The 55035-nt window shown below is 68.9% G+C and carries 54 protein-coding genes (2 of these 54 cut by a window edge); 31 read left to right on the top strand and 23 right to left on the bottom strand.

Annotated elements, in window-relative coordinates; all coding sequences use genetic code 11:
• The 3 genes in view from hisH to SGCZBJ_RS24115 are tightly spaced (at most 36 nt apart) and all read right to left on the bottom strand, a layout consistent with a single transcriptional unit that may run on beyond the window.
• On the bottom strand, window positions 1–15 hold the beginning of the coding sequence (hisH, locus tag SGCZBJ_RS24125) for an imidazole glycerol phosphate synthase subunit HisH (RefSeq protein WP_101720457.1). It extends 627 nt beyond the left edge of the window; 15 of the gene's 642 nt are visible here — the first part of the coding sequence; its start codon is at window positions 13–15; its stop codon lies beyond the left edge, outside the window.
• Between the two features lie 10 nt (window positions 16–25).
• Window positions 26–616, bottom strand: coding sequence for an imidazoleglycerol-phosphate dehydratase HisB (gene hisB, locus SGCZBJ_RS24120; RefSeq protein ID WP_101713144.1), 591 nt, complete (start codon window positions 614–616; stop codon window positions 26–28).
• 36 nt (window positions 617–652) lie between these two features.
• The gene (locus SGCZBJ_RS24115; RefSeq protein ID WP_101720456.1) at window positions 653–1642 is read right to left on the bottom strand and encodes an adenosine kinase; all 990 of its coding nucleotides are present in this window, start codon (window positions 1640–1642) and stop codon (window positions 653–655) included.
• Between the two features lie 120 nt (window positions 1643–1762).
• On the opposite strand from SGCZBJ_RS24115, the gene SGCZBJ_RS24110 reads away from it, so the two are divergent.
• The 6 genes from SGCZBJ_RS24110 to SGCZBJ_RS24085 all read left to right on the top strand — a co-directional run bounded on the left by SGCZBJ_RS24110 (window position 1763) and on the right by SGCZBJ_RS24085 (window position 6132).
• The gene (locus tag SGCZBJ_RS24110; RefSeq protein WP_101720455.1) at window positions 1763–2629 is read left to right on the top strand and encodes an ATP-grasp domain-containing protein; all 867 of its coding nucleotides are present in this window, start codon (window positions 1763–1765) and stop codon (window positions 2627–2629) included.
• A 75-nt stretch (window positions 2630–2704) separates the two neighbouring features.
• Window positions 2705–3481, top strand: coding sequence for a hypothetical protein (locus tag SGCZBJ_RS24105; protein WP_133149320.1), 777 nt, complete (start codon window positions 2705–2707; stop codon window positions 3479–3481).
• Window positions 3482–3597: 116 nt separating this feature from the next.
• Window positions 3598–4494: a hydrogen peroxide-inducible genes activator gene (locus SGCZBJ_RS24100; RefSeq protein ID WP_101720453.1), complete on the top strand. Its 897-nt coding sequence runs from the start codon at window positions 3598–3600 to the stop codon at window positions 4492–4494.
• A gap of 93 nt (window positions 4495–4587) precedes the next feature.
• Window positions 4588–5088: a hypothetical protein gene (locus SGCZBJ_RS24095; RefSeq protein WP_101720452.1), complete on the top strand. Its 501-nt coding sequence runs from the start codon at window positions 4588–4590 to the stop codon at window positions 5086–5088.
• Window positions 5089–5177: 89 nt separating this feature from the next.
• Window positions 5178–5762, top strand: a complete 585-nt coding sequence (locus SGCZBJ_RS24090) for a PadR family transcriptional regulator (RefSeq protein WP_101720451.1) — start codon at window positions 5178–5180, stop codon at window positions 5760–5762.
• A gap of 28 nt (window positions 5763–5790) precedes the next feature.
• Window positions 5791–6132, top strand: coding sequence for a DUF2218 domain-containing protein (locus SGCZBJ_RS24085; protein ID WP_101720450.1), 342 nt, complete (start codon window positions 5791–5793; stop codon window positions 6130–6132).
• 127 nt (window positions 6133–6259) lie between these two features.
• Here the strand turns inward: SGCZBJ_RS24085 and SGCZBJ_RS24080 are convergent, their stop codons facing one another.
• Window positions 6260–6772, bottom strand: a complete 513-nt coding sequence (locus SGCZBJ_RS24080) for a MarR family winged helix-turn-helix transcriptional regulator (RefSeq protein ID WP_240621630.1) — start codon at window positions 6770–6772, stop codon at window positions 6260–6262.
• A 43-nt stretch (window positions 6773–6815) separates the two neighbouring features.
• On the opposite strand from SGCZBJ_RS24080, the gene SGCZBJ_RS24075 reads away from it, so the two are divergent.
• Window positions 6816–8036 carry an MFS transporter gene (locus SGCZBJ_RS24075; protein WP_240621629.1) on the top strand — a complete coding sequence of 407 codons (1221 nt, stop codon included), beginning with the start codon at window positions 6816–6818 and terminating at the stop codon, window positions 8034–8036.
• Between the two features lie 3 nt (window positions 8037–8039).
• Here the strand turns inward: SGCZBJ_RS24075 and nth are convergent, their stop codons facing one another.
• Window positions 8040–8726, bottom strand: coding sequence for an endonuclease III (gene nth, locus SGCZBJ_RS24070; protein ID WP_101720449.1), 687 nt, complete (start codon window positions 8724–8726; stop codon window positions 8040–8042).
• Window positions 8727–8791: 65 nt separating this feature from the next.
• Between nth and SGCZBJ_RS24065 the strand changes: the two genes are divergently transcribed.
• Both SGCZBJ_RS24065 and SGCZBJ_RS24060 read left to right on the top strand, forming a co-directional pair.
• A complete protein-coding gene (locus SGCZBJ_RS24065; RefSeq protein WP_101720448.1) occupies window positions 8792–9268 on the top strand; it encodes a DUF2244 domain-containing protein in 477 nt (158 codons plus the stop codon).
• A gap of 62 nt (window positions 9269–9330) precedes the next feature.
• Window positions 9331–10221: a methylated-DNA--[protein]-cysteine S-methyltransferase gene (locus SGCZBJ_RS24060; RefSeq protein WP_101720447.1), complete on the top strand. Its 891-nt coding sequence runs from the start codon at window positions 9331–9333 to the stop codon at window positions 10219–10221.
• Window positions 10222–10512: 291 nt separating this feature from the next.
• On the opposite strand, the gene SGCZBJ_RS24055 is transcribed toward SGCZBJ_RS24060, so the two are convergent.
• Window positions 10513–11019, bottom strand: a complete 507-nt coding sequence (locus tag SGCZBJ_RS24055; RefSeq protein WP_101720446.1) for a DUF1993 domain-containing protein — start codon at window positions 11017–11019, stop codon at window positions 10513–10515.
• Window positions 11020–11214: 195 nt separating this feature from the next.
• Window positions 11215–11649 (bottom strand): winged helix-turn-helix transcriptional regulator, encoded by a 435-nt coding sequence (locus SGCZBJ_RS24050; protein ID WP_240621628.1) that lies wholly within the window; start codon window positions 11647–11649, stop codon window positions 11215–11217.
• A gap of 96 nt (window positions 11650–11745) precedes the next feature.
• Between SGCZBJ_RS24050 and SGCZBJ_RS24045 the strand changes: the two genes are divergently transcribed.
• Both SGCZBJ_RS24045 and SGCZBJ_RS24040 read left to right on the top strand, forming a co-directional pair.
• Window positions 11746–12651: an NAD(P)H-binding protein gene (locus tag SGCZBJ_RS24045; RefSeq protein WP_101720445.1), complete on the top strand. Its 906-nt coding sequence runs from the start codon at window positions 11746–11748 to the stop codon at window positions 12649–12651.
• 77 nt (window positions 12652–12728) lie between these two features.
• Window positions 12729–13160 (top strand): CBS domain-containing protein, encoded by a 432-nt coding sequence (locus SGCZBJ_RS24040; protein WP_101720444.1) that lies wholly within the window; start codon window positions 12729–12731, stop codon window positions 13158–13160.
• A 101-nt stretch (window positions 13161–13261) separates the two neighbouring features.
• On the opposite strand, the gene mdh is transcribed toward SGCZBJ_RS24040, so the two are convergent.
• Window positions 13262–14224, bottom strand: coding sequence for a malate dehydrogenase (gene mdh, locus SGCZBJ_RS24035; protein WP_101720443.1), 963 nt, complete (start codon window positions 14222–14224; stop codon window positions 13262–13264).
• Window positions 14225–14356: 132 nt separating this feature from the next.
• Between mdh and SGCZBJ_RS24030 the strand changes: the two genes are divergently transcribed.
• Both SGCZBJ_RS24030 and SGCZBJ_RS24025 read left to right on the top strand, forming a co-directional pair.
• Window positions 14357–15403, top strand: coding sequence for a MaoC family dehydratase (locus SGCZBJ_RS24030; RefSeq protein ID WP_101720442.1), 1047 nt, complete (start codon window positions 14357–14359; stop codon window positions 15401–15403).
• The gene (locus SGCZBJ_RS24025) at window positions 15396–15821 is read left to right on the top strand and encodes an HIT domain-containing protein (protein WP_101720441.1); all 426 of its coding nucleotides are present in this window, start codon (window positions 15396–15398) and stop codon (window positions 15819–15821) included. The genes SGCZBJ_RS24030 and SGCZBJ_RS24025 overlap by 8 nt, the downstream gene beginning before the upstream one ends.
• On the opposite strand, the gene ubiB is transcribed toward SGCZBJ_RS24025, so the two are convergent.
• Window positions 15818–17332 carry a 2-polyprenylphenol 6-hydroxylase gene (gene ubiB, locus SGCZBJ_RS24020; RefSeq protein WP_101720440.1) on the bottom strand — a complete coding sequence of 505 codons (1515 nt, stop codon included), beginning with the start codon at window positions 17330–17332 and terminating at the stop codon, window positions 15818–15820. The two genes, SGCZBJ_RS24025 and ubiB, sit on opposite strands and share 4 nt — an antisense overlap.
• Before the next feature lie 193 nt (window positions 17333–17525).
• On the opposite strand from ubiB, the gene SGCZBJ_RS24015 reads away from it, so the two are divergent.
• On the top strand, window positions 17526–18209 hold the full coding sequence (locus SGCZBJ_RS24015; protein ID WP_101720439.1) for a sulfotransferase family 2 domain-containing protein: 684 nt from the start codon (window positions 17526–17528) through the stop codon (window positions 18207–18209).
• Between the two features lie 20 nt (window positions 18210–18229).
• On the opposite strand, the gene SGCZBJ_RS24010 is transcribed toward SGCZBJ_RS24015, so the two are convergent.
• A complete protein-coding gene (locus SGCZBJ_RS24010) occupies window positions 18230–18988 on the bottom strand; it encodes a class I SAM-dependent methyltransferase (RefSeq protein WP_101720438.1) in 759 nt (252 codons plus the stop codon).
• 83 nt (window positions 18989–19071) lie between these two features.
• On the opposite strand from SGCZBJ_RS24010, the gene mutM reads away from it, so the two are divergent.
• The 5 genes from mutM to dnaA all read left to right on the top strand — a co-directional run bounded on the left by mutM (window position 19072) and on the right by dnaA (window position 23998).
• Window positions 19072–19950 (top strand): bifunctional DNA-formamidopyrimidine glycosylase/DNA-(apurinic or apyrimidinic site) lyase, encoded by an 879-nt coding sequence (gene mutM / locus SGCZBJ_RS24005; protein WP_101720437.1) that lies wholly within the window; start codon window positions 19072–19074, stop codon window positions 19948–19950.
• A 50-nt stretch (window positions 19951–20000) separates the two neighbouring features.
• Window positions 20001–20861 (top strand): TraB/GumN family protein, encoded by an 861-nt coding sequence (locus tag SGCZBJ_RS24000; RefSeq protein ID WP_101720436.1) that lies wholly within the window; start codon window positions 20001–20003, stop codon window positions 20859–20861.
• A 32-nt stretch (window positions 20862–20893) separates the two neighbouring features.
• Window positions 20894–21679 carry an enoyl-CoA hydratase gene (locus SGCZBJ_RS23995; protein WP_101720435.1) on the top strand — a complete coding sequence of 262 codons (786 nt, stop codon included), beginning with the start codon at window positions 20894–20896 and terminating at the stop codon, window positions 21677–21679.
• Between the two features lie 129 nt (window positions 21680–21808).
• The gene (gene rpsT, locus SGCZBJ_RS23990; protein ID WP_058347097.1) at window positions 21809–22084 is read left to right on the top strand and encodes a 30S ribosomal protein S20; all 276 of its coding nucleotides are present in this window, start codon (window positions 21809–21811) and stop codon (window positions 22082–22084) included.
• 426 nt (window positions 22085–22510) lie between these two features.
• A complete protein-coding gene (dnaA, locus tag SGCZBJ_RS23985) occupies window positions 22511–23998 on the top strand; it encodes a chromosomal replication initiator protein DnaA (RefSeq protein ID WP_101720434.1) in 1488 nt (495 codons plus the stop codon).
• 230 nt (window positions 23999–24228) lie between these two features.
• Here the strand turns inward: dnaA and SGCZBJ_RS23980 are convergent, their stop codons facing one another.
• Window positions 24229–24846 (bottom strand): alpha-ketoglutarate-dependent dioxygenase AlkB, encoded by a 618-nt coding sequence (locus tag SGCZBJ_RS23980; RefSeq protein WP_101720433.1) that lies wholly within the window; start codon window positions 24844–24846, stop codon window positions 24229–24231.
• Window positions 24847–24938: 92 nt separating this feature from the next.
• Here SGCZBJ_RS23980 and SGCZBJ_RS23975 point away from each other — a divergent pair, with 92 nt between their 5' ends.
• The 3 genes from SGCZBJ_RS23975 (at window position 24939) to dnaJ (ending at window position 31113) form a co-directional block, all read left to right on the top strand.
• On the top strand, window positions 24939–27578 hold the full coding sequence (locus SGCZBJ_RS23975; protein ID WP_101720432.1) for a M1 family metallopeptidase: 2640 nt from the start codon (window positions 24939–24941) through the stop codon (window positions 27576–27578).
• A 314-nt stretch (window positions 27579–27892) separates the two neighbouring features.
• Window positions 27893–29800, top strand: coding sequence for a molecular chaperone DnaK (gene dnaK, locus SGCZBJ_RS23970; RefSeq protein ID WP_101720431.1), 1908 nt, complete (start codon window positions 27893–27895; stop codon window positions 29798–29800).
• Window positions 29801–29958: 158 nt separating this feature from the next.
• Window positions 29959–31113 (top strand): molecular chaperone DnaJ, encoded by a 1155-nt coding sequence (dnaJ, locus tag SGCZBJ_RS23965; RefSeq protein WP_101720430.1) that lies wholly within the window; start codon window positions 29959–29961, stop codon window positions 31111–31113.
• 69 nt (window positions 31114–31182) lie between these two features.
• Here dnaJ and SGCZBJ_RS23960 read toward each other — a convergent pair whose 3' ends face one another.
• Window positions 31183–31968: an energy transducer TonB family protein gene (locus SGCZBJ_RS23960; RefSeq protein WP_101720429.1), complete on the bottom strand. Its 786-nt coding sequence runs from the start codon at window positions 31966–31968 to the stop codon at window positions 31183–31185.
• A gap of 98 nt (window positions 31969–32066) precedes the next feature.
• Here SGCZBJ_RS23960 and mutS point away from each other — a divergent pair, with 98 nt between their 5' ends.
• Both mutS and SGCZBJ_RS23950 read left to right on the top strand, forming a co-directional pair.
• Window positions 32067–34769 (top strand): DNA mismatch repair protein MutS, encoded by a 2703-nt coding sequence (mutS, locus tag SGCZBJ_RS23955; RefSeq protein ID WP_101720428.1) that lies wholly within the window; start codon window positions 32067–32069, stop codon window positions 34767–34769.
• A gap of 78 nt (window positions 34770–34847) precedes the next feature.
• Entirely contained in the window at window positions 34848–37670 is a 2823-nt protein-coding gene (locus tag SGCZBJ_RS23950) for a [protein-PII] uridylyltransferase (RefSeq protein WP_101720427.1), read from the top strand.
• Between the two features lie 248 nt (window positions 37671–37918).
• On the opposite strand, the gene SGCZBJ_RS23945 is transcribed toward SGCZBJ_RS23950, so the two are convergent.
• The 6 genes from SGCZBJ_RS23945 to SGCZBJ_RS23920 form a co-directional block, all read right to left on the bottom strand.
• Window positions 37919–38821 carry a ParB/RepB/Spo0J family partition protein gene (locus SGCZBJ_RS23945; protein WP_101720426.1) on the bottom strand — a complete coding sequence of 301 codons (903 nt, stop codon included), beginning with the start codon at window positions 38819–38821 and terminating at the stop codon, window positions 37919–37921.
• Window positions 38822–38922: 101 nt separating this feature from the next.
• A complete protein-coding gene (locus tag SGCZBJ_RS23940; protein WP_101720425.1) occupies window positions 38923–39729 on the bottom strand; it encodes a ParA family protein in 807 nt (268 codons plus the stop codon).
• Window positions 39713–40372: a 16S rRNA (guanine(527)-N(7))-methyltransferase RsmG gene (gene rsmG / locus SGCZBJ_RS23935; RefSeq protein ID WP_101720424.1), complete on the bottom strand. Its 660-nt coding sequence runs from the start codon at window positions 40370–40372 to the stop codon at window positions 39713–39715. The genes SGCZBJ_RS23940 and rsmG overlap by 17 nt, the downstream gene beginning before the upstream one ends.
• Window positions 40372–42240, bottom strand: a complete 1869-nt coding sequence (gene mnmG, locus SGCZBJ_RS23930; RefSeq protein ID WP_165799426.1) for a tRNA uridine-5-carboxymethylaminomethyl(34) synthesis enzyme MnmG — start codon at window positions 42238–42240, stop codon at window positions 40372–40374. Before mnmG ends, rsmG begins: the two co-directional genes overlap by 1 nt.
• Window positions 42241–42412: 172 nt before the next feature.
• Complete coding sequence (mnmE, locus tag SGCZBJ_RS23925) at window positions 42413–43750, bottom strand: tRNA uridine-5-carboxymethylaminomethyl(34) synthesis GTPase MnmE (RefSeq protein WP_101720422.1); 1338 nt, start codon at window positions 43748–43750, stop codon at window positions 42413–42415.
• Window positions 43751–43754: 4 nt separating this feature from the next.
• A complete protein-coding gene (locus SGCZBJ_RS23920) occupies window positions 43755–44000 on the bottom strand; it encodes a DUF6489 family protein (RefSeq protein ID WP_101720421.1) in 246 nt (81 codons plus the stop codon).
• A gap of 115 nt (window positions 44001–44115) precedes the next feature.
• Between SGCZBJ_RS23920 and SGCZBJ_RS23915 the strand changes: the two genes are divergently transcribed.
• Together SGCZBJ_RS23915 and SGCZBJ_RS23910 are read left to right on the top strand one after the other, a co-directional pair.
• Window positions 44116–44808: a dienelactone hydrolase family protein gene (locus tag SGCZBJ_RS23915; RefSeq protein WP_101720420.1), complete on the top strand. Its 693-nt coding sequence runs from the start codon at window positions 44116–44118 to the stop codon at window positions 44806–44808.
• Complete coding sequence (locus SGCZBJ_RS23910; RefSeq protein WP_101720419.1) at window positions 44808–45773, top strand: quinone oxidoreductase family protein; 966 nt, start codon at window positions 44808–44810, stop codon at window positions 45771–45773. Before SGCZBJ_RS23915 ends, SGCZBJ_RS23910 begins: the two co-directional genes overlap by 1 nt.
• A gap of 261 nt (window positions 45774–46034) precedes the next feature.
• Here SGCZBJ_RS23910 and rho read toward each other — a convergent pair whose 3' ends face one another.
• The 4 genes from rho to hemE form a co-directional block, all read right to left on the bottom strand.
• Window positions 46035–47483, bottom strand: a complete 1449-nt coding sequence (gene rho, locus SGCZBJ_RS23905; protein WP_101720418.1) for a transcription termination factor Rho — start codon at window positions 47481–47483, stop codon at window positions 46035–46037.
• 308 nt (window positions 47484–47791) lie between these two features.
• Complete coding sequence (locus SGCZBJ_RS23900) at window positions 47792–48304, bottom strand: CopD family protein (protein ID WP_276308979.1); 513 nt, start codon at window positions 48302–48304, stop codon at window positions 47792–47794.
• Window positions 48253–49317 carry a ferrochelatase gene (gene hemH, locus SGCZBJ_RS23895; protein WP_420808194.1) on the bottom strand — a complete coding sequence of 355 codons (1065 nt, stop codon included), beginning with the start codon at window positions 49315–49317 and terminating at the stop codon, window positions 48253–48255. The genes SGCZBJ_RS23900 and hemH overlap by 52 nt, the downstream gene beginning before the upstream one ends.
• A complete protein-coding gene (gene hemE, locus SGCZBJ_RS23890) occupies window positions 49314–50342 on the bottom strand; it encodes a uroporphyrinogen decarboxylase (RefSeq protein ID WP_101720415.1) in 1029 nt (342 codons plus the stop codon). The genes hemH and hemE overlap by 4 nt, the downstream gene beginning before the upstream one ends.
• A gap of 446 nt (window positions 50343–50788) precedes the next feature.
• Here hemE and SGCZBJ_RS23885 point away from each other — a divergent pair, with 446 nt between their 5' ends.
• Genes SGCZBJ_RS23885 through dnaQ form a run of 5 tightly spaced genes read left to right on the top strand, consistent with a single transcriptional unit; the run spans window position 50789 to window position 54503 of the window.
• Window positions 50789–51691 (top strand): pyruvate, water dikinase regulatory protein, encoded by a 903-nt coding sequence (locus SGCZBJ_RS23885; protein WP_101720414.1) that lies wholly within the window; start codon window positions 50789–50791, stop codon window positions 51689–51691.
• Window positions 51688–52293, top strand: coding sequence for a Maf family protein (locus SGCZBJ_RS23880; protein ID WP_101720413.1), 606 nt, complete (start codon window positions 51688–51690; stop codon window positions 52291–52293). The genes SGCZBJ_RS23885 and SGCZBJ_RS23880 overlap by 4 nt, the downstream gene beginning before the upstream one ends.
• On the top strand, window positions 52290–53153 hold the full coding sequence (gene aroE / locus SGCZBJ_RS23875) for a shikimate dehydrogenase (RefSeq protein WP_101720412.1): 864 nt from the start codon (window positions 52290–52292) through the stop codon (window positions 53151–53153). The genes SGCZBJ_RS23880 and aroE overlap by 4 nt, the downstream gene beginning before the upstream one ends.
• Window positions 53150–53749 (top strand): dephospho-CoA kinase, encoded by a 600-nt coding sequence (gene coaE / locus SGCZBJ_RS23870; RefSeq protein WP_101720411.1) that lies wholly within the window; start codon window positions 53150–53152, stop codon window positions 53747–53749. Before aroE ends, coaE begins: the two co-directional genes overlap by 4 nt.
• A gap of 31 nt (window positions 53750–53780) precedes the next feature.
• Window positions 53781–54503: a DNA polymerase III subunit epsilon gene (dnaQ, locus tag SGCZBJ_RS23865; RefSeq protein ID WP_101720410.1), complete on the top strand. Its 723-nt coding sequence runs from the start codon at window positions 53781–53783 to the stop codon at window positions 54501–54503.
• A gap of 149 nt (window positions 54504–54652) precedes the next feature.
• Here the strand turns inward: dnaQ and xth are convergent, their stop codons facing one another.
• Window positions 54653–55035, bottom strand: partial view of an exodeoxyribonuclease III gene (gene xth / locus SGCZBJ_RS23860; protein ID WP_101720409.1) — the 3' portion only. The gene runs 424 nt beyond the window's last position; the window shows 383 of its 807 coding nt (coding positions 425–807); its start codon lies beyond the right edge, outside the window; its stop codon occupies window positions 54653–54655.

Raw genomic sequence — 55035 nt, 5'->3', positions numbered from 1 at the left:
GGCGAGGGTCTGCATGGTATGAGCCTTACAGCACGCCCTTGGTCGACGGCGCCTGGCCGCCGGTCTTCGGGTCGAACTCCACCGCCTGGCGCAGGGCGCGGGCCAGGGCCTTGAAGCCGCTTTCCGCCACGTGGTGGGTGTTGTCGCCGTAGAGCGTCTCGAGATGGATGCACGCGCCGCAGTTCATGGCGAAGGCGTGGTGGAACTCCTTGAAGAGCTCGGTGTCCATCTCGCCGACTTTGGGGCGTTTGAACTCGACCTTCCAGATCAGATAGGCGCGATTGGACAGGTCGATGGCGCAGCGCGTCAGGGTCTCGTCCATCGGGATGTAGGCGTGGCCGAAGCGCCGGATGCCCTTGAAGCCATCCAGCGCCTTGTTGATCGCCTGACCCAGCACGATGCCGGTGTCTTCCACCGTGTGGTGCATGTCGATGTGCAGGTCGCCCTTGGTCTCGATCTTCAGGTCGAAGCCGCCGTGGCGCGCGAAGCTCTCCAGCATATGGTCGTAGAAACCAATGCCGGTGGAGATCGTCGAGGCGCCGGTCCCGTCGAGATCGATCCAGACCCGGATCTGGGTCTCTTTCGTCTCGCGGACCACTTCAGCGGTGCGGGCCATGCTTCGTCCTTGAAGGTCCGGTCGGGACCAGAGGTGTTAGAGTCCGTTCTGGGCGGCCAGGTCGCGCAGCTTGACCTGCGGACGCGGACCGTAGTGGGCGATGACCTCGGCGGCGGCCAGCGAGCCCAGCTTGCCGCAGTCGGCCAGCGAGCGCCCCTGGGAGAGGCCGTAGAGGAAACCTGCGGCGTATTGGTCGCCCGCGCCCGTCGTGTCCACGACTTTTTCCACGGGGAAGGCCGAGATTTCGTGGAAGTGCTCGCCGGAGGCGACCACCGAACCCTTTTCGCTTCGCGTGACGGCGGCGATCTCGACGCGCTTGGCCAGTTCCTTCACGGCCGCGTCGAAGTCGTCGGTCTGGAACAGGGCGCAGATTTCCGAAGCGTTGGCGAAGACGACGTCGCACTGGGTCTCGACGAAGCCCAGCAGCGCCTCGCGGTGGCGATCGACGACGAAGCTGTCCGACAGGGTGATGGCGATCTTGCGCCCGGCGCCGTGCGACAGGGCGGCGGCCTTGGCGAAGGCGCGGCGGGCTTCCAGCGGGTCGAACAGGTAGCCCTCGAGATAGGCGTACTGGGCGCCCTCGATGATGGCCTGGTCGACGTCGGCGGCGGTCAGCTCGACGCAGGCGCCCAGATAGGTCGACATCGTGCGCTGGGCGTCCGGCGTCACGTTGATCAGGCACTGGGCCGTGGCCGGGCCCTCGGCCAGCGGCGGGGTGGTGAAGACGCCGCCGATGGCGCGCATGTCGTGGGTGAACACCCGGCCCAGCTGGTCGTCGGCGACCTTGCCGATGAAGGCGGCCTTGCCGCCGAAGCTGGCCACGCCCGCCAGGGTGTTGGCCGCGCTGCCGCCCGAGGCTTCGATGCCGGCGGCCATGGCGTCGTAGAGGCTGGCGGCGCGCGTCGTGTCGATCAGCGCCATCGAGCCCTTCACCAGCCCTTGGGCGTCCAGGAAGGCGTCGTCGCACTGGGCGATCACGTCGACGATGGCGTTACCGATGGCGGCGACGTCGTAGAGGGCGGTCATGTCTGCTCTGTTCCGGGAAGATTGACCGACCGCAAGTAAAGGAAGGGGAGGGCCCTGGCAACGTAGGCTTGGGCAACGCAGGCCTTGCCCCGCGCCCTGCGGCTTTCTAACCCTTGGCGCATGAGCATCACGCAGCCCGACGTCCTGATCCTGGTTCCCGCCGCCGACGAGCCACGCTTCGCCCAGAGCTGGCCGCCGCTGTTCGAACGCCTGGCGACGCCGCTGCGGGCCCTGGGCCTGACCGTGGCCTCCCGTCCGTGGACCGACCCGGTCGAGGCCGGCGGGCAGGGGATCGTCCTGCCGCTGCTGTCGTGGGGCTATCACCACCGCGAGCCCGAATGGTACGCGCGGCTCGACGCCCTGGAGGCGGCCGGCGTGCGCACCGCCAACCCGCCGGGCCTGCTGCGCTGGAACACCGCCAAGACCTATCTGTCCGAACTGGCCGCCAAGGGCGCGCCCGTGGTGCCGACCATCACGCTCGACGAGGTGACCCTGGAAGCGGTCGCCGAGGCGCGCGACCGCTTCCAGGTCGACCTGGTGGTGGCCAAGCCCCAGGTCTCGGGCGGCTCGCATCGTACGGTGAAGCTGGGTCGCGACCCCGACCTGACCGACGCGCCCACGGGCCCGGCCCTGATCCAGCCGTTTCTGCCGGCGGTGGGCGAGGAGGGCGAGCTGTCGCTGTTCTTCTTCGACGGCGCCTTCAGCCACGCGGTGACCAAGGTGGCCGTGCCCGGCGACTTCCGGGTGCAGCCGCAGTTCGGCGGCAAGGTCAGCGAGATCGCGCCCGAGCCCGAGGCGCTGCACGCCGCCCACATGGTGCTCGACGCTCTGGGCCAGCCGCTGACCTACGCCCGCATCGACCTGATCCGGGGCCTGGACCACACCCCGCAGCTGATGGAGCTGGAGATCATCGAGCCCGATCTCTTCCTACAGCACGCCCACGACCACGGCGCGGCGTTCGCGGCGGCGGTGAAGGCGGCGCTTTAGGCCGGAGCCAGGCGAAGAGATGAGGGGGCGATAACGATGGCGTGGCTGGGAATCTGGCTTTCGGGCTCTGTTCTGATGGCCGCCAACGCGGCGCCGGCCAATGAGCCGACCTTGTCGGCGGCGCAGGCTCGCGAGCTCTCCCAGCCAGCGCTGGCCGACGCCGCCCTGGCCCTTCTGCGAGAGCGGATCGTCGAGGTGGACGGCGTGCCGCCCAAAGGCCTGCCGCCCAAGTACAGCCAGACCATGGGCGGACTGAACCTGGCCTTGAAACCCGTGCCGGGCGAACCGGGACTTTGCGTCTCGACCGCCCTCCATGTCGGCCTCGAACAGGTCGATCCCGAAGACGAGACCCCCGCCGCGCGCGAGCGCTTCGCCGACGTGAGAGTCCGCGCCCGCTACAAGGTGGTCGGACCGACGGACCGCAACACCGATAGTCCGACGCCGCAAACCTGCGCGGCGCAGGGCCAGATCGCGGCCAACTTCTTCATGGCCGACGACGACGTCGATGTTTCTGCCTCGGTCGGCGCCATGCAGGGCCTGGCGTCAGCGCCCCGAGGCCGGATCTCGTGCGAGACGCGCGCCGACTGCCGCGACCTGCCGGCGCTGATCGCCACCCTGACCGTCGGTGATATCGTCTTCATCGAGAACGACACGCCCTGCCCGCAAGATCGAAGCTGTTCCACCATCCTGCTTTCGGGGGCGGAAGGGCGGCGGATCTGGCATCGGGCGCTGAAACTCCGCACCGTCTATCGCGGGGTCGGCCCACGGGGGCGGGGGATCGTCCGCGTGGATCGACTGGTGATAGGGGCGCGGCAAGAGCAGGAAGCCATACCGATCGCGCTCGACCCCTGAGCGGTTCACGTCTCTTCGCCCCCTTCCGGGGAGATGCGCAGGGGAGCATGCACGCCAGCCCTGAGACCGTCTCGATTGCTTTTGGATTTTCGATAGAGGCGGCCTATATCGGATCCATGCTCCCGACCCTTCGCCAGATGCAGTACCTGAAGCTCCTGTCCGAGCACGGCTCGTTCAGCCGGGCGGCCGAGGCCTGCTACGTCACCCAGCCCACCTTGTCGGCCGGGATCCAGGAACTGGAGAAGATCCTCGGCGCGCCGGTGGTCGACCGGGCGCGCTCGGGCGTGATCCTGACCGCCGCCGGCCAGGAAGCCGTGCGCCGGGCGACCTCGATTCTGGCCCAGACCGAAGACCTGGTGCAGGCCGCGCGGGGGGCGGGCCAGCCGCTGGCCGGGCGCTTCCGCCTGGGCGTGATCCCCACCGTGGCCCCGTATCTTCTGCCGCGCGCCCTGCCGTTGCTGCGCGACCAGTTCCCCAAGCTGCGCCTCTTCCTGCGCGAGGACCTGACCCAGCGCCTGATCGCGTCGCTGAAGGCCGGCTCTCTGGACGCGGCCCTGATCGCCTTGCCCTACGACATGACGGGCCTGGACTGGGCCCATGTGGAGCACGACGAACTGCTGGCCGCGGCCCCCGCCAACCACCCGATGGCCATGCAGGACAGGGTCGATCCGGCCAGCCTGGACGGCCAGGACGTCATCCTGCTGGAGGACGGCCACTGCCTGCGCGACCACGCCCTGGCCGCCTGCGGGCTGGAGCCGCCCAAGGGCGTCGGCGACGAAGAGAGCTTCGCGGCCACCTCGCTGCCCACCCTGGTTCAGATGATCGGCTCGGGCCTGGGGGTGTCGTTCCTGCCGGCCATGGCCGTGCAGGCGGGCCTGGCCGAGAACGCGCCGGTGACGGTGCGGCCGCTCGCCACCGCCCAGTCCACCCGCGAGATCGTGGTCGCCTGGCGGGCCGGCTCCAGCCGCGCCGCCGAAGGCCGCCTGCTGGCCGAGACCCTGCGCGCGGCCTGATCGCCGCGCCATCATTCAATACCGACGTTCTTTCGATCTGCGACCATTCCCCCGTTCGGCGCGTTCAGGGCCGGGGATTGGGAGAGCGATGCGATGAACGCGGCGAGGATGACGGCCCTGCTGGGCCTGGCGACGATGATGAGCGGCTGTGTCAGCCTTTCGCGCAGCGCCGCGGTCGACGACCTGCCGGCCGACTGGCGGAGCCAGGCCAGGATTTCCGAAGTGCGGCTGACACGCGGCGACCTGAAGGTCACCGACGGCTTCGACGCGCTGTTCAAGCAGCGGGTGCAGGCCAAGCTCGACGGTTGCGCCAAGGGCCAGCGGCCGTTGCGGCTGGAGGTGAAGCTCGATCGCTTCGACAAGGCCAATCCGGCCATGACCGCCTTGGTCGGCGGAGCCAACGTACTGCGCAGCCAGGCCCGTCTGGTCGACGTGCGCACCGGCAGGACCGTCGGCGACTACGCCATCGGCAAGACGATCGTCGGCTCGCGCCTGGCGGTCATCAAGATGGGCGAGGCCGAGGAGCAGCTCAGCGACGCCTTCGGCGAGGAGCTGTGCGCCCAGGCCTTTCCGGCGACCGTCGCGACCCGATAGCATCAGATATATCTAAATAGCTCTTGACGCCGAGCGATTTCGATATATCTATCATTTCGATATAACGAAACTGCATCGAAAGAGCACACATGTTTGGACGACATCATCACCATCACCACGGCCGCCACGGCGGTCACCACAGCCGCCATCCGTTCGGCTTCGACGGCCGCGAACACGGCGGCATGGGCGGACGGGGCTTCGGCCGCGGCGGCCCGCGCGGCCGCTTCTTCGACCACGGCGACCTGCGCCTGGTCGTGCTGAAGCTGATCGCCGACAAGCCCAGCCATGGCTACGAACTGATCAAGGCGGTCGAGACCGCGGCCGGCGGCGCCTACAGCCCCAGCCCGGGCGTGATCTATCCGACCCTGACCCTGCTGGAAGAGCTCGGCTACGTGGCCGCGACAGACGCCGGCGGCGGCAAGAAGCTCTATACGATCACCGACGAGGGCCAAGCCTTCCTGGAAACCAACGCCCAGCCGGTGAACGGCCTGTTCGAGCGCATGGCCGAGGCCGCCTCGCGCAGCGCCGCCTTCGCGCCGCAGATCCTGCGGGCCCGCGAGAACCTGAAGACGGCCCTGCGGTTGAAACTGCACGCCGGAAGCCTAAGCTCCGAGCAGATCGCCGCCATCGCCAAGGCTTTGGACGACGCCGCAACGCAGATCGAAGCTGTCTGAACCGGGCCGGAACAGAGGAGCACATCTCATGCAAAGCCACGCTCGCCTCGTCACCGACAAGGCCGCCCGCTACATGACCCAGTTGGCCAAGCACTGGGGCCACAAGTTCGAGGTCGAACTGACCGAGACGACGGCCGCCTTCCCGCTGCCGCTGGGCCCGTGCCGGATGACCGCCGACGCCGAAGGCCTGGACATGACCGTCGAGGCCGAGGACTTCGAGGCCCTGGCCAAGCTGGAGCAGGTGGTCGCCGACCACATCCTGCGCTTCGCCTTCCGTGAAGGCGTCGAGAAGCTGAACTGGACCCGCGCCCGCGAGGCCGGCCACATCGACCCGCCCAAGGCGCGCGGCGGCCTGGGGCTGGGGGTCTGAGCCTTCCGCCCTCCCCATCGCCCTTGCGTGGTCCTCGTCCTTCGACAAGCTCAGGAAGAGGACCAAGGCAAGGCTCCGGACTGAGGAAAACCTCATCCTGAGCCTGTCGAAGGGCGAGGTTTCGCCCCTAGGCCGGCTCCAACCCTGACAACAGCTTGGCCAGCAACCCACTGAGCGCCTGCTGCTCGCTAGCATCCAGCGCTTCCAGCAACGCCCGCTCGTTGTCGATGTGCAGGGGCAGGATCTTGTCCAGCAGCCCCCTGCCCTCCTCCGTCAGCGCCACCAGCGTGCCGCGCCGGTCGCTGGGATGCGGGCGGCGCTCGACCAGGCCCATCTTCTCCAGGCGGTCGATCCGCGCGGTCATGCCGCCCGACGAGACCATGGCCGTCTCGTAGAGGTCGGTCGGGGTCAGGGCGTAGGGCTCCCCCGCCCGGCGCAGGGTGGCCAGGACATCGAACTCGCCGCGCTGCAGGCCGTGGGCGGCGAACAGCGGCGCAAGGCGTTCCTTGAGCACGATCTCGGCCACCTCGCAGAGGCGTCCGACCAGCTCCATCGGAAACGGATCCAGGTCCGGCCGCTCGCGCCGCCACTGGACCGAGGCCGCGCCTGCGCGGTCATGACGCTTGGCTTTCACCGCCATCGGATATATCTCGCCATCAAGATACTTTCCGACGAGATATATCGTGGTCCTCGCCTACGAAGAAGACGCCAAGGCGCGTAAAAGCGCGTCTGCCTCCACCCGTGCCGCCAAAAGCGGCGCCCTGCTCACCATCGCGGCGATCGTCGTGGCGGCCCTGAATCTGCGCCCAGCCCTGGCCGCGCTAGGCCCCGTACTCGACCAGGTGAAGGCCGCCACCGGCGCCTCCTCGGCCGCTGCGGGCCTCTTGACCACCCTGCCGATCCTGCTGATGGGCCTGGGCGCCCTGCTGGCGGCGCCGCTGCGCCGCGCCCTGGGCGAGCGCCTGGGCGTGGCCATCGGCCTCCTGGCCATCGCCATCGCCTGCGGTCTGCGGGCGATCTGGCCGACCACCGCGGGTCTGTTCGCCAGCGCCGCCATGGTGGGCGTCGGCGTCGCGGCCGTGCAGGCCCTGATGCCCGGCTTCATCAAGAGGACCACCGGCGAGGGCGCGCCGCGGATGATGGGTCTCTACACCACCGGGATCATGGCCGGCGCCGCCGTTGCCGCCGCTATGGCCACCGGCGTCACCCGCCTGGCTGGCTGGCAGACGATGTTCGGCCTGTGGGCCCTGCCCGCCGCGCTGGCCCTGGCGTTGTGGATGCGCGCGGCCAAGCGCGAGACGGCCGCGCCGGCCGGCGGCCCTGTCGCCCTGCGCCAAGCGTCGATGTGGAAGAGCCCACGCGCCTGGCTGCTGCTGACCTTCTTCGGCATCGGCACCGGGGCCTACACCCTGGTGCTGGCCTGGTTCCCACCGTTCTACGCCAGCCGGGGCCTGACCGCCGACCAGGCCGGCTACGCCCTGTCGGCCCTGACGGTCTGTGAAGTGCTGGCGGGCCTCGCCGTCTCGGCCGCCATCGCCCGCCGCCCCGACCGCCGGCCCCTGCTGGCGGCGGCCCTGGCCTCGCTGCTGGCCGGCATCGCCTGCCTGTTGCTGGCCCCATGGCTGGTGCTGCCGACCGTCTGCCTGTTGGGCGCGGGCATCGGCGCGATCTTCCCGCTGTCGCTGATCGTCACGCTGGACCACGCCAGCGACCCGGAAAGCGCCGGCGACCTGATGGCCTTCGTCCAGGGCGGCGGCTACGTCATGGCCAGCGTCATGCCGTTCTTCGCCGGCTGGGTGCGCGACGCCTCGTCCGGCCTGTCAGCCGCCTGGCTGCTGATGGCGGCCGGCGTCGTGGCGATGATGGCGATGACTGCGCGGTTCACGCCGGGCGCGCGGGTCTGAGCGCTAGAACAGCCCCAGCGACGGGCAGAGGTCGGCGATCTTGCAGACCTCGCACTTGGGCTTGCGGGCCACGCAGATGTAGCGGCCGTGCAGGATCAGCCAGTGGTGGACGCGGGTCTGGTAGGGACCTGGCACCACGCGCATCAGGTCGTCCTCGACCGCGTCGGGCGTCTTGCCGGCCGACAGCTTGAGGCGATGCGAGACGCGGAACACGTGGGTGTCGACGGCGATGGCCGGCTCGACGTCCAGCTCGTTCAGCACCACGCTGGCGGTCTTGCGCCCCACCCCCGGCAGGCTTTCCAGCGCCTCGCGGTTCAGCGGCACCTGGCCGCCGTAGCGGTCCATCAGGATATGGGCCGAGGCGATGACGTTCTTGGCCTTGGTGCGGAAAAGGCCGATCGAGGCGATGTATTTGATCAGGCCGTCCTCGCCCAGCTCCAGCATCTTTTCGGCGCTGTCGGCGACCTGGAACAGCGGGCCCGTGGCCTTGTTGACCTGCACGTCGGTGGCCTGGGCCGACAGAGCCACGGCGGTGACCAGCTCGTAGGGGTTGGAGTAGTTCAGCTCGGTCTTGGGGCGCAGTTCCAGGCTCTCGAAGCGCTCGAACAGGATGCGCACGCGTTCGCGCTCGGCGGCGGTGATCCGCTTGCCGGCGGGACGTTTCTTGACGAGGGATTTGCTGGCGGCCATCGGCGGCGACCATGCCGTGATGCGGGCCGCTCGCCAAGGCGGCGCGAGGGGCGTAGACCCTTGGCATGGCCGCCGCGCTCTACATGGACGCCGTGATCCGCCCCAACCGGTCGCTGAGCCGCGCCGGCATGGCCGCGGTGCTGGCCGTGGCCATAGCCTTCAACCTGATGGTCGCGGCGTTCCTGCTGGTGGTGGGCGCGCCGCCGGTGTTGCCCTTCCTGGGCCTGGACGTCCTGGCCCTGTGGCTGGCCCTGCGCGCCAGCAACCGGGCCCTGTCGCGCGCCGAACGGGTGAAGGTCACGGCCGAGGAAATCATCGTCAGCCGGGAGGACGACCGGGGCGCCAAGGTGGTGTGGACCTCGCCCACCGCCTTCACCCGCGTCGACCTCGACCAGCCGGGCGAGCACGAGTCGCGCGTGCGCCTCTTCATGTCGCGCCGCCGCCTGACCCTGGCCCGGGCGCTGAGCCCCGACGAGCGGGTCGCCTTCGCCCGCGCGCTGGAGCGGGCGATCAAGGCGGCGCGGGCCGAGCGCTACGCCTGAGCCGGGACAGGCGGCGCAAGAACCGGGCGGACGCCCTGCCCCGCTCGGCGTAGAGTGCGGCGATGGCTCTCGATCTCGTCCCGTCCGAACCGTCCGCGTCCGAAATCCTGGCGCGCCTGGCCGAACGCTCGGCCGACTACCACCGCATGGCCACAGCCCTGGACTGGCTGGCCCAGCGCTGGATGGAGCGGCCGTCGCTGGACGAGGCCGCCGACGCCGTGGGCCTGTCGCCGTTCCACTTCCAGCGGATCTTCACCCGCTGGGCGGGGGTCAGCCCCAAGACCTTCGTGGCCGCCATCGCCCACGCCGAGGCACGCCGCTCGCTGGAGGCCGGGGCCAGCGTGCTGGACGCGGCCTATGACGCGGGCCTGTCGGGACCCTCGCGGCTGCACGACCTGTTCATCGCTCAGGAGGCCGCCACCCCGGGCGAGGTGCGCCGGCGCGGGGCGGGCATGACCCTGCGCTGGGGCTGGGCCCCTACCCCGTTCGGCCGGGGTCTGTTCGTGCTGGCCGAGCGCGGCCTAGCGGGCCTGGCCTTCTCGGACGGCGACGACGACTTCAGCTTCGCCGACATGCACCGCCGCTGGCCGGGCGCTGACTGGGTGCGCGACGACATGGCCGCGCAGGACACCGCCCTGAAGGCGTTCGGGGCCGGCGACGGCCCCCTGCCCGTGGTGCTGATCGGCTCGCCCTACCAGGTGCAGGTGTGGAAGGCGCTGCTGCGGATCCCGGCCGGCGGGACGGCCACCTACGGCCAGGTCGCGGCCTGGGCCGGCAAGCCCAAGGCCTTCCAGGCCACCGGCGGGGCCATCGGCGCCAACCCGATCTCGCTGCTGATCCCCTGCCATCGGGCCATCGCCAAGGACGGCCGGCTCACCGGCTACCACTGGGGCCTGGCCCGCAAGGCCGCGATCCTAGGCCTGGAAGCGGTGGCGACGCGCGAGGTGGCGTGAGCCGCCTCAACCTTAAAGAACAAATAGTGAACATACGTCCGAACTCGACGTCGGAACGAGTCACTCTGGTCTGTAGCCGCGATGCGGGGTCGAGTGACGGGTGGAGCTATGGAACCGGAGGTCTTGAAGGAACTGGCGGTCGTGTTGTCGGCCGCGGCGGGCGTGCTCACCGCCCTGGCCGGCCTGGTATGGGCGTTTCGGCGGCGGCCCTAGCCTTCCGCATGCGGAAGGCGCTTCTTGCCTGAGTGTCCGGACTGCCTGAGCGGTCCGGACGGGGCCGCCGCCAAGGGCTCAGGCCGTGCCGAGGAAGTCGCGCTTGCCCAGCACGACGCCGTTCTCGCGCAGGATCGCGTAGGCGGTGGAGAGGTGGAAATAGAAGTTCGGCAGGGCCTGGCCGGTCAGGTAGTCGAGGGCGTTGTGCTCGGTGGTCTCGCCGCGACGGGTCAGGGCCACGGTGCGGTCCTCGGCGCCGTCGAAGGCGGCGGGGTCCAGGCCTTCGACATAGGCGATGGCGCGGGCCACGCGGGCCGACAGGTCGGCGAAGCTGGTCTCGGCGTCGTCCCAGGCCGGAACCTCGAGGCCGGCCAGGCGCGCGCTGGCGCCCTTGGCGAAGTCGGTGGCGATCTGCACCTGGCGGATCAGCGGGAACATGTCGGGATAGAGCCGCGCCTTGAGCAGGGCCTCGGGGTCGAGCTTGCGCTCCTCGACATGAGCGGCGGCCTTGGCCAGTACGCCCGACAGCCCCTTCAGGCCCTGGACGAAGACGGGAACGCTGACGCGGTGGGCGGTGATGGTCATGAGGGCTCCGGTGAGGCTTGGGCGCTGGATGTAGGATGGTTCGGCGGCCAGCGCAGCCCCGCGGTGTTGCGAACCTCCCCCTGTGGGGGAGGCGATCGCGCAGCGATCGGTGGGGGGAACTTCGGGCGTAGCGGCAGCTGAGAACGCCCCCCTCCGTCGCCTTTGGCGACACCTCCCCCAGAGGGGGAGGATCTTCTACGCCGCTTCAGCCCCGTCGTAGCGCGCCCTCGCCTCGCGGATGGCGCCATGGTGCTCGACCGCCCAGGCGATCAGGGCGTTCAGCGGCGTCTGCAGCGACATGCCGAGCGGCGAGAGACTGTATTCGACGCTGGGCGGCTTGGTGGGGAACACCTCGCGTTCGATCAGGCCGTCGCGCTGCAGGTCGCGCAGGGTCTGGGTCAGCATGCGCTGGGAGATGTCGGGCACTGCGCGGCGCAGGGCCCCGAACCGCTTGGGACCGATGAACAGCAGCGACAGGATTAGCGTGCTCCATTTGTCGCCCAGGTGATCGACGACGTCGCGCACCGGGCAGTCGGCGCTGGTGAAGCCCTGGCCTCGCCAGCCCTCCATGGCCTCGCACATCGCTTCGGGCGAGAGGGCTTCCGACGACAAGACGGGTGGTTCCTTCAAGGTGCCTATCTCCCGGAAAACTGCCGTCTTTACGGCGCACAATTGGTCTCACATCTACACCTGGTCTCGAAAAGAGACCAGCAAAGGACGCCTTCGATGACCGCCCAGCCCTTTCTCGCCAAGCCCTTCCTCAACGATCGCCTCCTGGTGACCGGCGCCGGAGGCCAACTGGGCCGCCGCGTGGTCGAGCTGCTGCTTGAGGCCGGCGCGCCGCACGTGATCGCCACCACGCGTGATCCCGCCAAGCTGGCCGACCTGGCCGCCAAGGGCGTGGAGGTGCGCGCCGCCGACTTCGACGACCCGGCCTCGCTGGACACCGCCTTCGCCGGCGTCGACCGCCTGCTGCTGGTCAGCACCGACGCGCTGGACAAGCCCGGCCGCCGCATCGCCCAGCACCGCGCCGCCGTGGCGGCCGCCGCCAAGGCCGGGGTGAAGCACCTGGCCTACACCTCCGGTCCCGGCGCGCGACCCCAGGCCTCGGGCATGGACGACCACTTCTGGACCGAGGCGGCGATCTTCGCCGAGGCCGCGCTCGACTGGACCATCCTGCGTCACCACCTCTATGCCGAGACGATCCTGATGGGCGCTGGCCAGGCCCTGGCCAGCGGGACCCTCTACACCGCCACCAACGGCAAGGGCCGTGCCTATGTCACCCGCGAGGACTGCGCCCGCGTCGACGTCGCCGCCCTGCTGGGCGCGGAGGGCCGCCAGGTCCTCGAGGTGACGGGTCCCGAGGCGGTCACCCAGGAGCAACTGGCCGCCCTGCTGGCGCAGGTCTCGGGCAAGCCGGTGGCCCACCAGGACATCCCGCTGGACGCCCTGCGCGCGGGCCTGGCCGGCGCGGGCCTGCCGCCGGCCTATGTGGCGCTGCTGGCCGTCTTCGACCACGACACCGCCGAGGGCCGCCACGCCCTGCTCACCGACACGGTCGAAAGCCTGACCGGCAAGGCGCCGACCTCGGTCGCGACCTTCCTGGCCGGCCAAAAGGCGGCGCTGGCCTAGAGAACAAGCGGAACGGTCTGCGGCGTCGCGGGGTTTCTAGCGGGTCCAATTCCACTCCCCCTGAAGGAGGAAGACCCATGAAAGTCAGCGACGCCATGACCAGCCAGGTCTCGGTCGCCCGTCCCGGCGACAGCATCCGCAAGGTCGCCGAAGTGATGGCCAAGATCGACAGCGGCGTGGTGCCGGTGGTCGACAACGGCAAGGTGCTGGGCCTGGTCACCGACCGCGACATCGTCCTGCGCGTGGTGGCCGAGGGCCGCAGCTTCGACAGCCCCGTCTCCGAGGTGATGAGCGACGGCGAGGTGCTGTCGGTCAGGGAAGACGACATCCTGGCGGACGCCACCGCCAAGATGGCCAACAACCAGGTCCGCCGCCTGGTGGTGCTCAACGAGAGCGGAAACCTGACCGGCATCCTGTCGCTTGGCGACGTGGCCAAGGACTACGGCGCCAAGCAGGTCGGCAAGACCCTTGAGGAGATCTCGCAGGAACCCGGCGAGGCGGCGCACTGAGTTTCCCTCTCCCAGAGGAGAGAAGGTTCGAGGAGCGCGAAAACAAAAAGGGCGGCTCCTTTCGGGGCCGCCCTTCGTCGTATCGGGTTGTCGAGCCGGTCTTAGACCAGCGACGGGTCGATGGCCTTGCAGGCTTCCATCAGGCCCTGCACCGACTCCACCGACTTGGCGAACATCGCCTTCTCAGCGTCGTTGGTTTCGAACTCGACGATCTTCTCGGCGCCGGCGGCGCCGATGACGACCGGCACGCCGACGTACAGGCCCGACAGGCCGTACTCGCCGTTCAGGAAGGTGGCGCACGGCAAGACGCGCTTCTTGTCCTTCAGGTAGCTGGTGGCCATGGCGATGGCGCTTTCAGCCGGGGCGTAGAAGGCCGAGCCGGTCTTCAGCAGGGCGACGATCTCGCCGCCGCCCTTGCGGGTGCGCTCGACGATGGCGTCCAGCTCTTCCTGGGTCAGGAAGCCGGCCTTCACGGCGTCCGGCAGCGGCAGGCCGCCGACGGTCGAGTGACGGACCATCGGGACCATGTCGTCGCCGTGGCCGCCCAGGGTCCAGGCGTGGATGTCTTCGACCGACACGCCGGTCTTTTCGGCCAGGAAGTAGGCGAAGCGAGCCGAGTCCAGGACGCCGGCCATGCCGATGACCTTTTCCTTCGGCAGGCCCGAAAACTGCTGCAGGGCCCAGACCATCGCGTCGAGCGGGTTGGTGATGCAGATGACGAAGGCGTTCGGGGCGTGGGCCTTGATGCCTTCGCCGACGGCCTTCATGACCTTCAGGTTGATGCCCAGCAGGTCGTCGCGGCTCATGCCCGGCTTGCGCGGCACGCCGGCGGTGACGATGCAGACGTCGGCGCCGGCGATGTCGGCGTAGTCGTTGGCGCCCTTCAGGGCCACGTCCTTGCCGAACACGGCCGAGGCTTCGGCGATGTCGAGCGCCTTGCCCTGCGGGGTGCCTTCGGCGATGTCGAACAGGATCACGTCGCCCAGCTCTTCGCGAGCGGCGATGTGGGCCAGGGTGCCGCCGATCATGCCGGCGCCGATAAGGGCGATCTTCGCGCGAGCCATGGGGTCTCCATCAGGCTGTGGACAGGAAATGTCGGGGCGCGGTCTACGCCCCTCGCGGCTCAGTCTCAAGCCCCCTTTCCCGTTTCGCTGCGCTGCGGCAAAACGATCACAACAAACACAAGGAGAGGCGCCGTGAGCAAGACCGATCCTCGACGCTTTTTCGAGGACTTCCGCGTCGGCCAGGTGCTGGTCCACGCCACGCCGCGCACGGTGACCGCCGGCGACGTCGCGCTGTACACGGCGCTTTACGGACCGCGGTTTTCCCTCTTCTCGTCGGACGAATTCGCCCGCGCCAGCGGCCTGGCCGCCGCCCCGGTCGACCCGCTGGTCGCCTTCCACATCGTCTTCGGCAAGACCGTGCCCGACATCAGCCTGAACGCCGTGGCCAACCTGGGCTACGCCGAAGGCCGGTTCCTGGCGCCGGTGTTCCCGGGCGACACCCTGGCGGCGACGTCGGAGGTGATCGGGGTCAAGGAGAACTCCAACGGCAAGACCGGCGTCGTCTACGTCCGCACCGCTGGGACCAACCAGCGCGGCGAGGCCGTCCTCAGCTACGTGCGCTGGGTGATGGTGCGAAAGCGCGACCCGGCCGCCGTGGTCGAGGGGCAGACGGTTCCTGACCTGGCCAAGGCGGTCTCGCCCGAGAACCTGGTCGTTCCGCCGGGCCTGGATTTTTCGGCCTACGACTGGGCGCTGGCCGGCGCGCCGCACGCCTTCGAGGACTACGCGGTCGGCGAGAAGATCGACCATGTCGACGGCATGGTGGTGGAGGAGGCCGAAGCCCAGATGGCCACGCGGCTGTGGCAGAACACCGCCAAGGTGCACTTCAACCAGTTCGAGCGGAGCAAGGACCCGTCGGGCCGGCGCCTGGTCTATGGCGGGGTGGTGATCTCGACGGCCAAGGCGCTGTCGTTCAACGGCCTGCAGAACGCCGGCCTGATCCTGGGGATCAACGGCGGCCGCCACGTGGCCCCGTTCTTCGCCGGCTCGACGGTGTTCGCCTGGAGCGAGGTGCTCGACAAGGCGGATCTGGGCTCCATCGGCGCCCTGCGGTTGCGGCTGGTTGCCACCAAGGACAGGCCGTGTACGGATTTCCCCGACAAGGACGGCGACGGGGTCTACGACCCGGCGGTGATCCTGGATTTCGACTATTGGGCGGGGGTCCCCAAGCGTGGCTGACTTTTCTCTGCACCCGGCCTTTCCGGCCAGCTCGCACGCGGTCGGCGAGCTGGAGCTTTGCCATGTGCGCCTGCACGACGACGCCCGCTATCCGTGGCTGGTGCTGATCCCCCGCGCCGACGGCCTGGTCGAGATCGAGGACCTGTCGGTCGAGGGCCGCGCGGCTCTGACCGAGGAAGCCGTCGCCGCCGGCGCGGCCGTGCGGGCCGTGGCCAGGGTGCTGGGCGTCGCCATCGACAAGCTGAACCTCGGCGCTCTGGGCAACGTCACCCCGCAGCTGCACGTCCACGTCTTGGGCCGCCGGGCCGGCGATCCGGCCTGGCCGGGACCGGTGTGGGGCCACAGCGCCGGCGCTCCCTACCCCGAGGACGTGCGCGCCGCGGCGATCGCGGCGGCGCGGGAGGCTCTGGGCCTCTAGGCCAGGATCAGCGCGACCAGAATGCGAACGGCCGCAAAGGCCAGGACCATCGCCCCCGCGCCGGCCAGGAACCACGGCCATGCCGGGGTCTTCTCGACGACCACCGCGGGCGGAACCGGGGGCTGTTCGGCGTAGCGGGCCATGGCCTTGAGCGCGCGAAGCGCCTCGTCGGCCAGTTCCCTCATCCGCGCCACCGGCGACAGTTCGCGGGCGATCCAGCGGCGGACGACGGGGTCCGACGCCGCCCACAGGTCGTGGGAGGGGTCGATGCGGCGGGCCACACCCTCGACCGTGACCATGGTCTTCTGCAGCAGGACAAGCTCGGGCCGCAGGGCCATCTCGAACAGGGCGGTGATCTCGAACAGCTGGGCCAGGAGCTTGCCCATCGACACCTGGCGGGCGTCGCGGCCGAACACGGGCTCGCCGACGGCGCGCAGGGCCTGGGCGAAGGCGTCCATGTCCTGGTGGGCGGGCACGTAACCGGCGTCGAAGTGGATCTTGGCCACGCGCACGTAGTCGCGGCTCAAGAACCCATAGAGGATCTCGGCCAGGTACTTGCGCTCGGCCAGGCCCAGGCGCCCGACGATGCCGTAGTCGACGGCGGTGATGGCGGCCGGGGCGCTGACGAACAGGTTGCCCTCGTGCAGGTCGGCGTGGAACAGGCCGTGGTCCAGGGCCTGGGCCAGGAAGCCGCGCGTGACGTTGTCGGCCAGGGCCTTGCGGTCGAGGCCTTCCTGTTCCAACGCCTTGGGATCCGATAGCGGCACGCCCGGCGCCCAGGCCAGGGTCAGCACGCGCTTGCCGACGCCGTCCCAGACCACCGCCGGAGCGCGCATGTGGGTGTCCAGCGCCATGGCCTCGCCCAGCTCGGCGCAGCCGGCGGCTTCGAAGCGCAGGTCCATTTCCAGGTCGAGCGCCCGGATCACCACCTCGACGAACTCGCGCGGGCGCAGGCGGCGGGCGGCGGGAACCAGGCGATGGGCGAGATCGGCCGCCAGGCGCAGGGTGGCGCTGTCCTCGACCACGCGGCGCTCGATACCGGGACGCAGCACCTTCACGGCCACCTTGGCGCCGTCGAGCAGGGTCGCCTCGTGGGCCTGGGCCAGCGAGGCCGCGCCCACCGGCTCGCCGAAGGTCGTGTAGAGGCTGTCGATCGGCCGGGCCAGGCTGCGCTCGACCTCGGCCCGCGCGATCGCGGTCGGGAACGGCGGCAGGCGGTCCTTCAGGTGCGACAGGTCCTCGGCGAAGGTCGCGCCGAAAATGTCGGCCCGGGTCGACAGGAATTGGCCCATCTTGATGGCGACGGGCCCCAGGCCCTCCAGGGCGCGGGCCAGGCGCTCGCCCGGCCGACCCTTGCGGGTCTTGCCGCCGGCGAACAGGCGCAGGAACCAGCCGGCCAGCCGCGCCGACGGCGGCAGCAGCGGCTCGACTTCCTTGGGAACCAGGGCGTCGGCGCGCACCAGGCGCCAACCGGCCCCCATCAGACGCAGGAACGCGGCCAAGCGGTTCACGCGGCGAAAACGCGAGCGGCGTACGCGTCGGAGGTAGTCTTCATCATGACTTGGCCTCAAAGCCCGGCCCGCGCCGCAGGTCAAGAGGCCAGGCCGCGATCACGCGCCCGCGCCTCGCCCGAGGGCCCGATGGCTCCCCTGACGCGGCGAATGGGCTATCGTTGCAGTAGTTGTTTTGTGAAGTGAGTCTGCCATGGTCCGCGCCGTTTTCCTCCATATTCCGAAGACGGCCGGCACCAGCTTGCGCGAAACGCTCTGCCGCGGCCTGGGCGAGGACGCCGTCAGCCCCGCCTTCGGGGCCTCCGAGATGACCGAAGCCGAAGCCGACGCGCTGCGACGCTATTCGGTCGTCTTCGGCCATATCAGCGTCACCGATGCGCGCCGCTTCTTTCCCGACGCCATGCTGCTCACCGCCGTGCGCGACCCGACCGAGCGTTGCCTGTCGTGGTACCGCTTCGTCCGCAGCGTGGGCGTCCCGCCCTATCCGGACGTGATGGCCGCCCTGTCGCATGACATCGACGACTTCTTCTCGCTCGACGTCGAGACCGTCTTTCGCAACATCTACAATCGCCAGGTCCGCCAGTTAGGCGACCATGTCCTGAACACCAACGTGGACATGCAGGACACGTTCGAGCGCGCCAAGGCGACGCTGGACGAATGCGTCTGGATCGGCCGGCAGGAGGCGATGCAGGAGGACTTGACCCGGTTGGCCGATGTCCTCCCCGAGATGGCGGGCGTGAACCTCTCGCGGCTCAACGTCACGGCGGGCGATCACGCCGGCCGGCCGGTCTCCGACGAGTTGCGCCGCAAGATCGCCCGCTACAACGAGTTCGACGAGGCCCTCTACGCAGACGTCGTACGCCGCTGCGGCGGCTGACGCCGCAGGGTCGCCCGCCCCTAGAGCGCCCAGCCCTGGTGCAGGGCCGCCACGCCGCCGGTGAAGTTGGTGTAGGTCGCCCGCTTGAAGCCGGCCGCCTCGATCATCGACAGGAAGGTCTTCTGGTCGGGGAAGCGGCGGATGCTCTCGACCAGGTACTGGTAGGCGTCGCGGTCCTTGGCGACCCATTCGCCGACCTGCGGGATGACCTTGAAGCTGTAGGCGTCATAGGCCTTGGCGAGGGCCTCGGTGGCCGGACGCGAGAACTCCAGGCACAGGAAGCGGCCGCCGGGCTTGAGCACCCGGCGCGCTTCGCGCAGGGCCGCGTCGATGTCGGTGACGTTGCGGATGCCGAACGAGATCACATAGGCGTCGGCATAGGCGTCGGGCAGCGGCAGGCGCTGGGCGTCGCCGACGGTCCAGGTGATCTCGGGCTCGCCGCCCTTTTCGATCCCGGCCATGATCATCTCGGCGTTGTAGTCGACGATGTTGATGGTCGCGTCGGGGCCGCCGCGGCGCTGCTGCGCGTTGCGGGCCATCTTGGCGAAGCGGCGGGCCATGTCGCCGGTGCCGCCGGCGCAGTCGATGATCACCTCGCCCGGCTGCGGGTTGAGGCGGGCTGCGACCGCGTCCTTCCAGAGCCGGTGCACGCCGCCGCTCATCAGGTCGTTCATCAGGTCGTAGTTCTTGGCCACGCGGTCGAAGACCCCGCGCACCAGCCCGGCCTTCAGCGCGGGATCAACGTCCTTGAATCCGAAAGTGGCGGAGGGCTTGCTCATGACGTCTACGGGTCGGGCTCTCTATATGATCTTCGCCTATTAGACCGCGTCTCGCGCCGCGTCATCGTTTTAAGGGGTCTTCCTTGCCCGAACTGCCCGAAGTCGAGACCGTCCGCCGCGGACTCGAGCCCGTCCTGTCCGGCGCGCGCCTCATCCGCGTGCGCGCCAACCGCCCCGACCTGCGCTTTCCCCTGCCCGACGGCTTCGTCCAGCGGCTGACCGGCGCGAGGATCCTGCGGCTGGAGCGACGGGCCAAGTACCTGCTGGCGCCGCTGGATCGTGGCGACACCCTTGTGATGCATCTGGGCATGACCGGAAGATTTGAGATAGCGGCTCCCGAGGGCCCAAATCAGGAAAGAATTGGCAGGCCCGGCGACTTCGCCCGGGAGGTCAGGCCGGACGACAAGCACGCCCACGTCGTGTTCGAGACCGAAGAGGGCGCGACCGTCACCTATTACGACCCGCGCCGGTTCGGCTTCATGGATTTGATCGCCACCGACCGCGTCGACCGCCATCCGTGGTTCGCGACCATGGGGCCAGAGCCGCTGTCGGACGCCTTCGACGCCAAGACCCTGGTCAAGGCCTTCGGCGGCCGCAAGCAAGGGCCCAAGACCCTGCTGCTGGACCAGAAGACCGTGGCGGGCCTGGGCAACATCTATGTCTGCGAGGCGCTGCACCGCTCGGGAATCTCGCCGTTCAAGCCGTCGGGCCAGATCGCCGGCAAGCGCCTGGGGCCGCTGACCGCCGCCATCAAGGACGTGCTGGCCGAGGCGGTCGAGGTCGGGGGCTCGTCGCTGAAGGACTTCGCCGCCGCCGACGGGGCGCTGGGCTATTTCCAGCACCGGTTCAGGGTCTACGACCGCGAGGGCGAGCCCTGCCCCACGCCTGGCTGCAAGGGCGTGATCGCCCGCGAGGTCCAGGCCGGGCGTTCAACCTTTTTCTGCCCCGTTTGTCAGAAATGACCCTGGCCGCGCCTTCTCCAGCTTGAGGCGCAGCTTTCCGGTTTGGCGTGATGTTCCGTTCCCTCCTCGTCGCTCTGGCCGCCCTGCTGGCGACCCCCGCCCTGGCCGCGCCGCCGGTGTGGACGGTGCGCGACGCGGATTCCGAGATCGTGCTGTTCGGCTCGATGCACGTCCTGCCCAAGGACCTCGACTGGAAGCCCCCGGCGCTGGACGCCGCCCTCGCCCAGGCCGACGACCTGTGGTTCGAGGTCCCGATGGATGCGGCCGCCGACCGGCGGATGCAGGACCTGGCCGGCGCCTACGGCCTGCTGCCGCCCGGCCAGACCCTGACCTCGCGGCTGAAGCCCCGCGCCGCCGCCCGGCTGCGCAAGCTGGCCAGCCGCCTGGACGTGCCGATGAGCGAGATCGAGCGCCTCAAGCCGTGGATGGCCGAGGTGCGGCTGACCACGGCCGCCTTCGCCCAGGACCAAGGCCTGGCCGAGGGCGGGGTCGAGCGGCGATTGCAGGCGGCCGCGCCGCCCAAGGTCGTCCGCAAGGCCTTCGAGACCCCCGACGAGCAGATGGCGCTGTTCGCCGGCGCCTCCGAGGCCGACCAGGTCCGCACTCTCGACGCCACGGTCAGGCAGCTGGAAAAGGACCCCGGCGCATATCGCCGCCTGGTGGCCGCCTGGTCGCAGGGCGATCAGAAAGCGCTCGAGCGCGCCGTGGTCGGGGGAATGCGGAAATCTTCGCCCGCCCTCTATCGTCGGTTCATCGTCGAGCGTAACGCACGGTGGATGGACGCCCTGCAAGCGCGCCTGGCCGGATCCGGCCGGACGGTGGTGGTGGTCGGCGCGGGGCACCTGCTGGGCCCTGACGGCCTTCCTGCCCGCCTGCGCGCGCTGGGCTACGATGTCGAAGGGCCGCAATAGACGGCCGAAGTGAGCATGAGGAACGAGCGCAGATGGCCTTTGAGACCCTGATCGTCGAACGCCCCACGACCGCGCCCGGCGTGGCCCTGATCCGCCTGAACCGGCCCGAGGCGCTGAACGCCCTCAACAGCGTCTTGCTGACGGAACTCGGCCAAGCCCTGGCCCAGGCGCAGGGCGACGACACGGTGGGCTGCATCGTGCTGACCGGCTCGCCCAAGGCCTTCGCCGCCGGGGCCGACATCAAGGAGATGTCGGACAAGTCCTATGCCGACATGTTCAAGGCCGACTTCTTCACGGCCCAGGCCCGGGCCATCGAGACGGTGCGGAAGCCGATCATCGCCGCGGTGTCCGGCTACGCCCTGGGCGGCGGCTGCGAGCTGGCGATGATGTGCGACTTCATCCTGGCCGCCGACACCGCCAAGTTCGGGCAGCCGGAGATCAACCTGGGCGTCGCGCCCGGCATCGGCGGCACCCAGCGCCTGACCCGCCTGGTGGGCAAGTCCAAGGCCATGGACATGATCCTGACCGGCCGGATGATGGACGCCGAGGAAGCCGAGCGTGCGGGCCTGGTCTCGCGCATCTTCCCGGCCGACCAACTGGTCGACGAGGCCGTCAAGGTCGCCGCCAAGATCGCCTCCCAGTCGCCGCTGGCCACGGCCATGAACAAGGAACTGGTCAACGCCGCCTACGAGACCACCCTGACCACGGGCGTGGCTCTGGAGCGCCGGCTGTTCCACTCGCTGTTCGCCTTCGACGACCAGAAGGAAGGGATGGCCGCCTTCGTCGAGAAGCGCAAACCTGCGTTCAAGGGGTCGTGATCCCCGGGCCGGCGAAGATTCCCATTGTGGATGGATTGACCGGTCGACGGCCTTCCCGTATATCCGCGCGCTCTTGATTTCACCTGCTTCGCGGCCGCCCGCGCGGCCGTCCGTTTGAAGGTCCTATCCATGGCCAATAATCCCGGCGCCAAGAAAGCGATCCGCAAGATCGCCCGTCGCACCGAAGTGAACACCGCTCGCCGCTCGCGCGTGCGCACCTTCCTGCGCAAGTTCGAAGACGCCATCGCCAAGGGCGACGTCGCCGTCGCCAAGGCCGCCTTCATCGAGGCGCAATCGGAGCTGATGCGCGCCGTCTCGAAGGGCGTCGTTCACCCGAACACGGGCTCGCGCAAGGTGTCGCGCCTGGCCGCCCGTCTGAAGAAGCTGGATAAGGCCGCCGCCTAAGTCCAGATCGCGAACGAACGCCGTTCGTTCAGCGAAATCAAAGACTTGTAGAAGCCGATCGAGGCAACTCGGTCGGCTTTTGCTTTGTCTATGTACTCCTTTACCTGCCCCCCGGCTCGTCGAACGAAAGTCTTCAAAACGGCTTTCCCTTGACGGGCGAGGCGGTGTCGCGAGTCAACAGAAATATCCGCGATCGGACGCAAGTTTTCCGTTTGACCGGCCCGGGCCGGTGGCTAGTTTAAAGGTCTCAGCGCTCTCCCAGTCTTTGACGACAGCGGCGGCGGCGGACACCATGCGTTCGCCGGTTAAGCCCCTGTGTGTCCACAATAATTGCGGGGGAGAGTTTCTGAGTTCGGTCGCGCGCCATGGGGGGCTTGCGGCCGGCAATCTGTAATTGTGTGTATGCAGGCGCGAGGCGGTGAACTGATGTCGATCAAGGTCGGGGCGGCCAGTCATGAATTGTCGGCGGCGTATGCCGCCGTCACGCGCGAGCCTGCCGGCATCGTGTGGAACAAAGTCTGCGTCTCCCTGAAGCGCGAGCTGGGCGACGCCGCCTTCGGTTCGTGGATCGCGCCCGCCGTGCTGCGCGAAACTCAAGGGGGCGACGTCGTCCTCGTGACTCCGACCGGCATCGCCCGCGACTGGATCCGTCGCAGCGCCTGGCGACGCATCGGCGAGCTTTGGGCCGCCGGCGACGCCGTAGGCCGCCGCCTCGACCTGAAGTCACGCCTCGAATTCGAAGCCTCGGCCGACGCCGCCTCGGCCACCACCGGCGCCGTCTATGTCGAGGCCAAGCCGCAGCCGATCGAGATCGTGCTGCCGGTCTCCAGCGACGTCCCCGCCGCCGCGGCCCCTGTCGCCGGCAAGACCTCGCCGATCCAGGGCCTGCAGGAACGCTTCACCTTCGACAGCTTCGTTCCGGGCCCCGCCAACGAATTCGCCCACGCCGTGGCGCGCCGCGTCGCCAGCTGGGCCGACGGCCACTTCAACCCGGTGCTGTTCCACGGCCCCTACGGCTTCGGCAAGACGCACCTGCTGAACGCCCTGGCCTGGGAGGCCATGCGCGCCGCCCCGAACAAGCGCGTGGTCTACCTGACCGCCGAGCGCTTCCTGTCGACCTTCGTCCGCGCGGTCATGGATCGCCAGACCACGGCCTTCAAGGACGAACTGCGCGGCGCCGACCTCTTGATCATCGACGACGTGCACTTCATCGCCGGCAAGCAGTCGAGCCAGGAAGAGCTGTTCCACACCCTGACCGCCCTCGTCGAGGACGGCCGCCGGGTGGTGTTCTCGGCCGACCGTCCGCCCTCGGCCATGACCGAGATGGACGCGCGCCTGCGCTCGCACCTGTCGGCGGGCCTGGTCTGCGGCATGGAGCCGGCCGACCGCTCGCTGCGCCTGGGCATCCTGGAGCGCAAGATCGAGGCGCTGGGCCGCGCCCAGGGCTTCGTCGGGACGGTCCGTCCGGAAGTGCTGCAATTCCTGGCCGACCGCTTCACCGACAGCGTCCGCGAGCTGGAAGGGGCGCTCAACACCCTGACCGCCCGCGCCGGCGAGCGCCTGTCGCGCCTGTCGCTGGACGAAGTCCAGGCGATCCTGCGCCCGCACCTGCGCGGCGGCGAGAAGCGGATCACCATCGACGACATCCAGAAGGCGACGTCCGAGCACTACGGCATGAAGCAGGCCGACCTGCTCAGCGAGCGCCGCAACCGCGCCATCGCCCGTCCGCGCCAGGCGGCCATGTGGCTGGCCAAGCAGTTGACCACTCGTTCACTGCCGGACATCGGTCGTCGCTTCGGCGGTCGCGACCACACCACCGTCCTGCACGCCGTGCGCCGCATCGAGGCCCTGCGCCAGGACGACGCCGTGCTCAGCCAGGACCTGGAGACCATCACCCGCAAGCTGCGCGGCTGATCAGGGCTTCCAAGTCGACCGAAGGGGCCGCTCCGCAAGGAGCGGCCCTTTTCGTTTGGGCCATTCTTTCTTCCCGTCATTCCCGCCCTTGTGGCGGGAACCTCTCTGTCGGCCGCAGGTGCGGTTGGGGCGGACTGCTCGGCAGTCCGCTTGCGCCTCACGTGGAAACGGAACGAGGGTTTCCGCCACAAGGGCGGGAATGACGGGAGCATAAGAGGCTTGGGGCTCGATCAACCCGCCCGCGCCCGCCTGAGCGTCAGGTTGATCCGCCCTCCCCCGGGCACGAGGCGCGAGGAGCCCGGCAGGATGCGGTCGACGCCGTGGAAAGCCAGGCGGGCCCGGCCCGACAATCGGCAGACGTCGCCGGACGACAGCCGCACCGACCGGGTCGGGTCCTTGCGGCTGGTTCCGCCGATGCGGAACACCGCCGTGTCGCCCAGCGAGATCGACAGCACCGGAAAGCGCGGATCGGTCTCGTCGCGGTCCTGGTGCAGGCCCATGCGGGCCTCGGCGTCGTAGAAATTGACCAGGCAGGCGTCGGGCGGAACCTCGGGATCGCCCAGGGCCGCCCAAAGATCGAACAGCGCCTGGGGCATCGCCGGCCAGGGCGCGCCGGTCCCGGGGTGACGGTCGGCATAGCGGTAGCCGACTGCGTCGCTGGTCCAGCCCAGCGGCCCCAGGCTGGTCATGGCCACGCTCATCGCCTTGCCGTAGGGCGTTGCGTAATTGGCCGGCGGCGAGATCGCCGCGGCCGCCAGCACGGTCTCGACGAGCCCGCGCTGAGCCTCCGGCGACAGCAGGCTGGGCCAGAGATCGAAGCCGGGGACGAGGCTGACGGGGGTCATCATTACGCGGAATTAATGCCTGTGGACGGGCGGATGGGTGTTGGTTCGCGCCTTCGCGGGTTTCTCCGCACGATCATTCCATACCAGGGCCGTTCATGCGTCGTCTTCTGTCCACCGCCGCCGCGGTCACGCTGCTTCTCGCCTCGGGGACTGCCCTCGCCGCCCCGGCCGTTTCCGGCTCCAAGGGCGCGACGCCGGCCACGGTGACCACCCAGCTGCCCCGCAACGCCCATCCGACCCATTACGACCTCGCCTTCACGCCCGACGCCAAGACGATGAGATTCACCGCCTCGGTGAAGATCGCCGTCGAGGTGACCGAGCCGACCGCGACCATCACCTTGCAGGCGGCCGACCTGACCTTCGCCAAGGCCGCCATCGACGGCAAGCCGGCGACCATCAAGGTCGACGAGGACGCCCAGACCGCCGCCTTCACGCTCAAGACCCCCCTGGCCCAGGGCAAGCACGTGCTGGCCATCGACTACGCCGGCAAGATCTACACCCAGGCCGCCGGCCTGTTCGCCCTCGACTACGACACCGAGGAGGGCCAGAGGCGCGCCCTCTACACCCAGTTCGAGAACTCCGACGCCCGCCGGTTCATCCCCTCGTGGGACGAACCGTTCCATAAGGCGACGTTCAGCGTCGAGGCGACGATCCCGACCGGCCAGATGGCCCTGGGCAACATGCCGATCGCCAAGAGCGTCGACCTTGGCGGCGGCAAGACGAAGGTGACCTTCGCGACCTCGCCGAAGATGTCGACCTACCTGCTGTTCTTCGGCCTGGGCGAGTTCGAGCGCGCCAGCATCAAGACCGCCGGCGTCGACATCGGCGTGGTGACCAAGAAGGGCGACCTGGCCAAGGCCAAGTTCGCGCTGGACTCCGCCGGTCCGCTGACCGCCTGGTACAACGACTATTTCGGCGTCGACTACCCGCTGCCGGCGCTGGACCACATCGCCGCGCCCGGCCGCAGCCAGTTCTTCAGCGCCATGGAGAACTGGGGGGCGATCTTCTACTTCGAATACGCCCTGCTGATGGATCCGAAGATCTCGACCCAGCGCGACGCCCAGAACATCTACACCACTGTCGCACACGAGACCGCCCACCAGTGGTTCGGCAACCTGGTGACCATGGCCTGGTGGGACGACCTGTGGCTCAACGAAGGCTTCGCCTCGTGGATGGAGGGCCGGGCGACCGAGAAGTTCCATCCCGAATGGAACGCCGCCCTGGCCGCCGTCGGCGGGCGAGAATACGCCATGAGCCTGGACGGCCTGGTCACGACCCACCCCGTCGTGCAGCACGTCGAGACCGTCGAGCAGGCCAGCCAGGCCTTCGACGCCATCACCTACCAGAAGGGCGAGGCGGTCATCCGCATGCTCGAGGGCTATGTCGGCGAGGACGCCTGGCGCACCGGCGTGCGCGCCTACATCAAGGCCCACGCCTACGGCAACACGGTCAGCGACGACCTGTGGAAGGCGGTCGAGACGGCCGCCGGTAAGCCGATCACCGCCATCGCCCATGACTTCACCCTGCAACCCGGCGTGCCGCTGATCCGCGTCGAGGCCGGCGCCTGCCAGGCCGGCAAGCAGGTGCTGACCCTGACACAAGGCGAATTCAGCAAGGACTTCCCCGACAAGACGCCCCTGGCCTGGCGCGTCCCGGTCAACGCCAAGGCGCTGGACGGCGCGGCGATCGCCAAGACCGTGGTCGAGGGCGGCAAGGCCAGCCTGACCGTCGACGGCTGCGGCCCCATCGTCGTCAACGCCGGCCAGAGCGGCTACTACCGCACCCTCTACGCCCCGGCCCAGTTCCAGCGCCTTGCGGCCGATTTCGGCAAGCTGCCGGCGATCGACCAATTGGGCCTGCTGTCGGACGCCTGGTCGATGGGCGCGGCCGGCCAGCAGGCGCCGACCGACGCCCTGGCCCTGATCGCCGCCACGCCGGCCGAGGCCGACCCGCAGGTGCTGTCCAAGGTCGCCAGCGTCCTGTCGGCCATCGACGGCTACTACGAAGGCCAGGCCGAGCGCGCCGCCTTCCGCAAGCTGGCCATCGCCCGCCTGTTGCCGCTGCTGGCCCGCGTGGGCTGGGAGGCCAAGGCCGGCGAGCTCGATACCGTGGCCATCCTGCGCGGCGACCTGATCGCCACCCTGGGCGAGCTGGGCGATCCGACCGTGGTCGCCGAGGCCCGCAAGCGCTTCGCCGCCGACAAGACCGACCCGGCCGCCATCCCCGGCCCGCTGCGCAAGGCGATCCTGGGCGTCGTGGCCGTCAACGCCGACGCGGCGACCTGGGACGCCATCCATGCCCAGGCCCAGGCCGAGAAGACGCCGCTGGTCCGCACCCAGCTCTACAACCTGCTGGCGGCGGCCGACGACGAGGCCCTGGCCCGCAAGGCCCTGGACCTGGCCCTGACCGCCGAGCCGGGCGAGACCAACTCGGCCGGGATGATCTCGGCCGTCGCCTCGCGCCATCCGGACATGGCCTTCGACTTCGCCACGGCCCATCGCGACGCGGTCGACGCCAAGGTCGACAACAGCGCCCGCACCCGCTTCATCCCCAGCCTCGCCAAGGCCTCAGGCAAGCTGGAGACGGCCGAGAAGCTGAAGGCCTGGGCCGGCGCCAACCTCACTGAGAGCTCGCGCAAGGAGGCCGACAAGACGGTCTCGGCGATCGAATACCGGGCCAAGGTGCGTCGTGAGCGTCTGCCGGCGATCACCGCCTGGGTCGCCAAGGCCGGCTGAACGGAGCTTTTCGCGGCGTCGGCCAAGGGTCGACGAGCCGACGCTGCGACGTTCCGTCTTGCAGATTCCCCTTCTTTCCCTGCGGGAATGGGGTTGCGACTGTACGCGTATCCCCCATATCGGGCATCGAAGCGGGGTTGACGGGCTCGTCAACTTCGACTGAAGCCTCTCCTTTCGCCTGGTTCGTCCAGGCAACAGGATTTTGGATCAACCCTAGACGCGACCAGACGGGGACGGACCGAGAAAAACCGGGGCGCTTCTGATAAGGCCCTTGTCACCGCCGTCCGCCATTCGAGGAGCTGCAGGCACACCACATGAGCAAGATTATCGGTATCGACCTTGGCACCACGAACTCGTGCGTGGCCATCATGGACGGCAAGAACCCGAAGGTGATCGAGAACGCCGAAGGCGCTCGCACCACCCCGTCGGTCGTCGCCTTCCTCGAGGACGGCGAGCGCCTGATCGGCCAGCCCGCCAAGCGCCAGGCCGTGACCAACCCGACCAACACCCTGTTCGCTATCAAGCGCCTGATCGGCCGCAACGCGAACGACCCGGTGGTCGAGAAGGACAAGGGCATGGTGCCCTACGAGATCGTCAAGGGCCCGACCGGCGACGCCTGGGTCAAGGCCCACGGCAAGGACTACTCGCCCCAGGAAGTCTCAGCCTTCATCCTGCAGAAGATGAAGGAAGCCGCCGAAGCCCACCTCGGCGAGCCGGTTACCAAGGCGGTCATCACCGTTCCGGCCTACTTCAACGACGCCCAGCGTCAGGCGACCAAGGACGCCGGCAAGATCGCCGGCCTGGAAGTCCTGCGCATCATCAACGAGCCGACCGCGGCGGCCCTGGCCTACGGCCTGGACAAGAACGACGGCAAGAAGATCGCGGTCTACGACCTGGGCGGCGGCACCTTCGACGTCTCGATCCTCGAGATCGGCGACGGCGTGTTCGAGGTGAAGTCGACCAACGGCGACACCTTCCTGGGTGGTGAAGACTTCGACCTGCGGATCGTCGACTACCTGGCCGACGAGTTCAAGAAGGAGCAGGGCGTCGACCTGCGCAAAGACAAGCTGGCCCTCCAGCGCCTGCGCGAGGAAGCCGAGAAGGCCAAGAAGGAGCTGTCGTCGACGGCTCAGTACGAGGTCAACCTGCCGTTCATCAGCATGAACGCCTCGGGCCCTCTGCACCTGAACATCAAGCTGTCGCGCTCGAAGCTGGAAGCCCTGGTCGACGACCTGATCGCCCGCACCATCGGTCCGTGCGAACAGGCCCTCAAGGACGCCGGCCTGAAGAAGAGCGACATCGACGAAGTGATCCTGGTCGGCGGCATGAGCCGCATGCCCAAGGTCCAGCAGGCGGTGCAGGACTTCTTCGGTCGCGAACCCCACAAGGGCGTGAACCCCGATGAAGTCGTTGCGCTGGGCGCGGCCGTTCAGGCCGGCGTTCTGCAAGGCGACGTCAAGGACGTGCTGCTGCTCGACGTGACCCCGCTGACCCTGGGCATCGAGACCCTCGGCGGCGTGTTCACCCCGCTGATCGAGCGCAACACCACGATCCCGACCAAGCGCTCGCAGACCTTCTCGACCGCTGACGACAATCAGTCGGCCGTGACCATCCGCGTGTTCCAGGGCGAACGCCCGATGGCCGTGGACAACAAGATCCTCGGCCAGTTCGACCTGGTGGGCATCCCGCCGGCGCCGCGCGGCGTGCCGCAGATCGAGGTCACCTTCGACATCGACGCCAACGGCATCGTCCAGGTCCACGCCAAGGACAAGGCGACCAACAAGGAGCACTCGATCCGCATCCAGGCCAACGGCGGCCTCTCGGACAGCGACATCGAGCGCATGGTCAAGGAAGCCGAGGCCAACAAGGCCGCGGACGAAGAGAAGAAGAAGCTGGTCGAGGCCAAGAACCAGGGCGAGGCGATCCTGCACTCGACCGAGAAGGCCCTGGCCGAGCATGGCGACAAGGTCGGCGCGGCTGAGAAGACCGCGATCGAGACCGGCGTCACCGAGCTGAAGACCGCCCTGGAAGGCGAGGACGTCGAGGCCATCCAGGCCAAGACCCAGGCCCTGATCCAGGCGTCGATGAAGCTGGGCGAGGCCATGTACGCCTCGCAGCAAGGTGGTGAAGGCGCCGAAGCCGGCGCCGAGGCCGCCGCGGACGACGGCGTCGTGGACGCCGAGTTCGAGGAAGTCGACGGCGCCGACAAGCCGGCTTCCTAAGCCATGGACGCGCCGGCGAACGATCCTTCGAGATCCGTTCGCCGGCGCGCTCGTTTTGCGGTGCGCCCGATTGACGCCTTGCGGCGGGGCGCGCCCTCCCCCACCTCTTTCTCGACACTCCCTGTCTTGTTGAGCCTTACGGGCGCCGAACGCTGACGATGCGCGACTATTACGAAATTCTCGGCGTGAACCGGACCTGCGACGACGCGGGCCTGAAATCCGCCTTCCGCAAGCTGGCGATGCAGCACCACCCCGACCGCAATGGCGGTTGCGAGGACGCGAGCGGCCGGTTCAAGGAAATCAACGAGGCCTACAGCGTCCTCTCCGACCCGCAGAAGCGCGCCGCCTACGACCGCTTCGGCCACGCCGGCGTCAATGGTCCGCAGGGCGGCCCTGGCGGCATGGGCGGCGGGTTCGACGCCAGCGACATCTTCGGCGACGTGTTCGGGGACGTTTTCGGCGAGATGTTCGGCGGCGGCCGCCGTCAGTCCAACGGCCCGCAGCGCGGCCAGGACCTGCGCTACGACCTGGAGATCTCGCTGGAGCAGGCCTATGCCGGCGCCGAGGTCGAGATCACCGTCCCCGCGGCCATGACCTGCGAGGTCTGCGACGGCTCGGGCGCCAAGCCCGGCACCAGCCCCACCGTCTGCGGCTCGTGCGGCGGCGCCGGCCGCGTGCGCGCCACGCAGGGGTTCTTCTCGGTCGAACGCGCCTGCCCGCGCTGCGGCGGCTCGGGCCGCCTGGTGCTGGATCCCTGCGCCGGCTGCCATGGCCACGGCCAGGTCCGCAAGGAGCGCATCCTGTCGGTCCGCATCCCGGCCGGCGTCGACGACGGCGCCCGGATCCGCCTGGCGGGCGAAGGCGACGCAGGCGTGCGCGGCGGTCCGCGCGGCGACCTCTACCTCTTCCTGTCGGTCAGCCCGCACGAACTGTTCGAGCGCGACGGCCTGGATCTTCTGTGCACCGTGCCGGTGCCGATGACGGTGGCCGCGCTCGGCGGCGAGATCGAGGCCCCGTGCCTGAAGGGCGGCGAGACCTGCGACGGCACCTGCAAGATCAGCGTCAAGGTTCCGGAAGGGGCCCAGACCGGCAAGACCGTCCGCCTGAAGGGCAAGGGCATGCCGTCGCTGCGCAACCGCCAGCGCGGCGACCTGGTGGTCGAGCTGTTCGTCGAGACCCCGACCCACCTGTCGGCCCGCCAGAAGGAGCTCCTCAAGGAACTCGCCGGCCTGTGCGACGACAAGCAGAACCCCAAGTCGGCCAACTTCGTCGGCAAGGCCAAGCGCTTCTGGGAAGAAGTGACGGGGAACTAGACCCGGTTCGCATTCGACCGCGAAAGGCCCGCCCCATCGGCGGGCCTTTTTCGTTTCGGGTTGAAGCGTCTAGAGGTCGACCCGGCGGTCCCCTCTCAGGGCCCGCGCCAGAACAAGGCCGCCGAGGATCAGGGCCAGGCTCACGACGACGACGGCCGCGACGCCGGCCGGGCCTTCGCGCCACTCGCCGTCGAAGAACCGGCTTTCCAGGCTGGGCGGCACGCTGAAGGTGATCGGAATGGTGACCTCGCCGGTCGCGCCGGGCGGCGGCGGCGTCATGCGGAAGATCTTCGAGAGCTTCAGCGCCGCCTCGCCGAAACCCAGGCCCACCGGCGTCTCTTCGGTGACCATGCAGCCCGACAGCTGGCCGCCCTCCACGACCTTGCAGGTCAGCCTGGCCGAGCCGCCGATCTCCCGGTCCTGGGCCTTCTCGGGATAGTAGGCGTTGAGTTCGTCCTCGGTCGGCCTGCGCAGCCACTGCGGCTTGTAGCGCGAGGCGCCATCCTGGGCCGTCGCCATCCTCGGCGCCTGGAAGGTGAACGGGATGGAGACGCTCTGCTCGCCGATCTGGCCCGGCGGCGGCGGGGTCATCCGGAAGGTCTTCGAAAGACCCAGCGCCGCCTCGCCGAAGCCCAGCCCCGCGGGCCGCTCCTTGGTCACTTCGCAGTCGCCGAGCCGGCCCTCGGCCACCACCTTGCAGGCGATGGTCGCCGTGCCGCTCACCCCGCGCCTGCCGGCCTCCTTGGGAAAGAAGGCGGCCACTTCCTGGCCGGTCGGCTTGCGCAGCCAGTCGGGCTTGTACGCCGTCGGCGCAGCCTTGGCCCCGGCCGCCGCGCCCTGTTCGTTCTCGATCATCACGCCCCCACGTTCGCCGCGAATTTATTGGGGACGCCCGAGCTGGGCAATGTCGCTTTCGCTTAACGAATTCGGCGACGCTCTGTAGATTCCTGGGGATGAACGCCCCCGTTTCTCCGCCCGTCCAGACGTTCGACGCCACCGGCGCCACGCCGGTGATGCAGCAGTTCTTCGAGATGAAGACCCGCCAGCCCGACGCGCTGCTGTTCTTCCGGATGGGCGACTTCTACGAGCTGTTCTTCGACGACGCGATCCGCGCGGCCGCCGCCCTGGGCATCTCCCAGACCTTCCGGGGAACCCATGCCGGCCAGCCGATCCCGATGGCCGGCGTGCCGCATCACGCGGCCGAGGCCTATCTGTCGAAGCTGATCCGGATGGGCTTCAAGGTCGCCGTCTGCGAGCAGATGGAAGACCCGGCCGAGGCCAAGAAGCGCGGCTCCAAGTCAGTGGTCCGCCGCGACATCGTCCGCGTGGTGACGCCGGGCACCCTGACCGAGGACGGCCTGCTGGACGCCCGCGGCGCCAACCGCCTGGCGGCGGTGGCCATTCGCGCGGGCCAGGCGGCCGTGGCGGCCGTGGAACTGTCCACCGGCGAGGTCGAGTGCTTCTCGACCGGCAAGGAGGGCGTGGGGCCCCTGCTGGCGGCCCTGTCGCCGTCCGAGACCCTGGTCGCCGACCGCCTGCTGGCCGACGACCATCTGGCCCAGACCCTGAAGATCTGCGGCGGGCTGATTCAACCGATGCCATCCGCCCTGTCGGAGCCGCAGGCGTCGGAGACCCGGGTCAAGCGCCTCTACGGCGTCGACACCCTGGACGGTTTCGGCGGCCTGGCGGCGGCGGAAATCGGCGCGCTCGGCCTGATCGCCGCCCACCTGGAAATGACCCAGGCCGGCAAGCTGCCGGCCCTGCGCGCGCCGCGCCGCGCGGCCGAGGCCGACGTCATGTCGATCGACCCGGCGACCCGCTCGAGCCTGGAAATCGACCGCACCCAGAACGGCGACCGCAACGGCTCACTGCTGGCGGCTATCGACCGCACCGTCACGCCGGGCGGCGCGCGCCTCCTGGCCTCGCGCCTGGCCCGCCCCCTGCTCGACCCGGCCGCCATCGACCAGCGCCTGGACGCCGTCGAGTGGTTCGTCGAGCACCGGTCCCTGCGCGAGCGCCTGCGCGAGCAGTTGAAGGGTTCGGGCGACATGGCCCGCGCCCTGGCCCGCCTGGCCCTGGGCCGTGGCGGTCCGCGGGACCTGGCCTGCCTGCGCGACGGCCTGAAGACCGGCGAGAAGCTGGCCGGCATGGTCGGCGGCTCGGGCGACCCGCTGTCGCCGCCGCCGGTCGAGCTGGAAGGCGCGCTGGCGGCCCTGACGCCGTCGCTGCACCAGGGCGTCTCGCAGCTCTTGAACACCCTCGAGGCGGGCCTCGGCCCCGACCTGCCGGCCCTGGCCCGGGACGGCGGCTTCGTGGCCCCCGGCATCCGCCCCGAGCTCGACCAGGCCCGCGCCCTGCGCGACGACAGCCGCCGGGTCGTCGCCGCCCTCGAGCAGCGCCTGATCCAAGAGGCCGGCATCTCGCTGAAGATCCGCCACAACGGCGTGCTGGGCTATTTCGTCGAGGCCACGGCCGGCAAGGCCGACCCGCTGTTCCAGCCGCCGCTGAACGCCACCTTCATCCACCGCCAGACCCTGGCCAACCAGGTGCGCTTCACCACCGTGGAGCTGGCCGACCTCGACGCCCGCATCGCCCAGGCGGCCGAGCGGGCCCTGGCCATGGAAGTGGCCGCCTACGAGGACTGGCGCGCCGAGGCCTGCGCCCTGGCCGAGCCGATCCAGGCCGCCGCCGAGGCCCTGGCCCGCCTGGACGTGGCCTCCAGCCTCGCCGAATGGTCCGAAGACGCCGGGGCCGTGCGCCCGATCGTCGACAAGTCGCTGGCCTTCGAGGCCAAGGCCGCCCGCCACCCGGTGGTCGAGGCCGCCGTGCGCCGCGCCGGCGACCCCTACACCCCCAACGACTGCCGCCTGGACGCCGCCGGCGAGGTGGCCGCCCGCCTGTCGATCGTCACGGGTCCGAACATGGCCGGTAAGTCGACCTTCCTGCGCCAGAACGCCCTGCTGGCCATCCTGGCCCAGGCCGGCTGCTACGTGCCGGCCAAGAACTTCCGGCTGGGCGTGGTCGATCGCCTGTTCAGCCGCGTCGGCGCCGGCGACGACCTGGCCCGCGGCCGCTCGACCTTCATGATGGAGATGGTCGAGACCGCCGCCATCCTGACCCAGGCCACCCCGCGCAGCCTCGTCATCCTCGACGAGATCGGGCGCGGTACCGCCACCTATGACGGCCTGGCCATCGCCTGGGCCTGCGCGGAATCGCTGCACGACACCAACCGCTGCCGCGCCCTCTTCGCCACGCACTATCACGAGCTGGCGACGCTGGAGGAGCGCATGGCGCACGTCTCCAACCTCAGCCTGCGGGCCAAGGAGTGGAACGGCGACCTGGTCTTCCTGCACGAGGCCGCCGACGGCCCGGCCGACCGCTCCTACGGCGTGCAGGTGGCCAAGCTGGCCGGCGTGCCGCCGCAGGTGGTGGCCCGCGCCAAGGAGGTGCTCGATCGCCTGGAGAGCAAGACCGAATCACCAGCCAGGCTCGACGACCTGCCGCTGTTCGCGGCCTCGGCCCCCGTCGCCGCGGCGCCTGTCGTTTCGGCGCCCAGCGCCGTGGATGGGGCGCTGAAGGAGCTGGACGTGGACGGCATGAGCCCGCGCGAGGCCCTCGAAGCGCTTTATCGCCTTAAGGGTCTGCTCAAGACCTAGGATCAATCATAGGAGCATGGCGGCGGCCGGTTCCGGTGGCCGCTTTGGCCGCCCGTCTCGGACACCCATATAACCGCCATGCCCCGCCGCCTCCGCCCCACGCCCCTGGAACACGTCGTCGACGGCCACGCCCTGCGCGCGCGCCTTTCGGCCGCCGCCCTGGACGCCATCGGCGACGAGGCGGCCCAACGCGCCCGGGCGATCGACATCCTCAAGCAGGCGCTGTTCCGCGGCCGGATGATCGCCAAGGAGCGGCTGGAGAACGGGGCCGGCGGCGTCGAGACCGCGCGCCTGCTCAGCGGCGTCACCGACGAGGTGATCACCGCCCTCTACGACTTCACGACGGTGCACGTCTTCCGGGCCCGCAACCCCACCGAAGGCGAGCGCCTGGCGCTGATGGCCGTGGGCGGCTACGGCCGCGCCACCCTGGCGCCGTTCAGCGACATCGATCTCCTGTTCCTGCGGCCCTACAAGCAGACGCCGCACGTCGAGAGCGTGATCGAGTACATGCTCTATGCGCTGTGGGACTTAGGGTTCAAGGTCGGCCATGCCTCGCGCACCATCGAGGAGTGCGTGCGCCTCTCGAAGGAAGACTTCACGATCCGCACCTCGATCCTCGAGGCCCGGCGGCTGACCGGCGACGAGCGCCTGGCCGCCGACCTCAAGAAGCGGTTCCGCGACGAGGTCATGAAGGGCACCGGCCAGCAGTTCGTGGCCGCCAAGCTGAAGGAACGCGACGACCGCCAGGCCCGCGCCGGCGCCAGCCGCTACATGGTCGAGCCCAACGTCAAGGAGGGCAAGGGCGGCCTGCGCGACCTGCACACCCTGGTGTGGATCGCCGAATACCTGCACCCGGTCGACGCGCCGGAGGACGTCTTCAAGATGGAGGTGTTCTCGGGCCGCGAGACCAAGGCCTTCATCCGCGCCTTCGACTTCCTGCACGCCGTGCGGGCGCACCTGCACTTCACCACGGGCCGGCCCGAAGAGCGCCTGACCTTCGATCTCCAACCCGAGATCGCCCGCCGCATGGGCTATGGCGACCGCGGCGACGCGCCGGCCGTCGAGCGCTTCATGCGCCGCTACTTCCTGATCGCCAAGGAAGTGGGGGCGCTGACCCGCGCCTTCTCGGCCAAGCTGGAGGCCGAGCACTTCAAGAACGAGCCCAAGGGCATCTCGCGCTTCCTTCCGGGCGCCAAGCCCAAGCGCAAGGCCCTGGACGCGCCGGGCTTCTACGAGGACGGCGGCCGGCTGAACATCGACGGGCCGGCGATCTTCGAGAGCGATCCGGTCAACCTGATCCGGCTGTTCAAGATCGCCGACGAGCGCGACCTCGACCTACACCCCGACGCCTTCACGGCCGTGACCCGGCACCTGGGTCTGATCACCTCGAAGGTGCGGCGCGATCCGGAGGCCACCCGGGCCTTCCTCGACCTCCTGGCGCGCGGCAAGCGGTCCTACCGCACCCTGACCCTGATGAACGACGCCGGCGTGCTGGGCCGCTTCATCCCGGAGTTCGGTCGGGTCGTGGCCCAGATGCAGTTCAACATGTACCACTCGTACACCGTGGACGAGCACACCCTGCGGGCCGTGGGCCTGATCGGCGACATGGCCGCCGGGCGCCTCTCAGAAGACCATCCGCTGGCCGTGTCGATCATGCCGCTGATCGAAGACCGCGAGGCCCTGTTCCTGGCCATGCTGCTGCACGACACCGGCAAGGGCGGCGTCGGCGGCCAGGAGAAGGCGGGGGCCCGATCGGCTCGCAGCGCCTGCGAACGCCTTGGCGTGGAACGGTCCAAGGTCGAGCTGGTCGCCTGGCTGGTCGAGAACCATCTCGTCATGAGCGACTTCGCCCAGAAGCGCGACGTCTCGGATCCCGGCACCGTGGCGGCCTTCGCCCGCATCGTCGAGAACCCCGAGCGCCTGCGCCTGCTGCTGGTGATCACCGTGGCCGATATCCGGGCCGTGGGGCCCGGCGTGTGGAACGGCTGGAAGGGCCAGCTGCTGCGCGAGCTCTACAACGCCACTGAGGCGGTTTTCCGGGGCGGCCGGGGCAGTGACGCCACCGCCAACGTTCAACGCCACCAGGAGGCCGCAGCAGCGGCCGCACGCGAGGCCCTGATCGCCGCCGACCCCGCCGCCAAGGGCTGGGCCGCGGCGATGGAAGACGCCTATTTCGGCGCCTTCGGTCCGCAGGACCTGCTCGACCACGCCGCCCTGGCCCGCCGGGCCGCCATCCAGGGCGGCGCGGCCGCCGAGGGCAAGGTCAATCCCGGCGCCAACGCCGCCGAGATCGTCATCGCCGCGCGCGACCGTCGCGGCCTGTTCGCCGACCTCGCTCTGGCCATCTCGTCGCTGGGCGGCAATGTCGTCGGCGCGCGGGTCTTCACCTCCCGCCAGGGCCAGGCGCTGGACGTCTTCTATGTGCAGGACGTCACCGGCTCGGCGCTGGGCTGCGAGAACCCCCGCGCCCTGCGCCGCCTGGCCGACGCCCTGGAAGCGGCCGGCCGCGGCGAGGGCGTCAATGTCGAGGCCCGGCGCGGCGCCGAGCTGGCCCGCACGGCCGCCTTCGCCATCGCTCCCACCGTCGTCGTCGACAACGAGGCCTCGCACGAGGCCACGGTGGTGGAAGCCTCCGGCCGTGACCGCCCGGGCCTCCTGCAAGCCCTGGCCCGCACCCTGGCCGACAATGGCCTGTCCATCCAGTCGGCCCATATCGACGGCTATGGCGAGCGGGCGGTCGACGCCTTCTACGTGCAGACGGCCGAGGGCGGGAAGCTGGCCGACGGCCGCAAGGTCTCGGCGCTGAAGGCCGACCTCCTGTCGGCGCTCGAGCAGAACGAGGCGGGCGCCCCGAGCACCCGTCCGGGCCTCAAGCGCGCCCGGGCCAGCGTCGCGCGCTAGCAATGGCGCGCGGATAGCGATTCGAGATTCTGGTCAAACAATTCGGCGACCACAGCGTCGCCCGCTTGTGGAAAAATTCCGCCGCCGGAGCTTTCGATTCAGCGAATCGGCCCGGACTTTTCCCTTATACAGCAAGGGATTAGGCGAAAATTTCGCCCTCCCCGCCCCCGCCTGTGGCGAATGGCGCGACCCAGGATACGGCCGCGCCCTTCTTCATGCGCCACAGGAGACCCCGAAAATCGGGTCGATCAGACGCCGCGCGTCAGGCGGTTGCACAGGTCGTCCAGTTGCTCGAGCGTCGCATAGCGCACGATCAGCGAGCCGGCGCCGCCGCGATGGTCGATCTCGACATCGAGGCCCAGCACCGACGACAGGTCGGCTTCCAGGGCCTGGGTGTCGGTGTCCTTGGAGCGCGGCGCGCGCGGCAACGCCGAACCGCCGTTCTTGGCGCGCGGGGTGGCGTCGCCGGTCTGGGCGACACGGGCCAGGGTCTCGGTCTCGCGCACCGACAGGCCGCCGTCGATGACCTGCTGGGCCAAGGCGCCCGGATCGGCGGCCGTGGCGATAGCGCGGGCGTGGCCGGCGGTCAGCGCGCCGGTGACCAGATGCTGCTGCACCGCTTCCGGCAGAGCCAGCAGGCGCAGGGTGTTGGCCACGTGGCTGCGGCTCTTGCCGATCGTCTGGGCGATGGCGTCCTGGGTGCGGCCGAACTTGTCCATCAGGACGCGGTAGCTCAGGGCCTCTTCGAGGATGTTGAGGTCCGAGCGCTGGACGTTCTCGATGATGCCGATCTCGAGCACGGCAAGATCGTCGAGCTCGCGCACGATAATCGGCACGGTCCTGAGGCCGGCCCGCTGGGCGGCGCGCCAGCGGCGCTCGCCGGCGACGATCTGGTACTCGCCCGGTGCGCCCGGCGCGGGCCGCACCAGGATGGGCTGGAGCACGCCCTTCTCGGCGATCGAATTGGAAAGTTCTACCAAGTCTTCCTCGCGGAAGGTCCGACGCGGCTGATCGGGATTACGCTTCAGAAGCTCGATCGGCGCCTCGCGCGAACCGCCGGTATTGTCGCCCGGCGCCTGCGCCGGGGCGGCTTCGACCTCGCCCAGCAGCGCCGACAGACCGCGACCCAGACCCCGACGGCCTTCCGACATCCCCGCTTCACCGACCACGACCGTCTCCTCGAAACTTCAACTTCAATAACGACTTCGACCCGTATTCTCAGGTCGGCGCTCAAACAGGTAGACCCTGTGGATCAGGCGGCCTGGGCCTGGCGATCCTTCTCGCGGCTGATCACCTCGCGGGCCAGCCGAAGGTAGGCCTGCGAGCCGGCGCACTTGAGGTCATAGAGCAGCACCGGCTTGCCGAACGACGGCGCCTCCGACACCCGGACGTTCCGCGGTATGACCGCGTCGTACACCTTGTCGCCGAAATGCTCGCGCACGTCGCGGGCCACCTGCTCGGAGAGGCTGTTGCGACGATCGTACATCGTCAGCACCACGCCCTGGATCTCCAGGCGCGGGTTCAGGCTGCCGCGCACCCGCTCGATGGTGCGGATCAGCTGGGTCAGGCCTTCCAGGGCGAAGAACTCGCACTGCAGGGGCACGAACACGGCGTCGGCCGCGGTCATGGCGTTGACCGTCAGCACGTTCAGCGACGGCGGGCAGTCGATCAGGACGTAGGTATAGGGACCGTTGGCGCGCAGCGGCTCCAGGGCGTCGCGCAGGCGGTAGGAGCGGCGCGCCACCTGGCCCAGCTCCAGCTCCACCCCGGACAGATCGGCGTCGGCCGGGATCACGTCCAGGCCCGGCAGCGAGGTCTGCACGGCGGCTTCGACGATGGGGGCCTCGCCCATCAGCACGTCGTACAACGTCTTCTTGCGCTGCAGGCGACCGATGCCCAGGCCCGTCGAGCAGTTGCCCTGCGGGTCGGCGTCGATCAGCAGCACGCGCTCGCCGCACGCGGCCAGGGCGGTGCCCAGGTTGATGGCCGTGGTGGTCTTGCCCACCCCGCCCTTCTGGTTGGCGACCGCCAGGACTCTCAGCTCAGACTTTGCGGACACGGCTCAGCCCCTTGATTTGCACGACATGGCCGCGCGGGTCGCTCTTGGAGCCCCGCACGTCCGACTCGAACTTCCAGGTCTTCTCGGCTTCAGCGATCTCGGCGGCGACCTCCTGGCCCTTCAGGAACCAGGCGACCGCGCCACGCTTGAGATAGGGTTGCGAGTATTCCAGCAGGCGCGGCATCGGCGCGCAGGCCCGGGCCGTGACCACCTGCACCTTGAGGTCCAGGCTCTCGGCGCGAGCGTTGTGGATCTCGATCGGCAGGTCGAGCTCGCCGCAGACGGCGTCGAGGAAGCGGCAGCGCTTGGCCATGCTCTCGACGAGGTGGACCTTGGCCCCGGGAACGCCCTTCAGCAGGATGGCCAGCACCACGCCGGGCAGGCCGGCGCCAGCCCCCAGGTCGGCCCAGGTCTTGGCCTGCGGCGCAAAGGTCAGCAGTTGGGCGCTGTCCCAGGCGTGACGGTTCCAGTAGGCGGCCATCGAGGCCGGACCAACGAGGTTCATCACCTCGTTCCATTCGGCCAGCAGGTCCTTGTAGCGCGCCAGGTCGGCGACCTGGGCGTCGGTCGAGCCCGTCAGCCTCTGGAAGGCCGCGGCGTCGACCGGGTCGAGCGTTTCGATCACGAGTTCAGAAACAACCATCAGGCGGCCCGGCCCCGTCGCACGTGGGCCAGCAGGGCCGTCAGGGCGCCAGGAGTGACCCCCTCGATGCGAGCGGCTTGGCCCAGGGTAAGGGGCTTTACCCGGATCAGCTTCTCGCGCACCTCGTTGGAGAGGCTGCCGATGTCGCGATAGTCGAGGTCGGCCGGCAGGCGCAGGTCCTCGTCCTTGCGCAGGGACTCGGCGTCGGCGCGCTGGCGGTCGAGATAGCCGGCATAGGCCGCCTCGATCTCGATCTGCTCGCGGGCCATGGGGCTCCAGTCGGCGATCTCGGGCCACACGCGAACCAGGTCATCGAGGCCCACGTCCGGATAGGCCAGCATGGCCATGACGTCACGGCGCTGGCCGTCGGCATTGACCTTGAAGCCGGCCTTCACGGCCTCGGCCGGGGTCATGTTCAGGGCGCGGGCGCGGGCGCGGACGGCGTCCAGTTCCGCCTTCTTGGCGGCCCAGGCGGCGGCGCGAACCTCGCCCACGACGCCCAGCTGCACGCCACGTTCCGTGAGGCGCTGGTCGGCGTTGTCGGCGCGCAGGGTGAGGCGGAACTCGGCCCGGCTGGTGAACATGCGGTAGGGCTCAGTGACGCCGCGGGTGACGAGGTCGTCGATCATCACGCCGATATAGGCCTCGTCGCGCGCGAAGACGGCCGGCTCCTTGCCCAAGGCGGAAAGCGCGGCGTTCATGCCGGCGACCAGGCCTTGCGCCCCGGCTTCTTCATAACCCGTGGTGCCGTTGATCTGGCCGGCCAGGTAGAGACCCGGCAGGCGCTTGGTCTCCAACGTGGCGTAGAGCTCGCGCGGATCGACATAGTCGTACTCGATCGCATAGCCGTAGCGGATCACCTCCACGGCCTCGAGGCCGGGGATGGTGCGCAGGAACAGAAGCTGAGTTTCAGCCGAGACCGAGGTCGAGACGCCGTTCGGATAGACGGTGTCGTCGTCCAGGCCTTCCGGCTCCAGGAACACCTGGTGGCTGGTCTTGTCGGCGAAGCGGACGACCTTGTCCTCGATCGACGGGCAATAGCGCGGGCCGATCCCCGTGGCGCGACCGCCATAGACGGCGGACTCATCCAGACGATCGGCGATGATCTTGTGGGTTTCCTCGGTCGTGAAGGTGATGCCGCAGCGGATCTGCGGCACCTCGATCCTGTCGTTCAGGAACGAGAACGGCACGGGCTCTACGTCGGCCGCCTGCATGTCGAGGCGATCCCAGGCGATGGTCTTGCCGTCGAGGCGGGCGGGCGTGCCGGTCTTCAGGCGGCCCATGTCGAAGCCCAGGCCATAGAGGCGGTCCGACAAGCCGATCGACGGCTGGTCGCCGACACGGCCGGCCGGGATGCGGGTTTCGCCCTGGTGGATGACGCCCTTCAGGAAGGTGCCGGTGGTCAGCACCACCTTGTGGGCGCGGTAGACGTTCCCCTCCCCGTCCACGGCGCCGGCCAGGTGGCCGTCCTCGACGATCAAATCCTCGGCCGCGGCGGCGACGACGTCGAGGTTGGGATAGGCGAACAGCTCGGCCTGCATGGCCTCGCGATAGAGCTTGCGGTCGATCTGCGAGCGTGGGCCGCGCACGGCCGGGCCCTTGGAACGGTTCAACATCCGGAACTGGATGCCGGCCTTGTCGGCCATGCGCCCCATCAAACCGTCCAGGGCGTCGATCTCGCGCACCAGGTGGCCCTTGCCCAGGCCGCCGATGGCCGGGTTGCAGGACATCTCGCCGACGGTTTCACGTTTGTGGGTCAGCAGCAGGGTGCGCGCACCGCTGCGCGCGGCGGCCGCCGCGGCCTCGCAACCGGCGTGACCGCCGCCAATAACGATGACGTCCCATGACTGGGGCGAAGAGCTGGACAAGGGAGAAACGCGCCTCAATGCGGAACGCCCCCGACCCGGCGGGAGCGTGCCTGACTTATAGCTTCAAGCCGCCCTGTGGGCGAGTCGAGTCCGGGGCGTTTCACGTGAAACGCAGTGCGCGTATCTGTGGTCAGGCTGTGGACGGTTCAAGTACCTGTTCCACGTGAAACATTCACTTCCCAATGCAGAAGCTTGAAAAGACACGGTCAAGCACGTCTTCTGGGTCGATCCGGCCTGTGATCCGCGAAACTGCACGTGAAGCGAGGCGAACGTCCTCAGCCGCCAGTTCCACGTCGTCTGTTTCGGCCAAAGCGCGCTCCAGATAGGCCCTCGCCTCCCCCAGGCGTTCCGCGTGGCGGATCCGCGTCGCCGCCGGAAACTCCGCGCCGGACAGAGCCTGGACCACATGCTCGGTCAGCGCAGCCCGGATAGGGTCGGCGCCCTCCTCCCGGGCCGACAGCGCCACCACGTGCAATCCCAACTCGGCTGTCTGGGCGCGTATGGCCGTCACCACGGACGGCTCTACCAGATCGGTCTTGCTGATCACCAGCCAGTCGCCCGCACGGACGATTGAGTGGTGTTCAGAATGTTTCACGTGAAACTCCCCGGCGTCGACGACCCACATCCGCAGGTCCGCCTCCTCGGCCCAGCCTCGCGCCCGGCGCACACCTTCGGCCTCGATGTCGTCGGCCGTCTCGCGGATACCGGCCGTATCGGCCAGCAAGGCCTTGTATCCACCGAGCACCAGGGGGACCTCGATGACGTCGCGCGTGGTGCCGGGCGTCGCCGTGACGATGGCCGCGTCGCGCTCGGCCAGGGCGTTGAGCAGCGTGCTCTTGCCGGCGTTGGGCGCGCCGACCAGGGCGATGCGGAAGCCGTCGCGCACCCGGCGACCACGTGCGATATCCGCCAGGGCGGCGTCGATCTCGGCCTTCAAGGTCTCCAGTCCGGGACGGGCGCGCGCCGCCACGTCTTCCGGCAGTTCCTCGTCGGGGAAGTCGACCGCCGCTTCCAACATGGCCAGGGCCTGGACCAGCAGATCGCGCCAGCCGTCGTAGCGACGGCCAAGGGCGCCGCCCAGCTGCCCCAGCGCCTGCTTGCGCTGGCCTTCGGTCTCGGCGTCGATCAGGTCGCCCACGGCCTCGGCCTGGGCCAGGTCCAGTTTGCCATGCTGGAAAGCCCGACGAGTGAACTCGCCCGGCTCGGCCAGGCGCAGGCCCAGCGCCGAAAGGGCGCCGAGCAGAGCCTCGACGACCGCCCTTCCCCCGTGCACGTGAAACTCGGCGGCGTCCTCGCCGGTATAGCTGGCCGGTCCCTGGAACCACAGCACCAGCGCATCGTCGAGCGCGACGCCATCGTGGCGCAGGGTGCGCAGGACCGCTTGGCGCGGCTTGGGCAGGTTTCCCGTGAGCGCGCGCACAGCCTCGCCGCTGGCCGGACCCGAGACGCGGATCACCGCCACGGCGGCGCGCCCGGCCGCCGTCGCCGGCGCGTAGATCGTATCGACCATCAGATCAGTCGCGCTTGCCGACCGCTGCTCCGGCCGCGGCCGTCATCAGCTTGCGGAAGCTGTCCTGGGCGCCGGCCCCGAACGCCATCCAGTTCTTCATCAGCTCTTCGGGGGCCAGCATCGCCATGTTGGCGTCCATGCGGGCCTGCATCTCTTTGACGAGATGGTCGTTCAATCCGCTTACGTCGGGCAGGCCCAGGAAGGCCCGCGCCTCGACCGGGGTGCAGTCGATCTCGATCGTCATCTTCATCGAAAAAGTTCCCTGGCGGCAGGCCACGAGATTGTGACGCCGCGCACTGCTCGGGGCAGGTTAGAGCGCTTCGGTCGAAAGTCCCATCGACGGCTTATTGTATGTGGAGAGCCCCATGAGCGAGACCCTCACGATCAACACGCCCGATGGCGACTTCTCGGCCTATGTCGCGCGTCCCGCCACGGGAGACAATCCGCCGGCCGTCGTCGTCATCCAGGAGATCTTCGGCGTCAACCAGGTGATGCGCGACATCTGCGACAAGCTGGCAGGCGAAGGCTTCCTGGCGGTGTGCCCCGACCTGTTCTGGCGGATCGAGCCGGGCATCGACATCACCGACAAGTCGGAAGCCGAGTGGAAGAAGGCCTTCGAACTGTTCAACGCGTTCGACGTGGACGCCGGCGTCGCCGACATCGACGCCACCATCGACGCCATCCGCCCGCAGTCGTCAGGCAAGGTGGGCGCGGTCGGTTACTGCCTGGGCGGCCTGCTGGCCTTCCTGACCGCCACCCGCACCGACGCGGACGCCTCGGTCTCCTATTACGGCGTCGGCCTGGAGAAGTATGTCGGCGAGGCCGAGAAGCTGGAGAAGCCGCTGCTGCTGCACGTGGCCGAGGAAGACAAGTTCGTGCCCAAGGAAGCCCAGCAGGTGATCTTCGCGGCGCTGAAGGACCATCCGCAGATCACGCTTCATACCTATGCGGGCCGCGACCACGCCTTCGCCCGCGAGGGCGGGGAGCACTATGACGCCGCTGACGCGTCCCTCGCCAACGGCCGCAGCCTGGCCTTCTTCAAGAAGACCCTCGCCTGATGCTGGCCGTCGAAGCCAAGGCCGCCGGCGGCCCCGAGGTCCTGGAGGTCGTCGAGTGCGACCTCCCCTCGCCCGGCCCCAGCCAGATCCTCGTCCGCCACGCGGCTGTCGGTCTGAACTTCATCGACACCTATCACCGCTCGGGCCTCTATCCGGTGAAGTACCCGCAGGTGCTGGGCCTGGAAGCCGCCGGTCACGTGGAGGCCGTCGGCGAGGGCGTCACCCGCTTCGCCGTTGGTGACCGCGTCGCCTACAACGGCACGATGGGCGCCTATGCGCAGGCCTCGGTGGTTCCGGCCGATCGGGCGGTGAAGGTTCCGGAAGGCGTCGATCTGGAGGTCGCCGCCGCCGTCCTGCTCAAGGGCATGACGGCCGAGTTCCTGGTCCGTCGCTGCTTCCCCGTGCAAGCCGGCCAGACCGTGCTGGTCCACGCGGCCGCCGGCGGCGTCGGCCAGATCCTGGTGCAGTGGGCCAAGGCCCTGGGCGCGACCGTCATCGCCACGGTGGGTTCGGAGGCCAAGGCCCAGATCGTCCGCGACCTCGGCGCCGACCACGTGATCCTCTACGACCACGAGGATGTAGCAGCGAGGGTGGCCGAGATCACCGACGGGGCCGGCGTGCCGGTCGTCTATGACGGCGTCGGCAAGGACACCTTCCAGGGCAGCCTCAAGAGCCTCGGGCGTCGCGGCGTGCTGGTCACCTATGGCAACGCCTCGGGCCCCGTGCCGCCGTTCGCGCCTCTGGAGCTGGGCGCCAAGTCGGCCTTCATCACCCGCCCTCGCCTGTTCGACTATATCGTCACGACGGAGGAGCTCGACGAGAGCGCCGCGGCGCTGTTCGAGGTGCTGGCCTCTGGCGCGGTGAAGATCGAGATCGGGCAGCGGTTCCCATTGGCGGAGGCCCGGGCGGCGCACGAAGCCCTGGAGGGGCGGAAGACGACCGGGGCGACGGTGCTGGTTCCCTGAGACCGTGAAACGAAAGCCTCGTCCTTCGACAAGCTCAGGATGAGGCTTTCGACAGAGGCCACGGCGCCAAGTTTCTACCACGCCAGTCTTGGTCCTCATCCTGAGCTTGTCGAAGGACGAGGGCCACGCCGCGAAAGTGGAAGTCCCCCTCCGGCCCTTCGGGCCACCTCCCCCAGAGGGGAGGATCTCAACACCACCGACCAACAAAAAGGCCCCGGATCGCTCCGGGGCCTTTCTCGTGTTTCACGTGAAACACCAAGCTTAAGTATTCATGCTCTGGAAGAAATCGCCGTTCGTCTTCGACTGGCGCAGCTTGTCGAGCAGGAACTCGATAGCGTCCGAAGCGCCCATCGGGTTGAGGATCCGGCGCAGCACGTAGGTCTTCTGCAGCTGGTCGCGCGGGGTGATGAGCTCTTCCTTGCGGGTGCCCGACTTGAGCACGTCGATGGCCGGGAAGATGCGCTTGTCGGCGACCTTACGATCAAGAACGATTTCCGAGTTACCGGTGCCCTTGAACTCTTCGAAGATGACTTCGTCCATGCGGCTGCCGGTGTCGATCAGGGCCGTGGCGATGATCGACAGCGAGCCGCCCTCTTCGACGTTACGCGCGGCGCCGAAGAAGCGCTTGGGACGCTGCAGGGCGTTGGCGTCGACACCGCCGGTCAGCACCTTGCCCGAAGACGGGACGGTGGTGTTGTAGGCGCGGCCCAGACGCGTGACCGAGTCCAGCAGGATGACGACGTCGCGCTTGTGCTCGACCAGGCGCTTGGCCTTCTCGATGACCATCTCGGCGACCTGCACGTGGCGGGTGGCCGGCTCGTCGAAGGTCGAGGCGATGACCTCGCCCTTCACCGTGCGCTGCATGTCGGTGACTTCTTCCGGGCGCTCGTCGATCAGCAGGACGATCAAATAGCACTCGGGGTGGTTGGTCTCGATCGACTTGGCGATGTTCTGCAGCATCACCGTCTTGCCCACGCGCGGCGGGGCGACGATCAGGCAGCGCTGGCCCTTGCCGAGCGGGGCGACGATGTCGATGACGCGGCCCGAGCGATCCTTGATGGTCGGATCGGGCAGTTCCATGTTCAGGCGCTCTTCGGGATAGAGCGGCGTCAGGTTGTCGAAGTGCACCTTGTGGCGCACGTTTTCCGGGCTTTCGAAGTTGATCTTCGAGACGCTGGTCAGGGCGAAGTAACGCTCGCCTTCGCGCGGCGAACGGATGGCCCCCTCGACGCTGTCGCCGGTGCGCAGGCCGAACTTGCGGATCTGCGAGGGCGACACGTAGATGTCGTCCGGGCCCGGCAGGTAGTTGGCTTCCGGCGAGCGCAGGAAGCCGAAGCCGTCCTGCAGCACTTCCATGGTGCCCGAACCGAAGATCTCCACGCCTTCTTCGGCGAGGGTCTTCAGGATGGCGAACATCATGTCCTGCTTGCGCATGGAGTTGGCGTTCTCGACCTCGAAGGTCTCGGCGAAAGCCAGCAGGTCGGCCGGGGACTTTTCCTTCAGTTCCTGCAGCGACATGCGCGTCAGGCCCATGGCGGCGATGGCCGCGGTGATCTCGGCGTTGTCGTCTTCGTCGTCGGCGCCGGCCTCGATGGCGGCGTCATTGGCCTCGGCCACGATCTCGATGGCGGCCTCTTCCGTGGCTTCCCCAAGGACCTCCACGGGGGCGTCCAGATCGAGCGGGGCTTGCGGATCGGTTTCTTCAGTCATGCATAGACTCGCGGTCGCCCGGATACGATCCGGGCTTGGATAGAAATTCAGCCGACTTCAGGCGAAGGCGGCAATGGGGTCGCGCCATGACGGCGGCGCGGATCGATCAGGGGAACGGATCATGAGGCGCACCAGGACGGGCGCGATCCGTGAAAGGCGGGAACGCTGCGGTATGGCCGCAACGTCTGACCAAGACGGGAACCACAAGGCGGGTTCGGGGTCAAGCGCTACCGATGGAGTCCTGTGGGGCTCCATCGCCTGGCGGGGGATAAGGTTGGGAGAACGCGGGGCCAGGCGCCCCGCCTCCGCTAGTTCAGGTACTTGGTCGTCACCGACAGCACGATGACGATCGCCGCCACGAAGGGCAGCTCGTTGGTGGCGCGCCAGAACTTCTCCGAGCGGGTGTTCTGGCCGGCCTCGAAGGCCTTGCGAGCCTTCGACAGGAAGCCGTGCCAGCCGAACAGGAAGAACACGCCAGCCAGCTTGGCCAGCATCCAGGGCTTCAGGAGGAAGTCCCAGCCGCGGATCGCGCCGTCGGCCATGATCAGGCCCAGGCCGAAGACCAGCGCGGCGATCATCGCCGGATTGATGATCCCCCGCAGCAGCCGCCGCTCCATGACCTTGAAGGTCGCGTCCATCTCCGAACCGAGCGTGGTGCCCGTGTGATAGACGTAGAGGCGCGGCAGGTAGAGCATCCCCGCCATCCAGGCGATCACGGCCAGGATGTGCAGGCCGCGGATCAGGTTGAAATGCTCGACCAGGAAGTCGTTCACGCGCGGGCTCCAGGGGCGGCTTTGGGACAGGGTTGGTCGCTGCCGCAGACCTGCGACGCTTCCGAAGAGAGCGCCTCAGTCACGAGAGTCCCCAAACAATCTATGAACGCGGGCGCGACGCCAAGCGCTGGCGCGCGGGCATAGATCGAGCCGCCGTGGGCGTAGAACAGCTCGCGATACTCGACGTCGAGCTCGACCAGGGTCTCGATGTGCTCGGAGACGAAGGCGATCGGCGTGACCACCAGCGCCAGGCCCTCATGCGCCGCCGCCTCGACCTCCTCGTCGGTGGACGGTCCGATCCACTTCAGCGGGCCGACGCGGCTCTGGTAGCTGATCTTCCAGTCGACGCCCTCGCCCAGGATGTCGCCGAGCTTTTCCACCACGGCGGCGGCCGTCGCCTCGACCTGGCGCTGGTAGGGATCACCGGCCGTGATCACCTTTTCCGGCAGGCCGTGGGCCGAGAACAGGATCCGCGCCGGCTTGGGCGAGCCGGCCTTGACGTACTCCGCCCGAACCAGGTCCGCGTGCGCCTGCACGAACCCATCGGCCGTGGGATAGCAGCAGACGGTCGTCGTCCGGCCCGGACCCTTGCGGTAGGCCTTGCTCCACGCCTTCAGCGACGAGGCGGTGGTGGTGGTCGAATACTGGGGGTAGAGCGGCAGCAGCACGACCTCGTCGGGCTTCCAGGCCTTCACCGCCTTGGCGGTCTCGCCGGTCAGCGGGTCCCAGTAGCGCATGGCCACGAAGGCCTTGACCGTGTCGCCCGGAAGGCGCTCGGCGAGCACCGCCTCCAGTGCGCGGGCCTGCCTGTCGGTTTCCGGCAGAAGGGGCGAGCCGCCGCCCATCAGGGCGTAGTTGGCGCGCGCCGACTTGGCCCGGGTTGTCGAGATCAGCGCCGCCACCGGATAGCGAACGAAGAACGGCGCCTGGATGATCGCCGGATCGCGGAACAGGTTGAACAGGAACGGCCGCACGGCCGCCTGGCCGTCGGGCCCGCCGAGATTGAACAGGACGACGGCGATCCGTCGCCCGGCTTCCGCGCCGCTCTTCAATTGGTTCACAGGCCGGTCACCCGCTTCAGCACCTGCTCGACATGAGCGATCGGTGTGTCGGGCAAGATGCCGTGACCCAGGTTGAAGATATAGGGGCCCTGCCCCCATTGCTCGAGCATCTGCTCGACCCGCTCGTCCAGCGCTGACCCGCCGGCCCGCAGCAGCAGCGGATCGAGGGCGCCCTGGATGGTCTTGGTCTTCTGGATCGCCTGGCCCAGCTTCGCCGAGGCCGAGGTGTCGAGCGCCACCCCGTCCACCGGCACGGCCTGCGCGTAGGCCTCGACGAGCGTTCCGGCCCCGCGGGGGAAGCCGATCAGCGGCACGGTCACGCCGCGGGCGCGAAGGCCCTCGACGATGGCGATATGGGGCTTGGTCACCAGGCGATCGAAAAGCGGCTCGGAGAGGCCTTCGGCCCAGCTCTCGAACAGCTTCAGCGCCTGGGCGCCGGAAGCGGCCTGCATGGCCAGATAATCGACCGTGGCGTCAACCAGGATCTGGATCAGTCGGTCCAGCGTCTCGGCGTTCTGGTAGGCGAAGGTGCGCGCACCCGAGCGATCGCTGGATCCGCCCTCGATCATGTAGGTCGCCACCGTCCATGGCGCACCGGCAAAGCCGATCAGGGCCTTCGAGGGATCGATGTCGGCTCGCACGCGGGAAAGCGTCTCGCCGACCGCCTTCAGGGCCTCGCCGGCCTGCTGGGTCTTGTCGGCCATGGCGTCGAGATAGGGCAGCTCGCCGAGCTTCGGGCCTTCGCCGGCCTCGAACCAGACCTTCTGGCCCAGAGCGCCGGGGACCAGCAGGATGTCGGCGAAGACGATGGCCGCGTCATACGGAAAGCGGCGCAGCGGTTGCAGGGTGACTTCGGCCGCCTTCTCCGGGTTCAGGCAGAAGCTGATGAAGTCGGGGGTCGTCGCCCGCACGGCGCGATACTCGGGCAGGTACCGTCCCGCCTGGCGCATGAACCAGGCCGGAGGACGCTCGGCGGTTTCACCGGCCAGCACGGAGAGAAACTTCGGGATCGGAGAGCTCGTCATACCGGCGGTTAAATCCCGGCGAGCCGTTCCACTCAAGTCCGTGCGATCCCGTACCCCTTATTCTTCTTAAAAATAAGAATCTTAGAAAGAGAGGAGGAAGGGGGAGGGCAAGTGCAACACGGGGATAAGTCCGCCCCGGTGGACAACTCCAACAGGCCCTACTCGGTATGCCCCAGCTTGGTACACATGGGAGTCATACCTTGTGAACTTCGTGGACAAGCTTCCAACCCATCGGATTCCTTACGAAACCCAGACGATGGTGAATGATAAATTAACCATCCGTTAGGACTTTCCACAAGCGCGGGAGAACGCGCAGGCACAGGTCCTGGTGGGCAGGTTCAAGCTGGGGATTGTCCGGCGTCAATGAGGCCGTTTATCACAGGGGCGCGGCGCAGCGTCGCGCTGGGGCGCATTTGGCGCCCGCTTGTCCCCAGAAGGCTCCCAGAGTGGTAAAGCAACCCTTAACGGATGATCCACAGGACAGTGCGTCGCCTGAGGCCGATCGCCACACCGCGCGGTTCGCGACCTACTTCCATATCCACCTGGTTTCGGACTCCACGGGCGAGACCCTGAACGCCATGGCGCGCGCGGTCTGTGCACGGTTCACCGATATCCTGCCTATCGAACACATCTACGCGCTGGTGCGTTCCATCCGGCAACTGGATCGGGCGCTGGAGGAGATCGCGGGCGCGCCGGGGGTGGTCATGCACACCATCATCGACCCCAACCTGCGCTCGGCGCTGGAAGAAGGCTGCCGCAAGCTCGACATGCCGTGCATCGCGGCGCTGGATCCGGTGGTCAGCGCCATGTCGCGTTACCTGGGCGCCAAGATCTCCACGCGCGTGGGCGCGCAGCACGCGCTGAACAACGACTATTTCGACCGCATCGAGGCCCTGGACTACGCCATCGCCCACGACGACGGCCAGGGCGGCCAGGACCTGACCCAGGCCGACGTCATCCTGGTGGGCGTCTCGCGCACCTCCAAGACGCCGACCTGCATCTATCTGGCCCATCGCGGCGTGCGCGCGGCCAATGTGCCTTTGGTGCCGGGCCGTCCGCCGCCCGAGCAGCTGTTCGAGCTGAAGAACACCCTGATCGTCGGGCTGATGACGACGCCCGAGCGGCTGATCCAGATCCGCCGCAACCGTCTCCTGTCGCTCAAGGAGAATAGAGAGAGCGACTACATCGACACCGACAGCGTGCGGGCCGAGATCATCGCCGCCCGCCGCCTGTTCGAAAAGAACGGCTGGCCGATCATCGACGTCACCCGCCGCTCTGTGGAGGAAACCGCCGCGGCGATCATCAACCTGCTGTCGGGCGGCCGCGGCCAGGTCGAGGTGCTGGGATGAGCGCCTCCCCTTCCCCGATCGTGCTGGCTTCGACCAGCTGGACCCGTCAGACCATCCTCAAGAACGCCGGCGTGCCCTTCGAGGCCGTCGCCTCGGGTGTGGACGAAGAGGCGGCCAAGGCCGGCCTGCTGGCCGAAGAGGTCACGCCGCGCGACGTCGCCGACGCCCTGGCCGAGATAAAGGCGGTCAAGGTTTCCCGCAGGCGACCGGGCCTCGTGATCGGTTCGGACCAGACGCTGGAGCTGAAGGGCCGGCTGTTCGACAAGGTCGATACCCTCGAGGCCGCCCGCGCCCGCCTGCTGGAACTGCGTGGAGAAATCCACAAGCTGCACTCCGGCGTCGTCGTGGCCCGCGACGGCCAGCCGATCTGGCGCATCGTCGAGACCGCCAAGCTGTCGGTCCGCCCATTCAGCGAGGCCTGGCTCGATGGCTATCTGGAGCGCAAGGGCGAGCAGATCCTGTCGTCTGTCGGCTGCTACATGCTGGAGGGCGAAGGCCTGCAGATGTTCGACCGTATAGACGGCGACTACTTCACCATCCTCGGGCTGCCGATGACCGGCCTGCTCGACTTCCTGCGCCTGCACGGAGCCCTTCAGGCATGAGTTTCAAGATTACCGGCCAGGCCCTGGTGGCCGGCGTCTGCGGCCAGCCGATCGTCCACTCGATGAGCCCGCTGCTGCACAACGCCTGGCTGGCCGCCGCCGGAATCGACGGCGCCTATGTGCCGATGGGCCCGCCCGAAGACCGCTTCGAGGTCTTCGTGAACGGCTTCCGCGGCGGGGTCATTCGCGGGCTCAATGTCACCATCCCCTTCAAGGAGAGGGCCCTGGCCTGCGCCGACGAGGCCAGCGACCTGGCGCGCCTGGCGGGCGCCGCCAACCTGCTGCGTTTCCGCGAGGATGGTACGATCTTCGCCGACAACACCGATGGCCCGGGCCTGCTGGGCGCGATCGCCGCCCAGGCCCCGGCCTTCGACGTCTCGGCCGCGCCCGTGGTGATCCTCGGCGCCGGCGGCGCGGCGCGTGGCGCGGCCGCGGCCCTGCTGCTGGCCGGCGCGCCCAAGGTGGGGATCGTCAACCGCACGGTCGCCAAGGCCCAGGCCATCGCCGACGCCCTTGGGGACAAGGTGATCGCGGCCGGCGAGGCCGAGCTCCCTGCCCTGCTGGCGGATGCGGGCCTCGTCATCAACGCCACCTCGCTGGGCCTTGGCGGCGGCGACGGCCCGCCGGCCGATCTCGCGCTCACCCCGCCAGGCTGCGTGGTGATGGACATGGTCTACAAGCCGCTGCGCACCGAGTTCCTGCAACGGGCGCAAGCCGCCGGCCGCCCCACTGTGGATGGCCTGGAAATGTTGCTGCTACAGGCCGTTCCGTCGTTCGAAGCCTTCTTCGGCCAGGCCCCACCGGCTGGCGTCGATGTCCGGGCGGTCGCCCTGGCGCATCTGGGGCAAGGCGCGAAATGATCATCCTTGGCCTCACCGGCTCCATCGGCATGGGCAAATCGACCACGGCCAAGATGTTCGAGGCCGAAGGCGCGCCTGTGTACGATTCCGACGCCGCCGTGCATGCGCTCTATTCAGCAGGTGGAACGGCCGTGGCGCCGGTCGAGGCGGCGTTTCCAGGTGTCGTAGTCGATGGCGCGATCGACCGTGCGCGGCTCAGCGCCCAGGTGGTCGGCGATCCCGAGGCGCTGGAAAAGCTGGAGGCCATCGTTCACCCGCTGGTCGGCGCCCATCGCATCGGCTTCTTTGAGAAGGCGAAAAAGGACGGCCACGACATCGTCGTGCTCGACGTGCCGCTGCTCTATGAGACCGGCGGCCAGAAGAACGTCCACAAGGTGGTGGTGGTCAGCGCGCCGGCCGACGTCCAGCGCGAGCGGGTGCTGGCCCGGCCCGGCATGACGCCCGAGAAGTTCGAGGCCATCCTGGCCCGCCAGCTGCCCGACGCCGAAAAGCGCGCCCGCGCCGACTTCGTGGTCGACACGGGTAAGGGCCTAGCGGCCGCCCACGACCAGGTGCGCGACATCCTGACCCTGTTGAGAACCGCGCCCCAAGCTTGATGCCGGACTCGAACCGGCCCATTGAAAGGCCATGGCACGGGAAATCATCCTCGACACCGAAACCACCGGCTTCGATCCGAAGACGGGCGACCGCCTGGTCGAAATCGGCTGCATCGAGGTGGTGGACTACATGCCCACCGGCCGGTCGTTCCATGAGTATTGCGACCCGCTGCGCGACATGCCGGCCGAGGCCGAGAAGGTGCACGGCCTGTCGGCCGCCTTCCTGACCGGCAAGCCGAAGTTCCATGAGATCGCCGACAAGTTCCTGGAATTCGTCGGCGACAGCGTCGTCGTCGCCCACAACGCTTCGTTCGACCGCAGCTTCGTCAATTTCGAGCTGGAGAAGTGCGGTCGTCCCCCGCTGCCGGAGGAGCGCTGGGTCGACACCCTGGCCATGGCCAAGAAGCGCTTTCCGGGCATGTACAACTCGCTCGACGCGCTCTGTAAGCGCTTCAAGATCAGCCTCGACAGCCGCGACAAGCACGGGGCGCTGATCGACTCCCACCTGCTGGCCGAGGTCTATCTCGAACTGCAAGGCGGCAAGGAGCGCGCGCTCGAACTGACCCACGCCGTGGCGGTGAACGCGGTGAGCGCCGCCCGCGCCGGCGGCTACGGCGCCCGCCCGCGCCCCCTGCCCTTCCGCTCGACCGACGCCGAGCGCGCGGTGCACGCCGATTGGGTCAAGTCGACCCTGAAGGACAAGGCCGTCTGGCTGAAGTTCGCCCTGCCCGAGCTGGCGCCGGCTTCCGAGTAGCCCTTCTCCCATAGGGAGAAGGTGGCGGCCCCAGGCCGTCGGATGAGGGGTTAGGGACTGAAGACGGCGTGCCGGCACGCCGGTTGACGGCGTAACCCCTCACCCTCCCATGCTGCGCATGGGCCCCTCCCTCTCCCTCTGGGAGAGGGTTAGACCTTCAGATCCGCCGTCACCGGGGCGTGGTCGCTGGGGCGTTCCCACTCGCGTACGTCGTCATGGACCCGCGAGGAGACCTTGCCGTCGACGATGGCCGCGTCGCGCAGGCCGGGGCTGGCCAGAATATGGTCCAGGCGCAGGCCGCGGTTGGACTTGCGGAAGTCGGTGGCGCGGTAGCTCCACCAGGAAAACAGCTTTTCCGGCTCGGGCACGGCCAGGCGCGGCAGGTCCAGCAGGTCCATCGACTTGATCAGGGCGTCGAAGGCCTCGAGCTCGGCCGGGGTGTGGCTGACCACCTTCAGCATCTGGCGGTGGCTCCAGACGTCGTTCTCGCCGGGCGCGATGTTGAGGTCGCCGGTGACGATGAGCGGAGCCT

This window comes from Caulobacter zeae (assembly GCF_002858925.1).
In the GTDB taxonomy this organism is placed as follows: domain Bacteria; phylum Pseudomonadota; class Alphaproteobacteria; order Caulobacterales; family Caulobacteraceae; genus Caulobacter; species Caulobacter zeae.
The sequence above is the reverse complement of the archived record's forward strand: the minus strand, read 5'-3'. Positions and strand labels throughout refer to the sequence as shown.

Bases quoted from the DNA above. Each gene is read 5' to 3' on its own strand.
- hisB (WP_101713144.1), bottom strand. From the start codon at position 616: ATGGCCCGCACCGCTGAAGTGGTCCGCGAGACGAAAGAGACCCAGATC.
- SGCZBJ_RS24115 (WP_101720456.1), bottom strand. From the start codon at position 1,642: ATGACCGCCCTCTACGACGTCGCCGCCATCGGTAACGCCATCGTCGAC.
- SGCZBJ_RS24110 (WP_101720455.1), top strand. From the start codon at position 1,763: ATGAGCATCACGCAGCCCGACGTCCTGATCCTGGTTCCCGCCGCCGAC.
- SGCZBJ_RS24105 (WP_133149320.1), top strand. From the start codon at position 2,705: ATGGCCGCCAACGCGGCGCCGGCCAATGAGCCGACCTTGTCGGCGGCG.
- SGCZBJ_RS24100 (WP_101720453.1), top strand. From the start codon at position 3,598: ATGCTCCCGACCCTTCGCCAGATGCAGTACCTGAAGCTCCTGTCCGAG.
- SGCZBJ_RS24095 (WP_101720452.1), top strand. From the start codon at position 4,588: ATGAACGCGGCGAGGATGACGGCCCTGCTGGGCCTGGCGACGATGATG.
- SGCZBJ_RS24090 (WP_101720451.1), top strand. From the start codon at position 5,178: ATGTTTGGACGACATCATCACCATCACCACGGCCGCCACGGCGGTCAC.
- SGCZBJ_RS24085 (WP_101720450.1), top strand. From the start codon at position 5,791: ATGCAAAGCCACGCTCGCCTCGTCACCGACAAGGCCGCCCGCTACATG.
- SGCZBJ_RS24080 (WP_240621630.1), bottom strand. From the start codon at position 6,772: ATGGCGGTGAAAGCCAAGCGTCATGACCGCGCAGGCGCGGCCTCGGTC.
- nth (WP_101720449.1), bottom strand. From the start codon at position 8,726: ATGGCCGCCAGCAAATCCCTCGTCAAGAAACGTCCCGCCGGCAAGCGG.
- SGCZBJ_RS24065 (WP_101720448.1), top strand. From the start codon at position 8,792: ATGGCCGCCGCGCTCTACATGGACGCCGTGATCCGCCCCAACCGGTCG.
- SGCZBJ_RS24060 (WP_101720447.1), top strand. From the start codon at position 9,331: ATGGCTCTCGATCTCGTCCCGTCCGAACCGTCCGCGTCCGAAATCCTG.
- SGCZBJ_RS24055 (WP_101720446.1), bottom strand. From the start codon at position 11,019: ATGACCATCACCGCCCACCGCGTCAGCGTTCCCGTCTTCGTCCAGGGC.
- SGCZBJ_RS24045 (WP_101720445.1), top strand. From the start codon at position 11,746: ATGACCGCCCAGCCCTTTCTCGCCAAGCCCTTCCTCAACGATCGCCTC.
- SGCZBJ_RS24040 (WP_101720444.1), top strand. From the start codon at position 12,729: ATGAAAGTCAGCGACGCCATGACCAGCCAGGTCTCGGTCGCCCGTCCC.
- mdh (WP_101720443.1), bottom strand. From the start codon at position 14,224: ATGGCTCGCGCGAAGATCGCCCTTATCGGCGCCGGCATGATCGGCGGC.
- SGCZBJ_RS24015 (WP_101720439.1), top strand. From the start codon at position 17,526: ATGGTCCGCGCCGTTTTCCTCCATATTCCGAAGACGGCCGGCACCAGC.
- SGCZBJ_RS24010 (WP_101720438.1), bottom strand. From the start codon at position 18,988: ATGAGCAAGCCCTCCGCCACTTTCGGATTCAAGGACGTTGATCCCGCG.
- SGCZBJ_RS24000 (WP_101720436.1), top strand. From the start codon at position 20,001: ATGTTCCGTTCCCTCCTCGTCGCTCTGGCCGCCCTGCTGGCGACCCCC.
- SGCZBJ_RS23995 (WP_101720435.1), top strand. From the start codon at position 20,894: ATGGCCTTTGAGACCCTGATCGTCGAACGCCCCACGACCGCGCCCGGC.
- rpsT (WP_058347097.1), top strand. From the start codon at position 21,809: ATGGCCAATAATCCCGGCGCCAAGAAAGCGATCCGCAAGATCGCCCGT.
- dnaA (WP_101720434.1), top strand. From the start codon at position 22,511: ATGTCGATCAAGGTCGGGGCGGCCAGTCATGAATTGTCGGCGGCGTAT.
- SGCZBJ_RS23980 (WP_101720433.1), bottom strand. From the start codon at position 24,846: ATGATGACCCCCGTCAGCCTCGTCCCCGGCTTCGATCTCTGGCCCAGC.
- SGCZBJ_RS23975 (WP_101720432.1), top strand. From the start codon at position 24,939: ATGCGTCGTCTTCTGTCCACCGCCGCCGCGGTCACGCTGCTTCTCGCC.
- dnaK (WP_101720431.1), top strand. From the start codon at position 27,893: ATGAGCAAGATTATCGGTATCGACCTTGGCACCACGAACTCGTGCGTG.
- dnaJ (WP_101720430.1), top strand. From the start codon at position 29,959: ATGCGCGACTATTACGAAATTCTCGGCGTGAACCGGACCTGCGACGAC.
- SGCZBJ_RS23960 (WP_101720429.1), bottom strand. From the start codon at position 31,968: ATGATCGAGAACGAACAGGGCGCGGCGGCCGGGGCCAAGGCTGCGCCG.
- mutS (WP_101720428.1), top strand. From the start codon at position 32,067: ATGAACGCCCCCGTTTCTCCGCCCGTCCAGACGTTCGACGCCACCGGC.
- SGCZBJ_RS23950 (WP_101720427.1), top strand. From the start codon at position 34,848: ATGCCCCGCCGCCTCCGCCCCACGCCCCTGGAACACGTCGTCGACGGC.
- SGCZBJ_RS23945 (WP_101720426.1), bottom strand. From the start codon at position 38,821: ATGTCGGAAGGCCGTCGGGGTCTGGGTCGCGGTCTGTCGGCGCTGCTG.
- rsmG (WP_101720424.1), bottom strand. From the start codon at position 40,372: ATGGTTGTTTCTGAACTCGTGATCGAAACGCTCGACCCGGTCGACGCC.
- mnmE (WP_101720422.1), bottom strand. From the start codon at position 43,750: ATGGTCGATACGATCTACGCGCCGGCGACGGCGGCCGGGCGCGCCGCC.
- SGCZBJ_RS23920 (WP_101720421.1), bottom strand. From the start codon at position 44,000: ATGAAGATGACGATCGAGATCGACTGCACCCCGGTCGAGGCGCGGGCC.
- SGCZBJ_RS23915 (WP_101720420.1), top strand. From the start codon at position 44,116: ATGAGCGAGACCCTCACGATCAACACGCCCGATGGCGACTTCTCGGCC.
- SGCZBJ_RS23910 (WP_101720419.1), top strand. From the start codon at position 44,808: ATGCTGGCCGTCGAAGCCAAGGCCGCCGGCGGCCCCGAGGTCCTGGAG.
- rho (WP_101720418.1), bottom strand. From the start codon at position 47,483: ATGACTGAAGAAACCGATCCGCAAGCCCCGCTCGATCTGGACGCCCCC.
- hemE (WP_101720415.1), bottom strand. From the start codon at position 50,342: ATGACGAGCTCTCCGATCCCGAAGTTTCTCTCCGTGCTGGCCGGTGAA.
- SGCZBJ_RS23880 (WP_101720413.1), top strand. From the start codon at position 51,688: ATGAGCGCCTCCCCTTCCCCGATCGTGCTGGCTTCGACCAGCTGGACC.
- aroE (WP_101720412.1), top strand. From the start codon at position 52,290: ATGAGTTTCAAGATTACCGGCCAGGCCCTGGTGGCCGGCGTCTGCGGC.
- coaE (WP_101720411.1), top strand. From the start codon at position 53,150: ATGATCATCCTTGGCCTCACCGGCTCCATCGGCATGGGCAAATCGACC.
- dnaQ (WP_101720410.1), top strand. From the start codon at position 53,781: ATGGCACGGGAAATCATCCTCGACACCGAAACCACCGGCTTCGATCCG.